A 42,997-nucleotide genomic window follows, 5' to 3' on the forward strand; every position below is an offset into this window, starting at 1 on the left:
CTGGTGCACATGATATTGTTTTAGGATTACCTGTGATGATGCGCCTTGGATCGTGCGCCTTGCAAACACCCGGAATGGTCATGAACCTGGTACCGCTTCGTTTAACATGCAAACCAGAAATGACGCTCTCAGCACTTGTTCGCCAAGTATCTGATGAACTGAAAGCCATTCGTCCTCATCAAAGATATCGTCATGAAGACATGCGGAGAGACTTTAAACTCATCGGAAGAAATCAACGATTATTCGGCCCGCAGATCAATATCATGCCATTTGATTATGATCTCAAGTTCGATCAGAGCATTGGTCAAGCACATAATCTTTCAGCAGGACCCGTGGATGATATATCGATCAACATATACGACCGCGCGGATGGGAACGGATTTCAAATCGACTTTGATGCAAACCCTGCCGTTTACAAAGAGCAAGCAGTTGACGCTCATCAGCATCGTTTTCTTCAACTGCTGAAGGAAATAACCGGACTAGAGCAAGATCAGACGATCAGTCAATTCAACCTTCTTTTGTCTGAAGAAAAAGAGAACATTCTCAAGCACTGGAATGATACAAAACGCGAATTACCAAAGGGATCTTTACGGGAACTATTTGAAAAACAAGTGAGCAAAACGCCACAAGCAAAAGCATTACAGTTTGAAGGAATCACTTTGACCTACGAAGAGTTGAATCAGCGGGCAAATCAATTGGCTCATTATTTGAAAAAGCGTGGCATTGGACCAGAACAATTTGTCGCAATAGCTCTGCCTCGGTCCATCGATATGGTCGTAAGTCTATTAGCCGTTGTCAAGACAGAAGCCGCATATCTGCCACTAGACCCTGATTACCCTAACGATCGTGTCGCCTATATGCTAGATGATGCCAAACCAGCTTGCTTGCTCACATTCAAAGAGACAGCAGACGGTTTGGAGCATCCGCACATCGTTCAACTGGATGATTCAACTGTTCAACAGGAGATAGCAGGCAGTCCGCATCTCGATCCGACATGGAACGAAGGCTCCCTGCATCATCCAGCTTACATCCTCTACACATCAGGATCGACAGGCAAACCAAAGGGTGTTGTTGTCACAAAGCGAAATGTAATCAACTTTATATTGTCCATGCAAGATTCATTTTTATTAGATCAAGGAGACCAGCTTTTAGCGGTAACGACCATTGCCTTTGATATTTCCGGGCTAGAAATGTTCCTCCCGCTTTTACATGGAGCTGCTATTTTATTGGCAAAAAAAGAAACCATACAAGAGCCAGCAAAGCTTTCAGACATGATTCGTTCTCATCCTGTCACAATCATGCAGGCAACACCAACGTTGTGGCATGCGTTGGCAGATGAATACCCTGACGTGATAACAGGTATGCGTGTTCTTGTTGGAGGAGAAGCACTTCCTGCCTCCCTTTTGCACAAATTGCAATCTCTTCAATGCGACATTACCAATTTGTACGGACCTACAGAAACGACGATCTGGTCTACGATGGAAAATGTCACAGCACATCAAGAGAATAGCGGGCCGGCAATTGGTAAACCCATTTGGAATACGAGCGTTTACATTTTAGATGAAGGACTAAACCCAATTCCAGCAGGATCAATCGGTGAACTTTACATTGCAGGTGAAGGAGTATCCAGAGGATATCTTGGACGATATGATTTAACGGCTGAACGTTTTGTCGCTGATCCATTCGGCACAAGCGGCACGAGAATGTATCGTACTGGTGATTTAGCCAGATGGCGTGAAGATGGTTCAATTGATTATATCAGCCGTGCCGATCATCAAATTAAAATCCGCGGCTTCCGTATTGAACTAGGTGAAATTGAAACAGTGATAATGCAGCATCAAGCCATAAAGCATACATCTGTTATCGTTCGTGAGGATCAGCCTGGACAACAGCTGCTTTGTGCGTATGTTGTGCTGACAGACGACTCTTCTCTTCACCCTTCAGAGCTTAGGCAGTTTGTGGCTGCGTTACTTCCAGACTACATGGTGCCTTCTGCTGTTGTCGTTTTGCCGGAACTTCCACTTACACCAAACGGCAAAATCGATCGCAAAGCATTGCCAGTGCCAAATATGTCTTTAATTAGTTCTGAGCGTACACCTAGAACACCACAAGAAGACATGTTATGTAGTTTATTTACAGAAACCCTTGGCGTATCTCAAATTGGCATAGATGATAGTTTCTTTGATTTAGGCGGACATTCTTTACTTGCCGCTCGTCTGCTTAGACGTATACGCGATACATTCGGTGCAGACCTAAGCATGAGCACCATTTTTGAATCACCTCGAGTCGCTGAACTTGCACAGCACTTAGACAAAGCAAAGGACATTCGGCCGCCGCTTCAGGTAGAAAAGAAGCCAGATGAAATTCCATTATCCTTTGCCCAAAAACGGCTCTGGTTCCTTCATTGCCTTGAAGGGCCAAGTCCAACTTACAATATTCCACTTGTCATTCAGCTGACAGGTACACTAGATCAAACAGCTCTAATTGGTGCACTGGCAGATATCACTGAAAAACATGAAACCCTTAGAACCATTTTTCCGGATAAGAATGGCATGCCAAGACAGGTTATTTTACACCCGAAAAGTGTTCAGCCTGAACTCCACGTCACAGCTTCAAGTGATCAACAAATTGAGAATCAGTTAAACGAAGCCATTCGCTATAGCTTTAAGATTGAAGAAGAGCCTGCACTTCGAGCTGAATTATTCATACTTGATGCAAATCGATCCGTGCTGCTTCTATTGCTGCATCATATCGCTGGTGACGGCTGGTCACTTGCACCATTGACACGAGACTTAGCTGCTGCTTACGAAGCCCGTATACAAGGAAAATCAATCTCCTTGCCAGCCGAACCTGTTCAATATGCTGACTATGCTATTTGGCAGCAGAAGCTGTTGGGCAGTGAGGAAGAGACGGATAGTCTATTTGCCAAGCAGCTTACCTATTGGACAGGTGCCTTACATGACCTGCCTGAAGAACTGGAGCTTCCCTATGACTACCCGCGTCCACAGGAAGGAAGCTTTAACGGTGCTACGATCGACTTTACGATTGAGCCCGCTTTACACCAGCTGCTCCTTGAACTTGCAAAGCAGCATCAGGTGAGCTTGTTCATGGTGCTTCAAGCATCACTTGCAGCATTACTGACACGTCTTGGAGCGGGTACAGATATCCCAATTGGCAGTCCAATTGCTGGACGGAATGACGATGCACTTGACGACATTGTGGGATTGTTTGTGAATACACTAGTATTACGTACAAATACAGCTGGTAATCCAACCTTTAGTGAGCTATTGAAGCGAGTGCGAGACGTTGACTTAGCAGCCTATGAGCATCAGGATCTGCCATTTGAACGGCTAGTGGAAATTCTAAATCCAAACCGCTCCAGATCACGCAATCCATTGTTCCAGGTCATGCTTGCCTTCCAAAATACACCGAAGGCGGAAATGAAGCTGACACAACTTGACTCAGACCTCTACGTGAAACCAGTAGGATCAGCTAAATTTGATCTGACCATCGAATTAACAGAACAAAGAACTGAAACTGGGTCAGCAGCAGGATTAACAGGATTGTTTGAATTCAGCACAGATGTATTTAAACAAAGTACCATTCGAGCAATCGCTGCCAGAATGAAGCGCTTTTTAACAGAGATAGCTGAGCGCCCACATCTGCCGATTGGTCAAGTGAACATTTTATCAGATAAAGAGCGGCAAACATTTCTACCTGACAAAAAGACATTCGCTCAGTTAGACCAAGCACTTCGTCTCCCGACCTTATTTGAAAAAACGGTGCAGCAATATCCTGATCGAGTGGCAGTAACGGATGGCAAGTGGCAGCTTACCTATGAAGAGTTAAACAACAAAGCCAATCGTCTTGCTCATTTATTAATAGAAAGAGGCGTTGGACCAGAACAGTTCGTTGCACTTGCCCTGCCTAGATCAATCGATATGCTCGTAAGCCTATTAGCCGTTCATAAAGCAGGCGCAGCCTATGTTCCGCTTGATCCTGATTATCCAGCAGACAGGCTGGCATACATGATACAAGATGCCAAACCAGTTTGCAGCATCACAACAAAAGCAGCTGCATTGCATCTCCCTGCTGATTGCGATTTGATTTTGTTAGACGAAAAAGAAACAAATGATCAATTACAGATTACGCCAAATCACAATCCGGCTGATATAGACAGAATTGAGCCGCTATCTCCTCTGCATCCGGCCTATATTATTTATACATCCGGATCTACAGGGAAACCAAAAGGAGTGGTCATCCCACACCAAAATGTCATCCGTCTTCTGACATCTACTGAACATTGGTTCCATTTCGATGAAGAGGATGTTTGGACAATGTTCCATTCGTATGCCTTTGACTTTTCAGTTTGGGAAATATGGGGGCCCCTTTTATATGGCGGTCGGCTTGTCATTGTTCCTCATACCATCTCTCGTTCTCCAGAAGAGATGCTGCATCTTCTAGTCGATGAAGGTGTGACTGTGCTTAATCAAACACCTTCTGCCTTCTATCAGCTCATGCAGATAGACAAGGAACAACAAACACTTGGTCAAGCATTATCACTCCGCTATGTCATCTTTGGCGGTGAAGCATTAGAGCTTAGCAGATTAGAAGATTGGTACAGCCGTCACTCAGACTGCAAGCCAAAGCTAATTAACATGTACGGCATTACAGAAACCACCGTACACGTTACGTACAATGTACTCAATCGAGACATGATCGCAAAGAAATCCAGCAGCTTAATAGGCAAACCGATTCCTGATTTACACGTGTACGTACTTGATGAATACCTACAGCCTGTTCCACCTAGGACGACAGGTGAAATGTATGTAGCTGGAGCTGGTTTGGCTAGAGGTTATCTAGGCAGGCCTGACTTGACATCAGATCGATTCCCTGCCGATCCTTATGGAGCACCTGGCACAAGGATGTATCGAACTGGCGACCTCGCTCGCTGGACAGAAGAAGGGGCACTTGATTACATTGGCAGAGCTGATCATCAAATTAAAATACGCGGGTTTAGAATTGAACTTGGAGAAATCGAAGCCGTTCTATCACGCCACGATGCAGTTGCACAAGTTGCCGTCATTATGCGAGAGGATCAGCCTGGTGACAAGCGCTTAGTCGCATATATCGTCACAACTGAGGAAGACCGTTTCGATACAGAGGCCCTTCGTCATTTTGCAGCAACCAGTCTTCCTGATTACATGGTGCCCGCGGCATATGTACAGATTGCTGCCATGCCGCTTACAGCAAACGGGAAGCTGGATCAAAAATCACTGCCGGCACCTCAATTGCATATAAAGCAAGCGGATGGCCGTGGCCCAAGAAACCCGAAAGAGGAAATCCTATGTCATCTCTTTGAAGAGGTGCTTGATTTGCCAAAAATCAGCATTGATGATCGCTTTTTTGATATTGGCGGGCACTCATTACTTGCGGTTCGTTTAATCAGCCGCATTCGTGATGCACTTGGTGTCAAACTAAGCATCGGAACGTTGTTTGAAGCACCAAATGTTGCAAGTTTGGCAGAGAAACTAGAAACAGGAAGCGATGAAAACGCACTAGAAATCCTGCTGCCGCTACGAACAAATGGAGAAAGATATCCTCTCTTCTGTGTTCACCCAGCTGGTGGTCTTAGCTGGTGCTATGCAGGTCTCTTGAATACATTAGAGAAAGACATTCCTATTTATGGATTACAGGCAAGAGGAATCGCAAGAAAAGATGACTACCCGCACACACTAGATGATATGGCTGCGGATTACATCAAGCACATCCAAACGATTCAGCCAAAAGGTCCTTATCATCTTCTTGGCTGGTCACTAGGCGGAAACGTTGTACAGGCAATGGCTACACAACTCCAGCAGCAAGGTGAAGAAATCGCTCTCGTTGCGATGCTAGATGCCTATCCAAACCATTTCTTACCGATTAAAGAAGCACCCGATGAAGAAGAAGCACTAATCGCTCTTCTTGCACTCGGGGGTTATGATCCAGATACCTTAACAGGTGAACCGCTCACGATGAAAAGTGCCGTCGACATCTTGAAAAAAGATGGCAGTGCACTAGCAAGCTTAAGTGAAGATGCCATTAGAAATCTAAAGGAAACCTATGTCAATTCAGTTCGATTGCTCGGAGAATATCAGCCAAAAACTTATCATGGGGACATATTATTCTTTAGATCTACCATTATCCCAGATTGGTTTACACCAATTGATCCCGAAGCATGGGCACCTTATATCAACGGAACCATTGAACAGCATGACATTCATTGCCGGCACAAAGACATGTGCCAGCCTAAACCCCTAGCAGAAATTGGTGTCATCTTAGACAACTCTCTGCATCGGGTCAAACAAAAGCACTAAGAATAAAGGAGAGATGACAAATGACAAATCCCTTTGATCGTGAAGACGGTGTATTTCTTGTGCTTGTCAATGAACAAGGACAGCATTCACTTTGGCCATCATTTGCACCAGTGCCAGATGGGTGGGAAAAGGTCTTTGGTGAAGACACTAGAAACGCCTGCATCGATTATATCCAGACACACTGGCAGGACTTACGGCCATTAAGCTTAACAAAAGAACCTGCGCTAGCACATGGAAAAACAGACTAAATCATCGCGCCCTGATCTCACTCAGGGTGCTTTTTTGACAGAATAAACATCACCATCTTTCCAACTCTTTCTGCTACAATTTAATTGAGAATGTTTATCAACAAATAAGAGATCAGGTGGTTTTATGGGAAACAATCAATTACGTACAATGGCAACTGCCGAACAATTCATCTATCGATTAACATATACTGAAAAAATAAATAATGCAGAGCTTCCGCATACGGAGCAGCAGCTATCAGATACATTCTGCCTCCTCTTCAGCATAAGCAGCAGCGGCTTACTCACGCTGAACGATCAAAAATGGCGATTGAAAAATCTAACGCTCTATACAATTCTGTCTGATGAGACATTTATGTTAAAAACAAAGCCTTATCAAAAACACGAGCTCTATCTGCTTCGCTTTCAAATGTACACGCCGCAAGGTCAACACATAGAAGAAGTATCAACTGAACATGCCCGGTCTTTACTGAATGTATGGCAATTTATTGATATTAGCTCAATTGAACAAATTCATTCTTTACTGTCCGAAATGACAGAGGAATGGAAAAGACATGAATCCGTTAGCTTTTTTAGAAGCCAAACCCTTTTTCAACAGCTCATCCTGCAGCTTTTCACACTGCATAATGAAGATATTTGTGACACGACACATGCCCTTTTCAAAACAAAACAATATATTGATCAACATTCCGAAGAACCCCTCAGCCTTACAAGTCTATCTCAAATGGCTGGCATCAGCGCCAATCATTACAGTGAGCTATTTAAAAAGCATTTTAATGTGAGTGTCACTGATTATATCACCAAGAAAAGGATGGCTAGAGCCAAACAGCTAATGGCAAAAGGCAATGCAAAGCTCAAAGACATTGCACTGGAAATCGGCTATCAAGATCCCTATTACTTTAGCCGCATCTTTAAGAAAAAAACGGGCATGACCCCTTCTACTTATATGAAAAGCCGTCAGCGGAAAATTGCAGCCTATGGCCATTCCATACTCGGTCAGCTCACACCCATTCATATCATCCCGTATGCTGCCCCTCTTCACCCTAAATGGACAGCACATGATTTTGAGCATCATGCAGAAGAAATCCCGATTCATCTGAGTGCACATCGGATCAACGAGCACGCTGAAGCCAATTTACAGCAATTAAAGGAAACAAAACCTGAGCTGATCATTGCCAATGATCATGTGACAGAGGAAGAAAAACAAGTGTTGAAAACCATCTGTCCTGTTCACTTTGTTCCATTCACCCATTTGGATTGGCGCACTCAATTCAGACAAACAGCTATGTTCCTAAACGAAGCGAAGGAAGCAGAAGAATGGTTGATTCATTATGAGGAGCTCGTCATTCAGGCGAAAAAGACATGCCTTTTTGATCATTCACCAAAAACCGTCCTGCCTCTTCGTATCTTTCAAGATCAACTCTACTTGTCTTTAAATCGCACCATGTCAGAAGTGATTTTTCATGATATTGGTCTTCTGCCAGCTTTTCAGAATGATGGACAGCTAATAGAAAAGAAAATCACCATTCGCTCCATACAACAGCTAGATCCAGACGCCATCTTCCTCTACTTGCATAAGGAGCCAAAAACCCTTGCTTTTTATCAAAAGTTAAAGCAACAGGAAGATTGGCAAAATCTCAAAGCTGTGACGCAACAAGCAGTCTATCCACTAGCATCTGACCCTTGGCGTGAATACACAGCAGCCAGTCATAAACGAGTCATTCAGGACCTTTTATCTTTTTTTCCGTAAAAAGTCCATCATTTGACAGAGAATTGTCTATGGATAAAAGGACAAAAGCCTAATACAATCTTTAGTTGAGAACAATTATCAGTTAAAGGAGAAAACAAATGAAAAAATGGTTCGCATTGCTTATCCTTTGTATCATGACGATCACCACAGCTGCCTGTGGTGCTGCAGAAAATAAACCTGCTTCAAACACAACCAAAAGCAAGTCAGCTGAAATAGCAGAAACAAACATCAATTACTTAGATCAAACGTACAAACTCAAAACACCAGTGAAACGAATTGTCATTGCTGGAAGCCTAGAATCAATGGAAGATGCCAAATTACTTAATATCGAGCCTATTGGTGCTTCTACAGTAGGCGGCACATTCCCTGAATTATTTAAAGACATCACAGCGAAAACAGAAGGCATCGGTGAAAAAACGGAACCGAATCTAGAAAAAATCTTAAAACTAAAACCAGACGTGATACTCGGATCAACAAAATTTCCACCTGCAACAATTAAAAAATTGGATAAAGTCCAAACAACGATCCCAGTATCCCATGTCTCTTCTGACTGGGAAAGCAATCTTTTATTGCTCGGTACACTTACTGGAAAAAGTGAAGAAGCGAAAAACATCATTTCTGATTATCAGAAAGACCTCAAACAAGCGAAAGAAACCCTGAAAGACAAAAGCAGCAACAAAACAGCTGTCATTTTACGCATTAGACAAGGCGACCTGTACGTGTACCCTGAAGACGTATATTTCAACTCTACCTTATATGGGGACTTAGGATTTACAGCACCAAGTGATATCAAAAAAGCCAAAGCACAAGCATTGATTTCATTGGAGCGCCTAGGCGAACTCAATCCTGACTATATTTTTGTTCAGTTCTCTAAAGAGGAAAACTCATCGAATCCTAACGCATTGAAGGACTTAGAGGAAAATAAAATTTGGACAAGCTTAAAAGCTGTGAAAAATGGGCACATCAATGAAAATGTCGTTGATCCTATGCTTCAAGGAGGAACAGCACTAAGCAAAACAACCTTCCTTGATAAGGCCGTCAAATGGTTAGAGAAAAACAACTAAAAAAAGAAGACAAAGGGTTAATGTTTAGCCCTTTGTCTTCTTTTCAGCTTATTTGAGAATCTTGAGGAGTGAATACATATGAACGGAACGTTTCTATATGACGAGTTTAACGGGCGTCAGCTTGATATTTACGTTCCACATGACACCTCTATTAATGTTCCAGCTGTCTTTGTACAAGATGGCTCTTCTTTGTTTAGAACACACCTGCTAGAGATCGAAAGACTGATCGAAGCCAAAACCATCTCTCCAATCATCATTGTCGGCATACACCCCTTCAATCGACTTGACGAGTATACACCATGGAAGGCGTCATCACTGCACTCTGGGTTTCCTGACTTTAAAGGCGAGGCACAGACGTATGTGTCATTTTTAGCGAATGACTTGCTCCCATATATCAAAAGAAAATATCCAGTCAAACAGACCTGTCATGAACATAGTCACATAGGTGCTTCATTAGGTGGGCTATTTGCAATTTATACTTTATTGATGTACCCTGCTCTTTTTAAAAACATCGCATCTATCTCTGGGTCATTTTGGTATCAAGATTTTCTGCCGTTTGCTAAACAACAAAGCATTCAGTATGTGGATCACCTTATTTATTTGTCTGTGGGCAGTGAAGAAGGTAAAGGCAAAACATCTGCTCAACAGCACATGCCTTTATTCAATAAACAACTACATGATCTTTTATTACAGAAAGGGATGCAGGAATGGCAGCTGCACTATCACATCGAACAAGGGGAGGGCCATCATCTGAAACAATTTCAAAAAAATTTCTTATCAGCCCTAAAGTGGTTTTATCAAAGAGAACTCTAATTTTTTATCTGCATGGCACAAAGCCGATATGATATATTGGAACCTATAGATTGAAAGAGGAGGGATTTGCGTATGAGACCATTACAAATCTCAGCCGATACGGCACAAAAACTTGCGGCATCACTCAATGTACCCATTGAACAAATCATGCATATGCCGCAGCATATCTTAATCGCTAAACTAGCAGAACTTGAACAGAAGAAAGATCGTTCTTCTTAAAGAAATAAAGGAGTTTACATTCATGGAACAACAACTAGAACAATCAACATTACATCCCCGCAGCAAGGGACAAACCATCCTGCTGATTGCTGGGATTTTACTCATTGCATTTAACCTGCGGCCTGCCATTACGTCCGTCGGCCCTCTCATCGGCGCCATTCGTTCCGATTTGCAGCTTTCAAATGGACTTGCAGGTTTTCTCACGACATTACCACTGCTCTCATTCGCATTGCTTTCTCCAATTGCACCTAAAATCGGAAAGCGTCTTGGCAATGAACGAACCCTTTGGCTTGGGCTTGCTGTCCTTCTATTTGGGATTGTGATTCGCTCGTTTGGCTCGATCACCTTCTTAATGGTGGGAACCGCGCTTGTCGGTGTCGGGATTGCGATATGTAATGTGCTTTTACCAGGGCTTGTGAAGCATAAATTTCCTGCACATGCTGGTTTGATGACGAGCGTGTATACGACTTCGATGTCCGTCTTTGCGGCACTTGCATCAGGTGTCAGTGTTCCGCTCAGCCATGCAATGCCTGGCGGCTGGAATACTTCATTCCTCGTATGGGCTGGCCTTGCACTTCTCGCGATGATGGTCTGGGCGCCGCAGCTTCTTCATCAGAACACAGCGGCCGTCAAAAGCATTTCGCTCACAGAGCAGCCGATATGGCGTTCGCGTGTCGCATGGCAGGTGACCTTTTTTATGGGCTTGCAGTCATTCCTTTTTTATAGCAGCATCGCCTGGTTTCCTGATATTTTAACATCACATGGAATGAACCTGTCGACAGCCGGCTGGATGCTGTCCATTATGCAGTTTGCTGGGCTGCCATCCACCTTTTTAACGCCTGTTTTCGCGGAAAAATTAAAAACACAAAGACCGCTTGTCTTGGGCCTTGTCCTTGTGTATTTACTTGGCATGATCGGGCTCCTTCTCGGAGGATCGACGCCTATTCTTGTGATCTCTGTTTTATTGATCGGCATTGGACAAGGTGCCAGCATCAGTCTGGCGCTCACTTTTATCGGATTACGGACGACCAATATGGAGCAAGCCGCTGCCCTTTCCGGAATGGCGCAGTCTCTCGGTTATTTATTAGCCGCCGTTGGTCCTTTCATGATCGGTATCCTTTTTGATCTCACACATACATGGACGCCATCCATTATCATCTTTATCATCATCCTATTTTTCATGTTTATATCCGGTATGCGAGCCGGACGAAGCGTCTATATTTCAGATCCATCATAAAAAAAGAACCCGCCTCCTCATGAGACGGGTTCTTTTCGGTTTATGCTTGTTCTGTCACGTGTACCTTTAATGTTGCTTGTACCTCTGGATGAAGCTTCACCGGTACATTTGTGTAACCTAATGCACGGATGGCGTCATTCAGCTCGATTTTGCGCTTATCGACTTTGATTTGATGATCTTTTTGCAATTTATCAGCGATTTGTTTGCTTGTAATAGATCCAAACAGACGGCCGCCTTCACCTGATTTTGCTGTTAGTTCCACTGTTAGCGCCTCAAGTGTTTCTTTTAATTGTTTCGCTTGTTCAAGCTCTTGGATGGCATTCTTTTTCTCTTTGTTCTTCTGCCCTTCCAATGCGCTTAGGTTCGTTGGGTTTGCTTCAACTGCTAACCCTTGTTTGATGAGAAAGTTGTGAGCGTATCCGTCAGCTACATTCTTGACTTCGCCTTTTTTCCCTTTGCCTTTTACGTCTTTTAGAAAGATGACTTTCATCTTTGAACCCCTCCTTCGAAATATTCATCAATGGCAGCTTTTAACTGCTCTACCGCTTCTTCAATGGTTATACCATACATTTGGGTTGCAGCGTTAGTTAAATGACCGCCGCCATCTAACGCTTCCATGATAATTTGGACGTTGATATCTCCTAATGATCTCGCACTAATGCACACCGTGTTGTCATCTCGTCTAGCGACAGCAAATGACGCTTCTACCTCACTCATTGACAACAGGGAATCTGCCGTCTGGGCAATCGTGATTTGATCATAATACTCCGAGCTGTCTGACGGTAATGAAGCAATCGCCACCTGATTTTGATACAGATCTGTATGCTGAATGAGCTTTGCCCGTTTGATGTAATGATCGACGGTCTCTTTTAGGAATTTTTGGACAAGGACAGGATCTGCCCCCTTCGCACGAAGATAGGATGCTGCATCAAACGTTCTTGATCCCGTTCTCAACGAGAAACTCTTCGTATCAACGATGATCCCTGCGAGAAGCGCAGTAGCTTCAATCATGTTAATGCGCAATTTCTTCGGCTGATACTCTAAAAGCTCTGTCACAAGCTCTGCTGTGGATGAAGCATACGGCTCCATATAGACAAGTAATGGGTCACGGATAAACTCCTCGCCGCGTCTATGATGGTCAATGACCACGATATTTTCAATTTTATTGAGTAGTCGTTCTTCCATGACGAGAGACGGTTTATGTGTATCCACGACCACAAGCAGCGTGTCATCCTTCGCAAGCTCCATGGCTTCCTCTGGGGTGATAAAACGTGACCAAAGATCTTCATAATTCTTAATTTCACTAATCAAACGTTGAACACTGTCCCCAATCTGGTTGGCATCAATGACAATATAGCCTTCTTTCCCATTAGCCTGGGCGACCTTTAAAATCCCAATGGATGCACCGATTGAGTCCATGTCTGGGAACTTATGCCCCATAATCATGACATTTCCGCTTTCAGAAACAATTTCTTTTAAAGCATGAGAAATGACTCGTGCGCGTACACGTGTCCGTTTCTCCATTGGATTCGTTTTTCCGCCGTAGAATTTCACTTTTCCATTCGGCTGCTTAATGGCTACCTGATCCCCGCCTCGTCCGAGGGCAAGATCAAGACTCGACTGCGCAAGTGCCCCAAGCTCTTTTAAAGAAGGTACGGATGCACCGATCCCGATACTCAAGGTAAGCGTCGCACTATGCGCTCCTGTTTTCTCACGGACCTCGTCTAGAATAGAGAATTTCGACGCTTCCAGCTCTGCTAAAATGCTCTCATTTAGAACCGCCATAAATCGTTCGGACGAAATTCGCTTCAGGAAAATGCCATATTCCTGTGCCCAATTGTTTAACAGAGACGTCACTTCACTATTAATGGTGCTGCGCACCTGATCGTCAAGCCCCTGCGTGACATCATCGTAATTGTCTAAAAAGATATAAGATAACACCGTTCGTTCATTTTCGTACTGTCTTTCAATTTGTACCTGTTCTGTGACATCAAAGAAATATAAAAGGCGCTCTGACCGTTTAATAATGACTTTGAATTTTCGGTCATTCAGCGTCACATTTTCTGTCTCGACCTCTTGTTTAATAAGAGGCACAATAGACTCGAATGTATCATACAAGGATCTGCCGACAAGCGTGCTTTCATGAAAACACGAAGCGAGAAATGGATTTGTCCATTCGATATAATACTGGTCATTAAACAGCATAATACCAATTGGCATTTCCATTAATGCTTCTTCTCCAACCTTTTTGACTCGATAGGATAATGTTGAAATATATGAATCAATCTCTTTTTGCACTTGCGTATCTGCCCACTTTAAGAAGTAGAGCACACCTGCAAGGACTAAAAGACCAACCGCTCCTATGATCCAATTATAATAAAGGTTGAGGAGGACTGTGACCACCGCAAGGACAATCAAAGCGATGATCGGATACTTGATGACAGGTTTTCTATAGAAGCTTGGCACTGATATCAACTCCTCAACATTCAGAGTGAATTATTTGTTTTTTACTTTTTCTCTTAAATCAAAGCCTATGTCAGCAATCCCTATAATACGCACAATCACACCGACTGGCGGATAGAGAACTCCTAACACGATAGCGAAAACGGGCACCGCTTTTGAGATGTTTTTTTCGTAGCAATAATAGAAGATAAAAGAAAATCCCTGAATAAGCACCAGTATAAATAAAATTTGAAACGCACTCGTTTGAACGAGCGATAAAAAGCTGCCTTTTTCTGTCTGAATCAGCATCAAAAGCAGTGTGAGTAAATAATACCATACCATGCTTTTTGGCAGCCGCATATCCTTAAATTTCTTCAAGGCTGGCATGTCTTTGACAAACCGTTTGATCAGAGGCTTCACAAACCAGTGGTTCACGAACGCCGTCAGCGTAACTAACATCAACAGCGCGACAGGTAAAGCACTCAATGCAGCATCCTGCATCTCTCTGAACTGCTTCAGCTGCTTCGCAATGTCCTGCTCAGAAGCGCCGGATTGCTTTAAGACACTCTCTAACATTGGAATCATTTGCTCAATCGACTCTTTCGCGACACTCATAATATCGATTTGAAAAAGCTGAACACTGACAACAAAGGAGATAAGGAAACTGAATAGATAGATCAGCGCACCTGTAATGATGGCATTCCCAGGCTGTCTTCTGCTGTAGAAAACACCCATACCTAATCCGACAGCAATCAGAATTGGCGCAGTCATGAGTCCATTAATAGACCCAATTAAAAAGCTGATCACTATCCCAATAGCGCCAGCAGCAATTCCTTTTTTCAAGCCGTGCCTGATTGTATAGAGGATGATCGGAATCGGAGCAGCTAGAAAGAAAATAATGGATAATAGCGGCACATACAAATAAAACAGCGTCATGACAGAGAAAATACTGATCATGATAGCGCCCTCTACTAACGCTTTTGTTTGTTTCACACCTTCACCTCTATCCAATCCTTTTACTATATCTTGCTCAATGTGTCCTTCTATGTATACGTACGATGTAAGCTACACGATGTCTTACTCCAACCTTTATTTTACCATAGCGGTAAATCGCAAGTAAAATGCAGGCTATCTTAGGAGCGTTTCACGTGGAACACTGATATCGATTCGTACATGCAACTTTTCAAACAGCATGTTACAATTTTTTAGATTATTCTTAGCTATAAACCCTGAATTCAAGGTCAAAAGCTGTTAGAATAGAAACATCATCAATAAATGTAAGAAGGAGAATTCACATGGGAAAAACACTCGTATTCGGACACAAAAACCCTGACACAGACACGATTTGCTCTGCTATCGCTTACGCTGATCTAAAAAACAAAATCGGCGTCGAAGCAGAAGCGGTCAGACTTGGAGAAATCAATGGAGAAACACAATTCGCATTAGATTTCTTTAAACAAGAAGCACCTCGTTTCATTGAAACGGCTGCAAACGAAACAAAGCAAGTCATTCTTGTCGATCATAACGAATTCCAACAAAGTGTAAGCGATATTGATCAAGTACAAGTGACTGAGGTCATTGACCATCACCGTATTGCCAACTTTGAAACAAGTGAACCTCTATACTATCGCGCTGAGCCTGTTGGCTGTACAGCAACAATCTTAAACAAAATGTACAAAGAGAACCAAGTGAAGATTGAAAAAGAAATCGCTGGTTTGCTTTTATCTGCAATCATTTCTGATTCCTTGCTATTCAAATCACCAACATGTACACAACAAGACATTGATGCTGCGCATGAACTAGCTGAAATTGCAGGGGTAGATCCAGAAGTTTACGGCCTAGACATGCTAAAAGCTGGCGCTGACCTAAGCCAAAAAACGGTTCAAGAACTAATTACAATTGATGCAAAAGAATTCGCACTAGGCAATAGCAAAGTGGAAATTGCGCAAGTCAATACAGTAGATATCGCAGAAGTGACAGCAAGACAGGCTGATATTGAAGCGAAAATCAATGAAGTCATCGCAGTGAAAGGTCTTGATCTATTCGTTCTAGTGATCACAGACATCCTAGAAAATGACTCTCTTGCACTTGCACTCGGTGCCGAAGCTGCAAAAGTAGAAAAAGCATTTAACGTCACACTTGAAAACAACACCGCTTTACTAAAAGGTGTTGTATCAAGAAAGAAACAAGTCGTACCTGCACTGACAGACGCACTTTCTTCATAAACACAACAAGACTGCTGACATGTTCAGCAGTCTTTTTTCTTCTTTTAATGAATGTACATATCACTGACAAGAATATCCTTTAACACACTTGTTGGAATCGTGAATTCAACTACACCCATGTAACCAGGCGCCACATCATATTCATTAAAGGAAATCACCAGTTTGCCTTTTGAATTGATATAGAAGCTTTGATCTGGCTGAATCTTCTTAAACGGTTCAACCGTATCTTGCTTGGTAATCCAGTAAATCTTATTTGAATCCTCTTTCATCTGTTTCTTCATTTGCTCTTTAATATTTTCACTAATCACATCAATATAACGGTCATCTTTAAACAGGCTTGGTAATGTAATGAGTACATGATTTTTCTTATCCACCGTATCATACGTCATTTCCTCTGCCGCAGACGCCTGAGTTGTCACCTTGTATCGACCTAGTGAGAGAATTTGGTCATTGTTTGTTCTCACTTCATATCCGCTCTCAACACTTAAATGACCATTTTTATATCCCTTTGTTTCCTTTTCAAAATCTTGATACAGCTTTTTGTTTTCAGCTAAATATTTTTGATTCAGGCTGTCTTGTAATGTTCCGTCCCCAAGCCCTGAAACGTGTGGTGTTTTAAGGTCAATATTCGTTCCTTGATCGCTCTTTTTAAATTCTGTGAATGTCACGACTTTCACCAGCTCGCCAATGACAGGTATCTCCGAAATAGCTCTTGCCGCCTGTGGACTGACATTCACAGTCGTGACAAATAGAGCAGCCGCAGCAACAAGTCCGATCGTCCATTGCTGAAAATGAGGTTTTTTGTTTTTTCGTTTTAATGTCCGTTCAACCATAGCATCATATTCCGGTGGAATGGGGATTTCTAAATATTCCTCTTTTAACTGTTCTAAATACTTATCCATTTATATTTCCTCCTGCGATAATTCTACTTTTAAAAGCCGCAACGCCTTATATAATCTTGTTTTAATGGTGTTTTCATTTTCATCGAGAATGTGGGCGATGTCCTCTAGTTTTAAATCTTCAAAGAATCTCAAGATAATGATGCTCCGGTAGATTTCGGGCAAATCCTCTATGGCTCTTCTGACATCTTGATCCTCATATACATCTGATTCACCCTGTGATAAGAATTCAAGCGTATCATCGTCTGTCACTTGCACCCGCTTCTTCTTTCGTAAAAAGTCTAGGGCTGCGTTCACCACGATTTTATAAAACCAGCTATGCATCTTGGTCGCATCCTCTAATCGGTGAACAGATTTGAGTGCTTTATGAATCGCCTCTTGAACGACATCCATCGCATCTTCTGGGTTTTTGACATAACTATAGGACAATCGATAAAAACTGTGTTTATGCTCCATTACGTAATCAGCAAATTGATCCTCTATTTTTCGTTTCTTCATTTTACAAAGAGCTCCTTTATCTTAAATGCGCATCGGTTATTTCTTACAATGGATAGACGCGCACCTTTTGAAAATAGTTTGCGCTCGATTATTTTTTAACATGTCATCCCATTTCCGTTTCTATACAAAAAGAGCGAACCAGACAGGTTCACTCCTTCAAAGCGGATATTGTTTGATGGACAAACTGTTTAAGTGGAGAAAGCGGATGAATGATCGGAACGCCTGTCTCCTTTTCCATTTGCTGTGCCGCATAAACCATCGATAGCTGCATCACGCAAATGTCTCCACTTTTTTTCATACATCTTCTGAGCTGCTTTTTAATTTGCTTCTCATAAGCATGCATGTCACCGTTTAGGCAAAGGTGAAAGATATCCTCCATCACCATAACTTCTGCATCAATCTGTTTGCCGTGCTCTTTTGCATATGATTCAAGCCGCTCCATTGTCCCATCCACTGTATCCGGGTTTGAAAACACAAGTTGAAGAGGCCCTTTTCTCTGACAAATCAGTTCAAATAACGGTTCATCAATCGGAACAATCGGTTGCTTAAAGAGATGCTGCTGATCACCCAAGGCGGCAATGTATTGTGTACACGTGAGCAGAATGATGTCGGCTTCATCTTCTTTCATCAATTTGTTGATGGCATAGGTTTGCTGCTTGTGAGGATTAAAATCGGGATCTTGTGTAGCACGTTCTATAAATGATGAATCGACCGTGTGATGCAGCTCAACATCGGTATCACCAAACACCTCTTCTATATAGGACTGATTAGACGGATGGGCATGAAGGCAGTGTAATCGAATCATCAGGTTCGCTCCTCGTGAAAGTTTTCAATCATTATATCAATCCTTGTATGAAATAGGGAGAAAGATGACCATATTGTTAGGAAGATATTGAAGGAGGGATTTAATTGAAAGAAGATCAACACCCTAAACCATCTTCAGAGTCAGAAGACACTTTAACAAATCGTCAAGGTCATCCCGTAACAGACAATCAAAATATGAGAACCGTTGGGAATAGAGGACCCACTACGCTTGAAAACTACGATTTCCTAGAGAAAATCAGTCATTTTGATCGCGAACGTATTCCTGAACGTGTCGTCCATGCGCGCGGGGCCGGAGCTCACGGTTATTTTGAAGCCTATGGCACATTCGGTGATGAACCTATTTCTACTTATACAAGAGCAAAGTTATTTCAGGAAAAAGGGAAAAAGACACCTGTTTTCGTCCGTTTTTCTTCTGTCATTCACGGCGGTCATTCGCCAGAAACGTTGCGCGATCCGAGAGGGTTTGCGATTAAATTTTATACAGAAGAAGGCAACTGGGACCTCGTTGGAAACAACCTGAAAATTTTCTTTATTCGAGATGCTTTGAAGTTTCCAGATTTGGTTCATGCCTTTAAGCCTGATCCTGTCACCAATCGGCAGGACGGCGAGCGTATTTTCGACTTCGTTTCGCAATCTCCTGAAGCGACGCATATGGTGACATTTCTCTTCTCACCTTGGGGCATCCCAGCAACCTATCGCCACATGCAAGGCTCAGGTGTCCATGCGTACAAATGGGTGAACCATGAAGGAAAAGCAGTGCTGGTCAAATATCACTTTGAACCGAAGCAAGGGATTCGCAACCTGACGCAAGAACAGGCTCAAGCGATACAAGGTGAAAACTTTAATCATGCCACACAGGATTTATATGAAGCCATTGAGCAAGGAGATCATCCTGAATGGGAGGTCTATGCGCAGATCATGGAAGATGATGCCCACCCTCACCTCGATTTTGATCCGCTTGATCCGACAAAGCTTTGGTACAAGGATGACTATCCATGGAAACCGATCGGACGGATGGTATTAAATAAAAATCCAGAAAATTATTTCGCAGAAGTTGAGCAGGTTGCCTTTGGGACTGGCGTTCTCGTAGACGGTTTGGATTTCTCAGATGATAAGTTGCTTCAAGGGCGCACCTTCTCTTACTCTGATACGCAGCGATATCGTGTGGGACCGAACTATTTACAGCTGCCGATCAATGCACCGAAAAAGCATGTCGCCACGAATCAAAGAGATGGGCAAATGGAATACCAGGTCGATCAAGGCAAAGGGCAAAATCCCCATGTGAATTATGAACCATCGATCCTCGGCGGATTAAAAGAAGCAAAGCAGGCTGGAAAGGATCATACGCCTTTTGTAGAGGGTGACGTCAAACGGGAAGCCATTGACCGCCCGAACAACTTCGGACAAGCCGGAGAAACGTATCGCCGCTTCAATGATTGGGAACGTGAGGAATTGATTAAGAACTTAGTCAACACCCTTGCGACCTGTCAAAAAGACATTCAAGAGCAAATGATCGAAAACTTTACAAAGGCTGACCCTGATTACGGAAAGCGTGTCGCTGACGGCTTAAAAGCCTTCAAACAAGAACAGCCAAGCGGACCTATAGGGTCTACAGGCGCCGCACAAGCTGTAGACGAAGCGATTAACAACAGCACACCATCAGATCCTTATTAAATAAAAAAGAATGCAGCGCCTGGGCTGCATTCTTTTTGTATTCATTGATTAAGCGTTTTGACCTTTTTTGATCCATTCTGCTACATTGACTGTACGTTTTGCTTGATGTTTTGCAGCAGCTTCTGCGTCCTCTTGGATCTTTCCATTTTGGTCAACAGTGACACTCACGCCGTAAGGGTTGCCCCCTGCACCGTATAATGAGTCATCTGTGTATCCAGGAGCGGCAATAATCGCTCCCCAGTGGAACATCGTTGTGTAAAGACTGAGAATGGTCTGCTCCTGCCCGCCATTTGGGTTTTGTGCAGAGGTCATCGCACTCACTGCTTTGTTTGCCAATTTTCCTTGGAACCATAAGCCACCAGTTGTGTCTAAGAATTGCTTCATTTGAGCCGGTAGGTTACCAAAACGTGTTGGCATGCTAAAGATGATGGCATCTGCCCACTCTAAATCACTTAATTGAACCTCTGGGACATCCTTTGTTTCGTCTAAATGTGCTTTCCATGCTGGATTTGATGCTACAACTGCTTCTGGTGCCAATTCAGCAACCTTTAATACTTTCACTTCAGCGCCAGCTTCTTTCGCTCCAGCCTCTGCCCATTTTGCCATCTGATAGTTTGTACCTGTTGAACTATAATAAATAATTGCTAATTTTACGTTTTCCATTTGTTCCATCTCCTTTTGTTTGGTTTGCCCAAAAAGCTTCTGTAAAAATCCCATCTATATTCCCTACCTTCATTAAAATTGACGACGATACCATAATGCCGCAGCATCGACTTCTTCTCTCGTTAGCTGATGTCCGCGATTTTCCCAATGTAGTGTGACCGAAGCGCCTGCGCCTTGCAGCAATTGCTCAAGCTCCTGTGATTCCTCTGGACGGCACATTGGGTCATTTTCACCAGCTGCGATAAAGACTTGTTTCCCCGCCAATGAAGGCAATGAAACTCCGCGTCTTGGAACCATTGGATGATGCAGGATCGCTCCTTTTAACGCATCCTCGTAATGGAATAAAAGACTTCCTGCAATGTTCGCCCCATTGGAATATCCGAGAGCGACGACATTGTGACGATCGAACCCATATTCATCTGCTGCTTCTCCGATAAATGTATACAGTTCCTCTGTCCGCTCAATTAAATCCTGCTCATCGAAAACACCCTCTGCTAAACGTCTGAAAAAGCGCGGCATACCGTTTTCCAACACATTCCCTCTCACACTAAGAACGGATGCGTCAGCATCTACTAAATCGGCAAGCGGCAATAAATCTTCTTCCGTCCCGCCAGTACCATGCAGTAATAACAAAACAGGTCTTTGTTCATTCTTTCCTTTTCGAAAAAGATGTTTCATCATAAATCTCCTTTCCCTTTGATTTCTCTTACCTCAATAGGCAGTACAATTTGTTCAATCTGACTGCGTTGCGCCTCATATTGCGGTGGCAGTTTCAATGCTTCACCCATTGTTTCCACTGATTCGTCGTGTGCAAACCCTGGAGGATCAGTCGCAATTTCAAATAATATGCCGCCAAGCTCTCTAAAATAAATGGCATTGAAGTAATTTCGATCTTGCACAGGTGTCACTTGATACCCGCTTTGTGCAATATGTCTTTGCCAATCTAACTGATCCTGATCATCTGTCGCTCTCCATGCAATATGATGCACAACCCCAACACCCATACGTCCGCGTGCAACAGGTGTCTTGTTCACATCAATGACATTGCCTATCTCACCAAACGAACGAAATCTCACATAGTCCTCTTCTGCTCCGACTCGTTCAAAACCCATTGTTTGTTCGAGCAGCTGCATCGTTTGCTCAGGCTGTGATGTTAACAAAACAGCTCCGCCAAATCCTTTGATCGCAACATCTGGCCTAACGCCGTTAAATGTCCAATCATTTTGTTTTCCCTCCGCACGTTCTACTAGCTCAATCAACAAGCCGTGTGGATCTTCAAATGAGAGAAAGGCTTCATCAAAGCGTTCGACCATTTCATAAGAAATATCAAATTGCTCAAGACGTTCCTTCCAGAAAGAGAAAGCGCCTGGTGGTACAACATATGTCGTCACGCCCACTTGACCTGCGCCAATTTGTCCCTTTTGAGCACCTGGCCAAGGGAAAAACGTGATAATCGTTCCCGGAGATCCTCCTTCATTTCCAAAATATAAATGGTAAGTGCCTGGATCATCAAAATTCACGGTCTTCTTCACGAGACGAAGTCCTAAAACACCTGCATAAAAATCAACGTTCTCCTGAGGATGTCCTACAATTGCTGTGATATGGTGAATTCCTTCTGTTTTCTTCACTTCTAATGACCTCCTAATCATGAAGTAACAAGCCTCTATTCATTATGTCTTTACTGACGTCTTTATATTATCTCGAATTCGAGATATTAAACCAAAAAAATATATTTATCTCGAATTAAGGATATGATGTTTTTAAATAAAAGTCAACGATTTTTGTTTTTCCTTTTAAAAAGCAGGTCTGCTTTTACATAACAGACCTGCTCTTCCATGATTATCGCAGTAATTTTTTCTTTTTTAAATAGGCTTTCGCTACCTGAAATGCATCCTTACCTTTCACATTCACTCCATAATTCATTTCTCTCATTTCATCGTCTGTGATTTGACCACCAAGCTTATTGAGAGAAGCCTCAATCTCAGGGTACTCCGTTAATGTCTCCTGCCTTAACAGCGGTGCTCCTTGATATGGCGGGAAAACATGCTGATCATCATCAAGCACCTTTAATTTGTATTGCCTCAATTCACTGTCTGTCGAATACGCATCGACTAAATTGATATCTCCTTTTTGAATCGCTCGATACCGAAGCTTCGGTTCCATCGTCACTACATCATCAAAGGAAAATTGATAGGTCTTTTGAATACCTCGATACCCGTCCTGTCGATCAGAAAATTCTAAGGTGAATCCAGCCTTTATGCGATTCTTGATTTTAGCTAGATCAGAAATATTGGATACATCATATTGATCAGCTAGCGACTGAGGCACGGCTAAAGCATACGTATTGTTGTAAGCCATCGGCTCAAGAAGGCGGAGCTGAAAGGATGATTCCAAACCGCGCCGCGCTTGCTCATACACTTTTTCTTTATCTGTGCTTTTCGCTGTTTGTTTAAGGAACTCAGAAATTGCAGTACCCGTAAACTCAGGATAAATGTCAATATCACCAGAACGTAAAGCTTGAAAAACAAAAGACGTCTTGCCAAGACCAGGCTTAAGATTGACTTGAATATCCGTATCCTGTTCAATTAAAAGCTTATACATCGAGATCAGAATTTCAGGCTCTGATCCTAGCTTTCCACCGATGGTGATTTCCTTCTTTTCTTGTTGAAATAGTAATGGGCCCGCGACAATAGCTCCTGCAATCACAGCAAAAATCGTCACAGAAATCACAGTCTTTTTAAAAGAAATTTTCTCAAACGTACGCAGCACCACATCAAATAAGAGTGCGAGTAAGGCTGCTGGTATAGCGCCAATGACAATGAGTGACATATCATTTCGGTCAATTCCCAGCAAAATCAGACTTCCTAATCCCCCAGCTCCGATCAGTGCGGCAAGTGTGGCAGTTCCCACAATGAGAACCATCCCGGTTCGGATACCTGCCATGATGACTGGCATGGCCAGAGGCAGCTCTACTTTTAATAATCGTTTGCGGTGATTCATTCCCATGGCAAGCGCCGCTTCTCTCAGGGAAGGATCGACCTCCTGAATGCCTGTATATGTATTTCTTAAAATAGGGAGTAAGGCATAAACGACAAGCGCAATAATCGCAGGCACTTGCCCAATCCCAACGAGAGGAATCAGCAGGCCAAGCAGCGCAAGCGACGGGATTGTTTGCAAGACCGCCGTCACCCCAATCACCCATTCTGCAAGCTTTGGCACCCTCGTTAAATAGATACCTAAGGGAATGGCAATCAAAATGGCTAAAAATAAAGCAATAAACGAAATTTGAATATGCTCAAGCAAGGCGTGTCCCAATTGTTCTTTTCGATCCAATAACACACTGATCCAATCATTCATGTGACTCGCCCCTCTCACTAGGCGAATCAGCTAAAAACTGAATCACAGCTTGACGATTCACTAGTCCAATTCGCTCCCCATCCTTCTCCACAGCCAATTCCTCATGCTTTGCCAATTGGGATAAGACCTCATCCAGCGTGGCATGTGCTGTGATCGCTTCATAGCCTAAAAGAGCCTCGTGAGCCATTGGTCTAGCCAAGACCTCTAGCTCAAACGCTTGTTGTCCTACATGGCGAGCAGCCCCGGAGACAAACTCCCGAACAAAAGCATTGACTGGGTGTTGAACCAATTCCTCTGGACGACCAATCTGCACCACTTTCCCTTCCTTCATGATACAAATTCGATCACCAAGCCTCATCGCCTCCTGCATATCATGCGTCACGAAAACAATGGTCTTTTGAATACGGCGCTGCAAATCAAGCAGATCATCCTGCAATTTCTCCCTTGTTAGTGGATCTAACGCACTAAATGGTTCATCCATCAGGATAATCTCAGGATCAGCTGCAAGTGCACGTGCCACACCGATACGCTGCTGCTGTCCACCAGATAGCTCTGACGGCTTCCGATGTCGATACATAGCAGGGTCAAGCCCAACCATCTGCATCAATTCATCCACTCGCTTTTTAATCTCGTTCCGACTCCATTGTTTGAGCTCTGGCACCACAGCGATATTTTCTTCAATGGTCATATGAGGAAAAAGAGCAATTTGCTGTAGAACATACCCAATATCCCAGCGCAGCTCATACATATCATAATCATTTATATTTTGACCCTTTATGTAAATCTCACCTTCCGTAGAAGAAATGAGACGATTGATCATTTTCAATGTTGTCGTTTTCCCGCTTCCACTAGGTCCAATGAAAACAAAAAACTCACCTTTCTGAATCTCTAAATCAACAGATTCAACGGCATAACGCTCATCTGAAAATTGCATCGATACCTTCCTAAACTCAATCATCTTCCCACACCCTGACTGCAATTATTTTCTAGACTACCAATATGACAGATCGCCCCCGTATTTGTATAGAACAAACTGTCACTTTTTCTCTCTTTTACATACTTCCCCTAGGATGCCCGCCAAAAACAGCTCTAGCCAATTCGGATGAGATTCTTCGTGAGACAATAAAAAAAGCGAAGAGCTCGAGGCTCTCCGCTTTTAAGTCAACGACTTACTCACCAGTAACGTATGGAAGTAATGCCATTTGACGTGATTTTTTAATCGCTAATGTCAATTTACGTTGATACTTAGCGCTAGTTCCTGTTACACGACGAGGTAAAATTTTACCACGCTCAGAAACAAACTTTCTAAGAAGATCAACATCTTTGTAATCGATGTGCGTGATACCGTTAGAAGTAAAGAAACATACCTTACGACGTTTCGCACGACCGCCTCTGCGTCCACCTGCCATTTGTTTTCACACCTTTCCTTTAGTCAATTTTTCAGATCAATTAGAATGGCAAATCATCATCGGAGATGTCAATCGGTTTACCATCATTCGCAAATGGGTCATCATTGAAGCTATTTCCCTGATTACGATTTTGTTGGTTGCTTTGATTGCCATATGGATTTTGACTTGGTTCATTTCCGAATGGATTCTGATCGTTTTGGCTACCGCCATAATACTGGCCTCCGCTATTGCCACCGCCGCTGTATCCACCTGAACCAGCACCGCCGCTCTTAGGCTCAAGAAATTGAACACTTTCAGCTTGAACTTCTGTCACGAAGACACGCTGTCCTTGCTGATTTTCATAGTTTCTTGTCTGCAAACGACCGTCTACACCGGCAAGACTTCCTTTTTTCAAGAAATTAGCCACGTTCTCGGCTTGTCTTCTCCAAGTAACACAGTTAATGAAATCGGCTTCACGCTCTCCAGATTGATTCGTAAACGTACGATTCACAGCTAGAGTAAACGTGGCTACAGCCGCACCATTAGGCGTGTAGCGAAGCTCAGGGTCTTTTGTTAGTCTTCCGACCAATACAACACGGTTTAGCATATTGAAAGACCACCTTTAAATATATATTTCAATGATTTATACTTCTTCTTTAACAACAATGTGGCGAATGATATCGTCACTGATCTTAGCTAAGCGGTCAAATTCTTGAACTGCTGCAGCGTCAGATTGAACGTTTACGATTTGGTAGAAGCCTTCACGGAAATCGTTGATTTCGTATGCAAGACGACGTTTACCCCAATCCTTTGTTCCAGTGATCTCCGCACCGTTTGAAGTTAACACGTTATTGAAACGCTCGATAACTGCTTTTTTAGCCTCATCGTCAACTGTTGGGCGGATGATGTACATAACTTCGTACTTTCTCATCTGATTGCACCTCCTTTTGGTCTAAGCGGCCCTATACGGGCAAGGAGCAATAAATTATATTACTCACAATTGTATATTATAACAAATTACTTGGCCTATGACAAGAACCTATACATTAAAACGGAAATGAATGACGTCTCCATCTTTCACTACATATTCTTTACCTTCTAGACGGACTTTTCCAGCCTCTTTTGCAGCAGACATGCTTCCACCAGCAAGTAAATCTTCATATGCAACCGTTTCAGCACGAATAAACCCACGTTCAAAGTCCGTATGAATGATTCCAGCACATTCCGGTGCCTTCATTCCCTTTTTAAACGTCCAAGCGCGTACTTCCTGCTCACCTGCTGTGAAATAAGTAGCTAAACCAAGAAGTGAATAAGATGCTTGAATCAGCTGATCTAGACCTGACTCTTTGATGCCAAGCTCTTCAAGGAACATCTGCTTCTCTTCTCCTTCAAGCTCTGCAATTTCAGACTCGATCTTCGCACATACGACGATGACTTCAGCATTTTCACTAGAAGCAAACTCACGGATTTGCTGCACATATTCGTTGCCGTCATGATCTGCTACTTCATCCTCACTCACATTTGCTACATAAAGAACTGGTTTAGATGTGAGTAAATGAAGCTGTTTCACAAGCTTTTGCTGCTCATCTGTAAATTCTACAGATCTTGCCGATTTCCCAGCTTCAAATGCGTTCATTAGCTTCGACAAAATATCAAATTCAGCTACCGCTTCCTTATCCTTTTGTTTTGCAAGCTTACTCACACGAGCCAAACGTTTTTCAACTGTTTCTAAATCAGCCAAAATCAACTCTAAATTAATGGTTTCGATATCTGACACAGGGTCAACCTTACCTGATACGTGTGTGATGTTATCATCTGCAAAAGCTCTCACCACGTGACAGATCGCATCTACTTGACGAATGTGAGAAAGGAATTTATTCCCTAAACCTTCACCTTTTGAAGCCCCTTTGACAATACCAGCAATATCAGTGAATTCAAAAGCAGTCGGAACTGTCTTTTTCGGCTGCACCAATTCTGTTAGTTTTTGCAAACGTTCGTCTGGAACTTCTACAATTCCGACGTTTGGATCAATGGTACAAAACGGATAGTTAGCAGACTCCGCTCCAGCCTGTGTAATTGCATTAAATAGCGTTGACTTCCCGACGTTAGGTAAGCCAACAATACCAGCTGTTAAAGCCATTCTTTCATCTCCTCTATATCAAACGTGCTCGTTATACTGCGTAATATGAACCTAGAGCAATTATAAGTAGGTTTACATGAAAAGACAAGCTAACCGTTATGCATTATCAATAGAAGAAACATTGCCAAAAAGAATAAATCAATCCTTTAAAACGGGAATTTGCATCTAATTCTTCTATACAAAAGACAAATTTCATCAAAAAAGCATGAGGCCTACTTAAGCAGTTGGCTCCTCATGCTTGACGAGAATTTTCTTCATTTTTCGTTCAAAGTCTCTTCTTGGGATCATGACGCTATGCCCACAGCCTTCACATTTAATGCGAATATCCATGCCCAACCGAATTACTTTCCACCGATTGACACCACATGGATGGGGTTTCTTCATTTCAACGACGTCATGTAACCCAAACGCTTTGTCTGCCATCAGCTTTCACCTCTCTTGCTTACTTCATTGAATCTATTGTACAAAAAAACGGCGATGAAGAGCAATGCACAAAGCAAAGACCCTCTTTCTCCTATTCTTTTTTATAGAAAAAACCCTTCTTTTAGATCATTTTATTTGTGACCAATAGTTACTTAAACTTCGCTTTTTTTCAATATTGTCACAAACACTGTAGGTCGAAAGGTTTTTATTGGTAGAACGCTGTGGTTTTTCCATATTTTTTGATTTATGATATCTGCATAAATGTTATGTGAGGGAGCAGGTACGATGGTCAATCGAAAGGATAGATTAACTGATAAAGAATATAAAATCATATCCGATCATGCTGGAAACATAGACAATTACCAGCAGCACCATACGATAGAAATAGGTCAGCAAACGCTCACTGTCCATGATTTTCTCAAGGTCGATCATCAATTATATGGTTTAACGATGCAGCCGGAACAATCAGACGAGTTCATCGTCGCTTTTCACTGTCCGATGCCAAAGCAAATGCCGGTGACCTCGCCACAAGATGTACACACCGCGGCACAGTCATTGCTCAAAACGGATTATGCCTATCCCATTGAAAGGAAGTCCCTTGATGGCAATCGAGATCATGTCTTTTTTAAAGGGAAGGAATATATAGAGCAAGTCAGTCAGAAGCATCCCAATGCAGGTATCTATCTCACTGGACAAGCCCTTGCCGGTGCTGTTTGTGCTTATGTTGCAACAGAACAGCCAGCTGTCAAAAAAGCCGTCACCTTTGATAGCCCAAATATATGGAGCAGTCTGGCGCCTTCGATTCAGCAGAAAGCGCAGCAAGGTCAATATAAACGGATCTTGACTGAATATATTCAACCCAGTCATTATGTAGGTTTACTCAATCGCCATGATCATGGAGTTGGTCAAGTGAAGTACACCGTACCGCCAAGGCAGCAAGGCGACGTCCAAGAATCCGTTAAATATAAACAAAGAGAAATTGACACCTTTTTAAAATCAGCTTTTGCGTCTATGAATATAGAATGGAACGAATCCTTTGATACAAATGCCTTTTTAGCTCTTATTTCTGGGAGTTTAAAAGGAAATGGGTATTCATTCCACAAAGATGGATCTGCCCGGATTTTAGATGAACAGCTTGATCATAATACAAGTTTTACAGCCTTGCTGTTGCAAGAAATCCATTCTGGACGTGCATATGCACAAAGTGGTCTAGAAATTATCATAAAATCCCATTTACTGAAAAATTCATCCTACGATCTCCAAAGTGTGATTGAACATGAAGTACACACTATATTTGATAAAATCGATGGGATCGATGAAAGTGTAAAAGACGCCGTCCAACATGTAAAACAAGAGCTCAAAGGACTCGTCGGCTTTGGCCACTATGATTTATTAAGTTCAAGTGATGTGGAAGCACTGGTAGAAGAAGTGAGGATGGAACAACATCATTCCTCCTTTTATTCACACGAAAAACAACTGATTGCCCTGTACACCTTGAGAGATTACGAACAAGAACTTTCTTCCCTTTCAAGACATATGTACACAATGGGTGATGATTACGCCAAGGCAGATAGGCGCCTTGCGATGCAAATGGGTATTCATTAAGAAAGGAGTCGCCGCATGATCAATCAAAATAAACCTCCTAGTGACGCCCAGCGTTTCTTGCAAAATGTGAGTACCCGCCGATCCATGTCTGTATTTGAAAATCAATCGGCACCACAAACGCAAACGCAGTCCCCAGAAGAAATAGCCGCAATTCAGGCCCTACGAAGAGAAGGACAGCGAAAAGATCTAAAACGGCTGCTCAAAATGCGACTGCATGACGAATTAGCAAACACTCGCGTGCACTTGGAGTATCAATTGTCTAAAACCGAAGACATGATCAACCAGACGACCATTGTCAAGCAACACATCTCCCAGCATTTAAAGGGACAAGCCATTTCAGAATTAGAGGAACGCCTTCAGCGTCTCAAGCAAATGCCAGTCTATGATGATATCAAAGACGCCATTGACTCTATTCGGATAAAATAAGCACAGCTCTGACAAAGAGAGGTGCTTATTTTATTTTATCAATATAATTTTTAGGGCGAGAAAATATCTTTTTACTTAAAATCGGATATAGCATTAAACAGACAAGCAAATAAAGATTCAGCAAGCTGTATATCGGATACAAGAAAGCAATTAAATCGGCAAACCCAAGAGATGTTAAAGGCGCCATCAACAGAAGCATCACGAGCACAACCAGCCAGCGAGGCAATGGTACAAAAGAGAGCATTCGGCTGGATAAACCAAATAAACCTGCCGCTGTCGTCGTATAAATAGCTAGACAAAGGACAACGGTCATAAACACAAACAATGATGTCGGCGCTCCTTCTAATACTGTAAACAAAGGAATGCCTTCTGCTGATAGGCTCCCAGAAATATCAACCAGTATTTCGTTATACACGTACGAGATGACCCCAAAAATCAGGCCACTTAATATACTCGCCACTTTTGCCTCGCCAAGCCCCTTCATTTCTTTTCCAACCGAAGACAGCACTGCGACTACAGATAATATATTCAAAGAAGCAAAGACAATGCTGGCAGGCCAATTGTACTGCTGCCCAAAATCAATCCGCCACATATGATCATGGTTCATATAATAAAAAACAAATGCATAGATGAGCCCCGCCACCAAAATTGGTATAATGAAAGCATTCACAGATAAAAGCCCTTTCACATCCCAGAAAAAAATCATAAATGAAAACAGACAAAATGCACCGATGCCAATCCAAAATGGCACATGATACATCTCGAGTGTCACCCCGCCACCGGCAATCATGACTGTCGTTGTCGTGAATAAATAAAGGACAATTAAAACATCATACACTTTAGCCAGCCATGGACCGACAAGCCGCTCTAGCACTGGCACAAAGTGATCGGCACGTACCTCATAACTGATTTTCAACACCACATAGGTAGACAGCATAAACATCAATGTAAACAGTAGAATGGCTAGTCCACTATCAATGCCAAAAAACTGCCAAATTTCTTGGCCGGAAGCATACCCCGCTCCTATTAAGCTTCCTAAAATTAAAAGCGTCCACCTTGAACCAGCCTTCCACACAATCATCACCTCATAGGTATAGAATTAAGCTTGTTTCCGTATACTGTTACTAACTACTATGACAAGGAAGTGAGACCTATGAATAGCAAGAACGGTCTTTTTTTTAGAAATAGGGTGAAAGAATACGTGTCCCATACGGATACAAACGCCATTCAACAGCTTAAAAGTATTTTATTCTCGCATCTTCAGAAAGCAGGAAAAAGACCCGTTGCCATCGTTTGTATTGGAACAGACCGCTCAACTGGCGACTCTCTAGGTCCACTTGTTGGTACAAAGCTTTCAGGTCTTGATTTGAAAAAGCTTCATGTATATGGCACGCTCTCTGACCCAGTTCATGCGGTCAATTTAAAAGAAAAGCTCGCCGAAATTGAACAAGCTCATAAACATCCGTTTATTGTAGCGATTGATGCCTGTTTAGGAAGAGTGAAAAGTGTAGGCTCCTTCCAAATTGGAGATGGACCGTTAAAGCCTGGAGCAGGTGTACAAAAGGAACTGCCAGAGGTAGGGGATATTCATATTAATGGGATCGTCAATGTGAGCGGCTTTATGGAATACTTCGTTCTCCAAAACACACGCCTTCATCTTGTCATGTCTATGGCCAATACACTTTCTGAAAGTCTATCTCATATTGATCAAATGGATTGGACAAGAGAAAAAAGCCGTTCTCTCTTCGCTCCTATTCAAAATATCACTGGGAGAATATAAAAAAGACCATCTCGTATCAAGATGGTCACTCTGATGATTCTCTCTTAGAAAGCAATTCGAGGATTCTTTCTAAATCTTCGTTGGAGAGAAATTCAATCTCTATTTTTCCTTTTTTCTTCTGTTTCTTGATCGACACTGAAGTGCCAAAGTAGTTTTGTAAGAAAGACTCTCTTTCTTTCAACACTCGATCCTTTGGTGCTTCTTTTTTCTTTGTTTCACGTGGAACATTTTCGTTTAATTGCTGAACAAGTTTCTCAACCTGACGTACGTTTAACCCCTCGTCCACAATTTTCTTTACCAATGGCGCCAGCTTATTTTTGTTTTTCAAGCTAAGCAATGTTCTTCCATGACCCATTGATAACTTTCCATCTGCAATCAGCTTTTGTACTTCATCCGGTAAAGTCAAAAGACGGAGATGGTTCGCAATATGCGGTCTGCTCTTCCCTAATCGCTTCGCTAATTCCTCTTGCGTCACACTTAAGTGATCTAGTAAGGAAGCATAGGCTTCCGCTTCTTCTAATGGAGATAAATCCTCGCGTTGCAGATTTTCTAAAAGGGCAATCTCTCTCATCAGCGTTTCTGAAAATTCTCTGACGATCGCAGGAATCGTTGTCAGACCAGCTTGTTGTGCTGCACGGAAACGACGTTCACCTGCTACAATGTCATATCCTTTAATCGATTTACGGACAATGATTGGCTGTAAAACACCGTGCTGCTGAATGGATTCTTTGAGATCAGACAATGCATCTTCATCAAACGTTTTCCTTGGCTGATACGGGTTTGGACGCAAATCCTTTATTTTGATTTCTTCAACCGTTTCTTCATTTGAGTCTACAGTGTTAAATAGTGCATTAATACCCTTTCCAAGACCTTTAGCCATTCGCATCCACTTCCTTTGCTAAGTCTAAATAGACATCTGCACCTCTTGAACGTGGATCATACAAGATAATCGGTTTCCCATGACTAGGCGCTTCACTCAGTCTTACATTTCGCGGAATCACGGTCTGATAGACTTTATCTCTAAAGTATTTCTTCACTTCTTCGATGACTTGAATCCCAAGATTTGTTCGTGCATCAAGCATTGTCAGCAGGACACCTTCAATGGCGAGATCCGTATTTAAATGTTTCTGCACGAGACGAACGGTGTTTAACAACTGGCTCAATCCTTCAAGCGCATAATATTCGCACTGTACCGGGATTAAAACGGAATCGGATGCTGTTAACGCATTAATCGTCAGTAATCCGAGTGATGGCGGGCAGTCAATAATCATATAATCATAATTTTGCTTAACAGATTCAAGTGCTCTCTTCAATCTCACTTCACGTGAAATCGTAGGCACAAGCTCTATTTCAGCCCCTGCAAGCTGTATTGTCGCAGGAATGACATCAAGATTTTCGACCTCTGTCGTCTTAATCACATCAAGAACATCTGCATCATCAACTAAAATATCGTACACGCACTTCTCTACGTCGGCCTTCTCAATCCCAATACCACTCGTGGCATTGCCCTGCGGATCAATATCAACTAACAACACTCGTTTACCTATGTATGCTAAACACGCACTCAAATTAACAGAAGTTGTCGTCTTCCCGACGCCGCCCTTCTGGTTGGTAATCGCTATGATTTTTCCCACGATGTCACCCACTTTCAACTTAACAAGTTTCTCATTCATTCATACTTCCTATTCTATCAAAAAAAGTATGAAACGTTTGCTTTTTTTGTTTCTCCATTATATATTCGTCAGCAAATGTCTATTTTCGTACATGAAAAGACGAACTTAAACGTAGTAAAAAATATATCAATATATCTTTTTGAAGAAAAAGATATGCATAAAAAACCCTCACTTCCATCATAAGTGAGGGGCACTTGTCAAAAATGTAATCCACCAATTGTACGGCCTTCGTTCACAATAATCTTAGGGGTCACCGTTTTATAGCTTCTCTTTTTTAAGAATCCATAGGGGGTCTTAATGGTAAATGTCGCATGTCCTACAGCATCGCCTGTTTTGGCATAGGCCTGCCACACAATCTTTGAACAATAAGTCGGGTCCAGTGATTGAATAGACATGGTGATGGAGTATCGAGCCTTTGGATGAGCTTTCACATAATCGCGCGCCCATTCCCCAGCTAGGTCTGCTGTTTCCTCTTGATTAATACGAATGACCTTTGTATTGGCATTATAGCGAAACCAATTAAGAATGGAATCAAGCTGAGGATGCTGTCGAAACCCTGGAATAGAAGCAAAGCTCTTCTCATTAATGACGATACCTGCATGTCCAACGATGCACTTCAAAGCATCAGTGTTTGTCCCCAATATATCCCCTTTTTTAGGCAAAATATCGGTACCAGGATACGGCTTTCCTAAAAGGCGCTTGATGGTGTGCGGCTTTTCATCCGTCACAAACTCATCCTGCTTGTTTTGTTGTAAGCCATAATCCTTCAAATGATCGCCAGCTGAAATCAGGTCAATTGTGTCGTCCTGAGACTCATGCTCATGATTTAATTGATCTAAAGTGATCTCCTTCGAAACAACACCTTGTTTCTTCAGGACGTTCAGTTCTTTTTTGGTCAGCGGACTTTCTTCTGCAGGAACCGTTGACGAATTCACAGCAAATGTGGTTGTTTCATTTGTAAAAAGAGAAAAAGAAAATAGTAAATAACAAATAATAACAAAATTCGTCTTTTTCATTTTCATCGAGTCATGTCACCTCCTTCCCTCTATGAAAATCATATTTTACCAATTTGTGAATAATAAGTAAATATAAAGTAGAACCAATAAAAAAAGCTGACGAGTGGCTCTCATCAGCTTTTTTCTATTTAGGAATCCGAATTGTTAATTGGATATATTCCTCAAATTCTTCTTCCTCGGTATTTATTTTAAGCCCGCTGTCTTCTACCATATGGAGAGACTGACGAATGGTATTCATCGCAATTCGTGTATCACGACTAAACGCCTTACGTTTTGGCTTCGGTTTACGATCTGTTTTTTGTTCAAGCATTTTCACTACACGCTCTTCAGTCTGTTTTACATTCAGCTGTTTTTCGATGATTTCCTGCAATAGCGCGATTTGTAATTCTGGAAGCTTTAGGGGTACAAGTGAACGTGCATGCCTTTCAGAGATTTTTTTCTCTAGGATGGCCTGTTGTACCTCTTCAGGCAACTTTAAAAGTCTTAATTTGTTTGCAACAGTTGATTGTCCCTTACCTAGACGCTGAGCAAGCGCTTCCTGTGTTAAATCATGAAGCTCTAAAAGACGTGCATAGGCATGAGCCTCTTCAATAGCAGACAGCTCTTCTCTTTGCAAATTTTCAATCAATGCCACAGATGCCGTTTCCGTATCAGTAAAATCTTTTATAATAACGGGGATTTTCTCCCAGTGAAGAGTCTGTACCGCTCTCCAACGTCTTTCGCCGGCGATCAGTTCATATTTTCCTTCTTCTTCTGTCGGTCGGACAACAATAGGTTGGATAATGCCATGGGTATGAATCGTCGTGGCCAGCTCATGTATCTTTTCTTCTGAAAAAATGGTGCGTGGCTGAAAACGGTTTGGCATAATTGTGTCGACCGGGAGCTCCTGTATCTCTTCCTTTAATGTATCATGCTCAGCAATCTCTGCCTCTATTTCGGTTTCACGCTCAGGATGTTCTTTGTCACCAAGCCCGAAGAAGCGTGAGAGTGAATGCTTCATGAACCTACACCACCTTTAAAAACTACCTTTTTATAATTCTATTTTCTCATGTTTTTTCCTTCTGTAAAATCTTAAATATTGAAGAAAAACCGACCTTTTACATGATCAACCTTCTATTGGTGATTTATTAGGTGTTCCTGGTTTTCTAGGATATTTTTTTGGTGTTTGCTTTTTCTTTTCAATGACAATGATGTTCCGTTCGCTTTCTTCTAAAGGAAGAACAAAGGAATGCTTTTCAACAACCTCTCCTCCGAGGACAGTAACGGCTTTCTTCCCTGCTTGCATTTCTTCATCAGCAGCAGATGCTTTTAATGCCACAAACAATCCTTCCTTTTTTACAAGGGGCAGACATAGTTCGCTCAAGACGGATAAACGCGCAACCGCTCTAGCAGTGACAAGATCATAGCTTTCACGCTTTTCCTTACGTTGTCCAAACGTCTCCGCACGATCATGATAAAAAGTAGTATCTTGTAAGTTTAACCCTTTTGCTAACTCATTGAGAAACGTAATTCGTTTCTGAAGAGAATCAACAATGGTCACACGTAGATGAGGGAAGCAAATTTTAAGAGGAATGCTTGGGAAACCAGCACCAGCTCCTATATCGCAAATCGTCGTTACTTTGTGAAAATCAATGAAAAATGATGCGGAAATTGAATCATAAAAATGCTTTAAATACACTTCTTCCTTTTCAGTAATGGACGTCAAATTCATTTTCTCGTTCCATTCTACAAGCATGCGGAAGTAAGTTTCAAATTGTTCAAGCTGCACAGGAGAAAGAGTCATCCCTTTCTCCTCTAGTGCTGCTGTAAATTGTTCAATGTTCATGCCGACATCCTTTCTATTCTGCTATCTTCGCAATACGTCCCTGCTCTAAATATACTAAAAGGATAGAAATATCAGCAGGGTTAACGCCTGAAATACGAGAAGCTTGTGCAACAGAAAGCGGTCGGACTTCTTTCAGCTTTTGTTTCGCTTCAGTTGCAATCCCTTTGATGGCATCATAATCAATACGATCAGGAATCTTTTTGTTCTCCATCTTTTTCAGCTTTTCAACTTGTTGGAGTGACTTTTCAATATAACCTTCGTATTTAATTTGAATCTCTACCTGCTCACACACATCAGAAGGAAGCGGTGTTTCAGCAGGAGCTAACGTCACAACAGATTCATAGTTCATTTCTGGACGCTTCATCAAATCACTTGCACGAATACCGTCCTTCAGCTCACTTCCACCAAGTGAACGAATAAATTCTTGTGTCTCTGCTGTGGGTTTAATGATGACAGAATATAAACGTTTTTTCTCTGCTTCAATGGCTTCTTTTTTCTGCTGGTATGCCTGGAATCTTTCTTGAGAAATTAATCCAATATGATAGCCAAGTTCAGTTAATCTTAAATCCGCATTGTCATGACGAAGAAGCAAACGATACTCTGCACGGGATGTCAAAAGACGGTAAGGTTCATTTGTTCCCTTTGTGACAAGGTCATCAATGAGAACACCGATATATGCATCAGATCGGCTTAAAATGACTTCTTCTTTACCCAATGCTTTTCTTCCTGCATTAATACCTGCCATAATCCCTTGACCTGCTGCTTCCTCATAGCCTGACGTACCATTAATTTGGCCGGCTGTATATAATCCAGAAATTTTCTTCGTCTCAAGTGTAGGCCACAACTGAGTAGGCACAATTGCATCATACTCAATGGCATAACCCGCTCTCATCATTTGTACATTTTCGAGCCCTGGGATGGTGGAAAGCATGCGCTGCTGTACATCCTCTGGAAGACTTGTAGATAATCCTTGAACATACACTTCCTGCGTATTACGACCTTCTGGCTCTAAGAAAATTTGATGTCTTGGTTTGTCATTGAAACGAACCACTTTATCTTCAATGGAAGGGCAGTATCTAGGACCAGTTCCTTTAATCATACCTGAATACATTGGAGAACGGTGAAGATTCTCATCAATAATTTGATGTGTTTCTAAACTCGTATAAGTTAACCAGCATGGCAGTTGATCTGTAATATATTCAACCGTTTCATAGGAAAACGCCCGCGGAACGTCATCACCTGGTTGAATTTCTGTTTTACTATAGTCAATCGAGTGACTATTCACTCGAGGAGGTGTTCCTGTTTTAAAGCGAACCAAATCGAATCCTAACTCTGCTAGGTGATCCGATAATTTGATGGATGGCTGCTGGTTATTTGGACCACTTGAATACGATAGATCCCCTAAAATAATGCGACCTTTTAAGAAAGTCCCAGTCGTTAATACAACAGACTTCGCACGATAGTTTGCTCCTGTTTGGGTAACGACACCTTTACATTCATCATCTTCTACAATTAAATGATCCACCATCCCTTGAAGCATTGTCAGGTTCGGTTCATTTTCCATTGTTTTTTTCATTTCATGCTGATATTGGAACTTATCTGCTTGCGCTCTTAACGCACGGACAGCAGGTCCTTTCCCCGTATTCAGCATGCGCATTTGGATATGCGTCTTATCTATATTTCGTGCCATTTCTCCGCCCAGTGCATCAATTTCTCTAACGACAATCCCTTTTGCAGGACCGCCTACGGACGGATTACATGGCATAAAAGCAACCATATCGAGGTTGATAGTCAATACAAGTGTTTTGGCGCCCTGTCTTGCAGAAGCAAGAGCAGCCTCAACCCCAGCATGACCGGCACCCACGACGATGACGTCATAATTGCCAGCTTCATAACCCATTTCTTATGTTCCTCCCTTTACTTTCCTAAACAGAATTGAGAGAATAACTGATCAATCAAGCTTTCATGAACAGCATCTCCTATAATTTCACCGAGCTGTTCCCAGCAGCGTGTTAAATCTATTTGAACAATGTCGATCGGTACGTCCATTGCAATTCCTTCAAGAGCATCCTCAATTGATTGTTTTGCTGCCTGAAGTAAGGCAATATGCCTTGTATTACTTACATACGTTAAATCTCCACTTTCAATTGATCCAGTGAAGAACAGTGATTGAATCGCCATTTCTAGCTCATCAATGCCCTTTTCTTGTAATAATGATGTAGTGACCACCGGACGATCCTTCGCTAACTGCTTGACCTTTTCTACATCAAGCTTAGGCTCAAGGTCTGTCTTATTCACAATTACGATGATATCCATACCTGAGACAGCCTCAAAAAGCTTAATATCTTCTTCTGATAATTCTTCGCTATAATTGAGCACAAGTAAAATCAGGTCAGCTTCTTTTAAGACCTGTCTAGATCGTTCAACCCCTATACGTTCAACAATGTCCTCTGTCTCACGTATACCCGCAGTATCAACAAGACGGAGAGGTACACCTCTTACATTCACATATTCCTCAATTACATCTCTCGTAGTTCCAGGAATATCTGTGACAATGGCCTTTGTTTCCTGTACAAGGCTATTCAGCAAGGAAGACTTGCCAACATTCGGCCTTCCTATAATTACAGTGGATAAGCCCTCTCGAAGGATTTTCCCTTGCTGGGAAGTCGAGAGAAGCGACTCAATTTCTTTTTTGACCGATGTCGCTTTTTCCACTAAGACGCGGTGTGTCATTTCTTCAACATCGTCATACTCAGGGTAGTCAATATTGACTTCAATATGCGCCAGTGTTTCTAGGATCTCGCCGCGCAGTCGCTGAACCAAACCGGAGAGACGTCCCTCCATTTGAGTAATTGCTACATTCATCGCTCGATCCGTCTTTGCCCGAATCAAGTCCATGACAGCCTCTGCTTGCGATAGATCTATTCTTCCATTTAAGAAAGCACGCTTTGTGAACTCACCTGGCTCCGCTAATCTTGCTCCTTCTCTTAAAGCAAGCTGCAATACTTTATTGACCGTTACAATTCCGCCATGGCAGTTAATCTCAATAACGTCTTCTCTCGTAAATGTTTTTGGCGCTCGAAGTACTGACACCATGACCTCTTCTATTACTTGATCAGTCCTTGCATCCACGATATGACCATAATGAATGGTATGAGAATCCACTGATACAAGTTTTTTCTCCTTAGGCCCTTTATACATCCGATCAGCGATCTGTACCGCCTCAGGCCCACTTAAACGAATAATCGCAATTGCTCCTTCACCCATCGGTGTCGAAATGGCTGCAATTGTATCCATCGCTCAATCACCTCTTTCTCTACTTTAATAGACAGTCTTTTATCTATTAAATGGACGTTATCCATCTCTATATCAAAAACGCTTAATCCAAAATTTAAAGATACCATAAATGAAAGCGAAGTGAAAGTATCCTCCATCTAATTATCCACAGCTTGGCATCCTATCTATTTTAACACTTAACTTATCCACATGTGAATAACGACGTTCTCAACTCATCTTCACATCTTACACCGAAACCCAATAAATTTAAACGCCCCGATGCCTTTGTTTACTTGTGAAAATAGCATTTTCCACTCAAATTACACCCTAACTTTTTAGAAATAAAGGATGAATCTTCTATAGAAACACAATTTTTCAATAAAAAAAGACTAAAATCCAGCTTTGCTGAATTCTAGCCTTTCTGTTATTTTTTATACAGCACCACAACATGACGCTTGCTGCCTGTATCTTCCGATGCCGTTGCTAGTTCTTTAGAAAAAGCAGCGATCGTATCATGAATTACTTTTCGTTCGTTCGAAGGCATTGGTTCTAAATGAACCTTTCTCTTCGTTTTTAAAACTTTGTTTGCTGTCTTGAAGGCATATTGTTCAAGTGCTTCTTGTCGCTTCTTCCTATAATCTCCAATATCAATGGTAATATGATGATACTGATCAGAATAGCGATTAAACACTAACTGTACCAAGGTTTCTAAAGAGTACAAAGTTTGACCTCTTTTTCCAATCATTAATGACGTTTTATCTCCATCAATGTGGAAAGAAATCTTTTTCGGTTCCTGTTTGGAAACAATCTTCGCTTTAGGATCAATTGATTTAACAATATTATCTAAATACTGTGTAGCTAATTTAAGAGCATTTCTCTTTTCTATCAATTTGACTACAGCTTGTCTTTTGCCAAATAATCCTAAGAACCCTTTATTTCCTTCATCAACTATTGTGATATCTACTTCTTCTTTTAGAAGCTGCATTTGTTTAAGTCCGGAATCTACTGCTTCTTCGATTGTGCGACCGACAGCAGTTATTTCCTTCATTTTTTATTCCCGCCAGCTTTTTCTTTTGTATCTAATTTTACTTGAGGAGTTTTAATCACTAATGTTTGGATGATCATGAAAATGTTACCTACAACCCAGTACAATGAAAGTGCTGCTGGGAAACTAATAGCAAATACAATGATCATAATCGGCATAACCCACAGCATGATCGCCATTTGAGGGTTGTCCGAAGGATTTCCAGCCATCATCAGTTTTTGCTGAATGAAAGTAGCTACCCCCGCAATGATCGGTAATAGGAACAATGGATCTGGACTGCCTAAGTCAAACCATAAGAATGTATGCTTTTTAATTTCTGCTGTTCTCATAATCGCATGATAAAAACCGATTAGGATTGGCATCTGAATTAAAATTGGGAAACAGCCAGCCAATGGATTGACGCCATTCTTTTGGAAAAGGGCCATTGTTTCCTGCTGAAGCTGCTGCTGAGTTTTTTGATCTTTAGAGCTATATTTTTCACGAAGTTTTTTCAATTCAGGCTGCAATGCTTGCATTGCTTTTGTACTTCTTAACTGCTTAATCATTAATGGTAAAATGAGCAAACGGATTAACAGTGTCACAATAATGATCGCAACCCCGTAGTTTTCACCAGTCAAATTTGCCATGTACGTGATTAATTGAGATAGCGGGTAAACAATATATGAGTTCCAGAATCCCTTACTATCTGATGTGATTGGTTCATTAATCTGTGTACATCCTGCCAATAGAACCAATGCGCCAATCAAGCTAAATATTAGTAATAATCGCCTTTTCAACAAGATTCCTCCCATTACTTCAAACTTTATTTAAGTTGGAATTGATTACGAAAGTGACTCACCTAATCAGTATGGTAACATTTTTTCATTACAAAGTGGTGGTTTCATTTTAATTCACTAGATGAAGGAAGCGCTTTTAAAAATTGATTCAACGAAAGTTTCTATTACGAAGACTTTTTCGGTTGTTGTTGATAAACAGCGGATTTTCTAAATAAATGTTGGAGAGACTTTTTTGTTTCTTCAAAGGTCAATTCACTTGCTGGTTTTCTTGCAATGACAATGTAGTCTTTTTCTTGCTTTAACTTATGACCTTCCTCTAAAAACACCTGGCGGATCAGTCGTTTAATTCGATTTCTCATCACTGCATTACCAATCTTCTTACTGACAGACAATCCTAAACGCAGTTCATCTTGATTTGGTTGATCCAGCTGGTAAATAACGAATTGGCGGTTCGCCATTGATTGACCTTTTTTGAACACCTTTTGAAACTCTTCATTTTTTTTTAGCCTGTTTCGCTTCTTCATGTTTTCTTCCACTCCGATAAAAACTGACAGTTCAATTACGATTTTATGTAAAAAAGACCACTGACATTATTCAGTGGCCTAAGCTGATAATTTTTTTCTACCTTTGCTGCGGCGTCGCTTTAAAACTAGACGTCCGTTTTTAGAACTCATACGGCTGCGGAAGCCATGAACTTTACTACGCTTACGATTATTTGGTTGAAACGTTCTTTTCATTTATGACACCTCCCTGAGGAATAGCTGTTTAAGACAGTCTAACTCATTATATTTGTGTAACCCATCGATTGTCAATATCAATGATAAAACTCTTATTATCAACCTTATAAGCATAACATAATTTATCAAACGAAGAAACCTTCTTTTTCAGTTTCCAACATTTTATTCTTTTTTTCCTCCTAAAAAGCCTCCAAAACAAGGGTGTGGATATTTTTCCGGCATATTTAGACTATCCACATCCATTATCGACATTTTTTTCACACAAATAACCGATGTGGATAATTATTTTTCAACAGGATGTAAAGTGTGTGGATAAGTTTGTGACACCCATTGCACCATCTCGTTTATTTTGATATTATATTTGTGTTTTAACTCTTAATTACTTATCTGACCTATTTGCGTTATCCACAATCTGTGGATAAGCTGTGGAAAGATATTACACAGGTTGTTGAATTGTTTATCCACAGGCTGTGTAATTTGTCGAAAAGACGTTTTTCTACTATATTATTTGTTTTCAACAATGTATGTGCACGAATGGTGATGGCCATTTGCTCTTTTTCGTGTTCTATAACAGTTTGATACTGGTCATTTTAAAAAGAAAAGGAGGGGGGAGAAGCCTT

Annotated in this window: 40 protein-coding genes (1 of these 40 running past the window's edge); 12 read left to right on the forward strand and 28 right to left on the reverse strand. The window is 41.8% G+C overall.

What is annotated here, in order from left to right; genetic code table 11:
* From MHH54_RS18725 to MHH54_RS18755, 7 genes are all read left to right on the forward strand, one after another.
* On the forward strand, window positions 1–6,356 hold the 3' portion of the coding sequence (locus MHH54_RS18725; protein WP_342500549.1) for an amino acid adenylation domain-containing protein. It extends 793 nt beyond the left edge of the window; only the last 6,356 of its 7,149 coding nucleotides appear in the window; its start codon lies off the left edge, out of view; it ends in the stop codon at window positions 6,354–6,356.
* A 20-nt stretch (window positions 6,357–6,376) separates the two neighbouring features.
* Window positions 6,377–6,604 carry an MbtH family protein gene (locus MHH54_RS18730; RefSeq protein ID WP_003215360.1) on the forward strand — a complete coding sequence of 76 codons (228 nt, stop codon included), beginning with the start codon at window positions 6,377–6,379 and terminating at the stop codon, window positions 6,602–6,604.
* Between the two features lie 124 nt (window positions 6,605–6,728).
* Entirely contained in the window at window positions 6,729–8,351 is a 1,623-nt protein-coding gene (locus MHH54_RS18735; protein ID WP_342500550.1) for a helix-turn-helix domain-containing protein, read from the forward strand.
* A gap of 98 nt (window positions 8,352–8,449) precedes the next feature.
* Entirely contained in the window at window positions 8,450–9,415 is a 966-nt protein-coding gene (locus tag MHH54_RS18740) for an ABC transporter substrate-binding protein (protein ID WP_342500551.1), read from the forward strand.
* Window positions 9,416–9,493: 78 nt separating this feature from the next.
* Window positions 9,494–10,228 carry an alpha/beta hydrolase-fold protein gene (locus MHH54_RS18745; protein WP_003214801.1) on the forward strand — a complete coding sequence of 245 codons (735 nt, stop codon included), beginning with the start codon at window positions 9,494–9,496 and terminating at the stop codon, window positions 10,226–10,228.
* A gap of 72 nt (window positions 10,229–10,300) precedes the next feature.
* Window positions 10,301–10,447, forward strand: a complete 147-nt coding sequence (locus tag MHH54_RS18750; RefSeq protein WP_003214589.1) for a YycC family protein — start codon at window positions 10,301–10,303, stop codon at window positions 10,445–10,447.
* Between the two features lie 22 nt (window positions 10,448–10,469).
* Window positions 10,470–11,684 carry an MFS transporter gene (locus MHH54_RS18755; protein WP_003214688.1) on the forward strand — a complete coding sequence of 405 codons (1,215 nt, stop codon included), beginning with the start codon at window positions 10,470–10,472 and terminating at the stop codon, window positions 11,682–11,684.
* Between the two features lie 40 nt (window positions 11,685–11,724).
* Here the strand turns inward: MHH54_RS18755 and rplI are convergent, their stop codons facing one another.
* The 3 genes from rplI to MHH54_RS18770 are packed head-to-tail and all read right to left on the reverse strand — an operon-like array spanning window position 11,725 to window position 15,119.
* Window positions 11,725–12,174: a 50S ribosomal protein L9 gene (rplI, locus tag MHH54_RS18760; protein ID WP_044139055.1), complete on the reverse strand. Its 450-nt coding sequence runs from the start codon at window positions 12,172–12,174 to the stop codon at window positions 11,725–11,727.
* Entirely contained in the window at window positions 12,171–14,150 is a 1,980-nt protein-coding gene (locus MHH54_RS18765; protein WP_106033065.1) for a DHH family phosphoesterase, read from the reverse strand. The genes rplI and MHH54_RS18765 overlap by 4 nt, the downstream gene beginning before the upstream one ends.
* A gap of 30 nt (window positions 14,151–14,180) precedes the next feature.
* On the reverse strand, window positions 14,181–15,119 hold the full coding sequence (locus tag MHH54_RS18770) for a YybS family protein (protein ID WP_342500552.1): 939 nt from the start codon (window positions 15,117–15,119) through the stop codon (window positions 14,181–14,183).
* A 302-nt stretch (window positions 15,120–15,421) separates the two neighbouring features.
* Between MHH54_RS18770 and MHH54_RS18775 the strand changes: the two genes are divergently transcribed.
* Window positions 15,422–16,351 carry a manganese-dependent inorganic pyrophosphatase gene (locus MHH54_RS18775; protein WP_268494310.1) on the forward strand — a complete coding sequence of 310 codons (930 nt, stop codon included), beginning with the start codon at window positions 15,422–15,424 and terminating at the stop codon, window positions 16,349–16,351.
* Between the two features lie 44 nt (window positions 16,352–16,395).
* Here the strand turns inward: MHH54_RS18775 and MHH54_RS18780 are convergent, their stop codons facing one another.
* The 3 genes from MHH54_RS18780 to MHH54_RS18790 all read right to left on the reverse strand — a co-directional run bounded on the left by MHH54_RS18780 (window position 16,396) and on the right by MHH54_RS18790 (window position 18,553).
* Window positions 16,396–17,253: a DUF3298 and DUF4163 domain-containing protein gene (locus MHH54_RS18780; RefSeq protein WP_106033062.1), complete on the reverse strand. Its 858-nt coding sequence runs from the start codon at window positions 17,251–17,253 to the stop codon at window positions 16,396–16,398.
* Window positions 17,254–17,748 carry an RNA polymerase sigma factor gene (locus MHH54_RS18785; protein ID WP_106033061.1) on the reverse strand — a complete coding sequence of 165 codons (495 nt, stop codon included), beginning with the start codon at window positions 17,746–17,748 and terminating at the stop codon, window positions 17,254–17,256.
* Between the two features lie 148 nt (window positions 17,749–17,896).
* Entirely contained in the window at window positions 17,897–18,553 is a 657-nt protein-coding gene (locus MHH54_RS18790; RefSeq protein WP_106036257.1) for a hypothetical protein, read from the reverse strand.
* Between the two features lie 104 nt (window positions 18,554–18,657).
* Here MHH54_RS18790 and katX point away from each other — a divergent pair, with 104 nt between their 5' ends.
* The gene (gene katX, locus MHH54_RS18795; protein WP_106030157.1) at window positions 18,658–20,247 is read left to right on the forward strand and encodes a catalase KatX; all 1,590 of its coding nucleotides are present in this window, start codon (window positions 18,658–18,660) and stop codon (window positions 20,245–20,247) included.
* Between the two features lie 48 nt (window positions 20,248–20,295).
* On the opposite strand, the gene wrbA is transcribed toward katX, so the two are convergent.
* The 10 genes from wrbA to MHH54_RS18845 form a co-directional block, all read right to left on the reverse strand.
* Window positions 20,296–20,964, reverse strand: a complete 669-nt coding sequence (wrbA, locus tag MHH54_RS18800) for an NAD(P)H:quinone oxidoreductase (RefSeq protein ID WP_034620302.1) — start codon at window positions 20,962–20,964, stop codon at window positions 20,296–20,298.
* A gap of 18 nt (window positions 20,965–20,982) precedes the next feature.
* Window positions 20,983–21,591, reverse strand: a complete 609-nt coding sequence (locus tag MHH54_RS18805; RefSeq protein WP_034620304.1) for an alpha/beta hydrolase — start codon at window positions 21,589–21,591, stop codon at window positions 20,983–20,985.
* Window positions 21,588–22,559: a ring-cleaving dioxygenase gene (locus MHH54_RS18810; protein WP_342500553.1), complete on the reverse strand. Its 972-nt coding sequence runs from the start codon at window positions 22,557–22,559 to the stop codon at window positions 21,588–21,590. Before MHH54_RS18810 ends, MHH54_RS18805 begins: the two co-directional genes overlap by 4 nt.
* Window positions 22,560–22,749: 190 nt before the next feature.
* Window positions 22,750–24,267 carry an osmoprotectant update ABC transporter permease/substrate-binding subunit OpuFB gene (gene opuFB, locus MHH54_RS18815; RefSeq protein ID WP_003215320.1) on the reverse strand — a complete coding sequence of 506 codons (1,518 nt, stop codon included), beginning with the start codon at window positions 24,265–24,267 and terminating at the stop codon, window positions 22,750–22,752.
* On the reverse strand, window positions 24,260–25,225 hold the full coding sequence (locus tag MHH54_RS18820; protein WP_342500554.1) for an ABC transporter ATP-binding protein: 966 nt from the start codon (window positions 25,223–25,225) through the stop codon (window positions 24,260–24,262). The genes opuFB and MHH54_RS18820 overlap by 8 nt, the downstream gene beginning before the upstream one ends.
* 211 nt (window positions 25,226–25,436) lie before the next feature.
* Window positions 25,437–25,676, reverse strand: a complete 240-nt coding sequence (rpsR, locus tag MHH54_RS18825) for a 30S ribosomal protein S18 (RefSeq protein WP_008347556.1) — start codon at window positions 25,674–25,676, stop codon at window positions 25,437–25,439.
* Between the two features lie 40 nt (window positions 25,677–25,716).
* Complete coding sequence (gene ssbA / locus MHH54_RS18830; RefSeq protein WP_003215157.1) at window positions 25,717–26,262, reverse strand: single-stranded DNA-binding protein SsbA; 546 nt, start codon at window positions 26,260–26,262, stop codon at window positions 25,717–25,719.
* Between the two features lie 36 nt (window positions 26,263–26,298).
* Window positions 26,299–26,586 carry a 30S ribosomal protein S6 gene (rpsF, locus tag MHH54_RS18835; RefSeq protein WP_003215073.1) on the reverse strand — a complete coding sequence of 96 codons (288 nt, stop codon included), beginning with the start codon at window positions 26,584–26,586 and terminating at the stop codon, window positions 26,299–26,301.
* Window positions 26,587–26,694: 108 nt separating this feature from the next.
* Window positions 26,695–27,795 carry a redox-regulated ATPase YchF gene (gene ychF / locus MHH54_RS18840; RefSeq protein WP_003214682.1) on the reverse strand — a complete coding sequence of 367 codons (1,101 nt, stop codon included), beginning with the start codon at window positions 27,793–27,795 and terminating at the stop codon, window positions 26,695–26,697.
* A gap of 216 nt (window positions 27,796–28,011) precedes the next feature.
* Complete coding sequence (locus tag MHH54_RS18845; RefSeq protein WP_012011910.1) at window positions 28,012–28,218, reverse strand: DUF951 domain-containing protein; 207 nt, start codon at window positions 28,216–28,218, stop codon at window positions 28,012–28,014.
* Between the two features lie 285 nt (window positions 28,219–28,503).
* Here MHH54_RS18845 and MHH54_RS18850 point away from each other — a divergent pair, with 285 nt between their 5' ends.
* Together MHH54_RS18850 and MHH54_RS18855 are read left to right on the forward strand one after the other, a co-directional pair.
* Window positions 28,504–29,823 (forward strand): hydrolase, encoded by a 1,320-nt coding sequence (locus tag MHH54_RS18850; RefSeq protein WP_342500555.1) that lies wholly within the window; start codon window positions 28,504–28,506, stop codon window positions 29,821–29,823.
* Between the two features lie 15 nt (window positions 29,824–29,838).
* Window positions 29,839–30,249 carry a hypothetical protein gene (locus MHH54_RS18855; protein WP_003215287.1) on the forward strand — a complete coding sequence of 137 codons (411 nt, stop codon included), beginning with the start codon at window positions 29,839–29,841 and terminating at the stop codon, window positions 30,247–30,249.
* A gap of 25 nt (window positions 30,250–30,274) precedes the next feature.
* Here the strand turns inward: MHH54_RS18855 and MHH54_RS18860 are convergent, their stop codons facing one another.
* Complete coding sequence (locus MHH54_RS18860; RefSeq protein WP_003214632.1) at window positions 30,275–31,330, reverse strand: hypothetical protein; 1,056 nt, start codon at window positions 31,328–31,330, stop codon at window positions 30,275–30,277.
* Between the two features lie 72 nt (window positions 31,331–31,402).
* On the opposite strand from MHH54_RS18860, the gene yyaC reads away from it, so the two are divergent.
* Entirely contained in the window at window positions 31,403–32,029 is a 627-nt protein-coding gene (gene yyaC, locus MHH54_RS18865) for a spore protease YyaC (RefSeq protein ID WP_003215235.1), read from the forward strand.
* A 25-nt stretch (window positions 32,030–32,054) separates the two neighbouring features.
* On the opposite strand, the gene MHH54_RS18870 is transcribed toward yyaC, so the two are convergent.
* The 11 genes from MHH54_RS18870 to rpmH all read right to left on the reverse strand — a co-directional run bounded on the left by MHH54_RS18870 (window position 32,055) and on the right by rpmH (window position 42,377).
* Entirely contained in the window at window positions 32,055–32,909 is an 855-nt protein-coding gene (locus MHH54_RS18870; protein WP_226804550.1) for a ParB/RepB/Spo0J family partition protein, read from the reverse strand.
* A complete protein-coding gene (gene soj / locus MHH54_RS18875) occupies window positions 32,902–33,663 on the reverse strand; it encodes a sporulation initiation inhibitor protein Soj (RefSeq protein ID WP_034620351.1) in 762 nt (253 codons plus the stop codon). Before soj ends, MHH54_RS18870 begins: the two co-directional genes overlap by 8 nt.
* A 236-nt stretch (window positions 33,664–33,899) precedes the next feature.
* On the reverse strand, window positions 33,900–34,724 hold the full coding sequence (locus MHH54_RS18880; protein ID WP_342500556.1) for an orthopoxovirus pf05708 family protein: 825 nt from the start codon (window positions 34,722–34,724) through the stop codon (window positions 33,900–33,902).
* Between the two features lie 118 nt (window positions 34,725–34,842).
* Window positions 34,843–35,718: a nucleoid occlusion protein gene (gene noc / locus MHH54_RS18885; RefSeq protein WP_342500557.1), complete on the reverse strand. Its 876-nt coding sequence runs from the start codon at window positions 35,716–35,718 to the stop codon at window positions 34,843–34,845.
* A gap of 105 nt (window positions 35,719–35,823) precedes the next feature.
* The gene (gene rsmG / locus MHH54_RS18890) at window positions 35,824–36,543 is read right to left on the reverse strand and encodes a 16S rRNA (guanine(527)-N(7))-methyltransferase RsmG (RefSeq protein WP_342500558.1); all 720 of its coding nucleotides are present in this window, start codon (window positions 36,541–36,543) and stop codon (window positions 35,824–35,826) included.
* Window positions 36,544–36,556: 13 nt separating this feature from the next.
* The gene (mnmG, locus tag MHH54_RS18895; RefSeq protein ID WP_065097567.1) at window positions 36,557–38,443 is read right to left on the reverse strand and encodes a tRNA uridine-5-carboxymethylaminomethyl(34) synthesis enzyme MnmG; all 1,887 of its coding nucleotides are present in this window, start codon (window positions 38,441–38,443) and stop codon (window positions 36,557–36,559) included.
* 17 nt (window positions 38,444–38,460) lie between these two features.
* Window positions 38,461–39,840 (reverse strand): tRNA uridine-5-carboxymethylaminomethyl(34) synthesis GTPase MnmE, encoded by a 1,380-nt coding sequence (gene mnmE / locus MHH54_RS18900; protein ID WP_003214852.1) that lies wholly within the window; start codon window positions 39,838–39,840, stop codon window positions 38,461–38,463.
* Window positions 39,841–40,243: 403 nt separating this feature from the next.
* Window positions 40,244–40,867, reverse strand: a complete 624-nt coding sequence (jag, locus tag MHH54_RS18905; RefSeq protein ID WP_342500559.1) for an RNA-binding cell elongation regulator Jag/EloR — start codon at window positions 40,865–40,867, stop codon at window positions 40,244–40,246.
* The gene (gene spoIIIJ / locus MHH54_RS18910) at window positions 40,864–41,646 is read right to left on the reverse strand and encodes a YidC family membrane integrase SpoIIIJ (RefSeq protein WP_095117972.1); all 783 of its coding nucleotides are present in this window, start codon (window positions 41,644–41,646) and stop codon (window positions 40,864–40,866) included. Before spoIIIJ ends, jag begins: the two co-directional genes overlap by 4 nt.
* A 158-nt stretch (window positions 41,647–41,804) precedes the next feature.
* Window positions 41,805–42,164 carry a ribonuclease P protein component gene (gene rnpA / locus MHH54_RS18915; protein WP_003214983.1) on the reverse strand — a complete coding sequence of 120 codons (360 nt, stop codon included), beginning with the start codon at window positions 42,162–42,164 and terminating at the stop codon, window positions 41,805–41,807.
* Between the two features lie 78 nt (window positions 42,165–42,242).
* Window positions 42,243–42,377 carry a 50S ribosomal protein L34 gene (rpmH, locus tag MHH54_RS18920; protein WP_008360908.1) on the reverse strand — a complete coding sequence of 45 codons (135 nt, stop codon included), beginning with the start codon at window positions 42,375–42,377 and terminating at the stop codon, window positions 42,243–42,245.
* Window positions 42,378–42,997: the final 620 nt, after the last annotated feature.

It is taken from the genome of Bacillus sp. FSL K6-4563 (genome assembly GCF_038630405.1).
In the GTDB taxonomy this organism is placed as follows: domain Bacteria; phylum Bacillota; class Bacilli; order Bacillales; family Bacillaceae; genus Bacillus; species Bacillus pumilus.

What these genes read in the sequence shown, in the direction of transcription:
- MHH54_RS18730 (WP_003215360.1), top strand. Translation starts at nt 6,377, where the DNA reads ATGACAAATCCCTTTGATCGTGAAGACGGTGTATTTCTTGTGCTTGTC.
- MHH54_RS18735 (WP_342500550.1), top strand. Translation starts at nt 6,729, where the DNA reads ATGGGAAACAATCAATTACGTACAATGGCAACTGCCGAACAATTCATC.
- MHH54_RS18740 (WP_342500551.1), top strand. Translation starts at nt 8,450, where the DNA reads ATGAAAAAATGGTTCGCATTGCTTATCCTTTGTATCATGACGATCACC.
- MHH54_RS18745 (WP_003214801.1), top strand. Translation starts at nt 9,494, where the DNA reads ATGAACGGAACGTTTCTATATGACGAGTTTAACGGGCGTCAGCTTGAT.
- MHH54_RS18750 (WP_003214589.1), top strand. Translation starts at nt 10,301, where the DNA reads ATGAGACCATTACAAATCTCAGCCGATACGGCACAAAAACTTGCGGCA.
- MHH54_RS18755 (WP_003214688.1), top strand. Translation starts at nt 10,470, where the DNA reads ATGGAACAACAACTAGAACAATCAACATTACATCCCCGCAGCAAGGGA.
- rplI (WP_044139055.1), bottom strand. Translation starts at nt 12,174, where the DNA reads ATGAAAGTCATCTTTCTAAAAGACGTAAAAGGCAAAGGGAAAAAAGGC.
- MHH54_RS18775 (WP_268494310.1), top strand. Translation starts at nt 15,422, where the DNA reads ATGGGAAAAACACTCGTATTCGGACACAAAAACCCTGACACAGACACG.
- MHH54_RS18780 (WP_106033062.1), bottom strand. Translation starts at nt 17,253, where the DNA reads ATGGATAAGTATTTAGAACAGTTAAAAGAGGAATATTTAGAAATCCCC.
- MHH54_RS18785 (WP_106033061.1), bottom strand. Translation starts at nt 17,748, where the DNA reads ATGAAGAAACGAAAAATAGAGGATCAATTTGCTGATTACGTAATGGAG.
- MHH54_RS18790 (WP_106036257.1), bottom strand. Translation starts at nt 18,553, where the DNA reads ATGATTCGATTACACTGCCTTCATGCCCATCCGTCTAATCAGTCCTAT.
- wrbA (WP_034620302.1), bottom strand. Translation starts at nt 20,964, where the DNA reads ATGGGATTTTTACAGAAGCTTTTTGGGCAAACCAAACAAAAGGAGATG.
- MHH54_RS18805 (WP_034620304.1), bottom strand. Translation starts at nt 21,591, where the DNA reads ATGATGAAACATCTTTTTCGAAAAGGAAAGAATGAACAAAGACCTGTT.
- MHH54_RS18810 (WP_342500553.1), bottom strand. Translation starts at nt 22,559, where the DNA reads ATGATTAGGAGGTCATTAGAAGTGAAGAAAACAGAAGGAATTCACCAT.
- opuFB (WP_003215320.1), bottom strand. Translation starts at nt 24,267, where the DNA reads ATGAATGATTGGATCAGTGTGTTATTGGATCGAAAAGAACAATTGGGA.
- MHH54_RS18820 (WP_342500554.1), bottom strand. Translation starts at nt 25,225, where the DNA reads ATGATTGAGTTTAGGAAGGTATCGATGCAATTTTCAGATGAGCGTTAT.
- rpsR (WP_008347556.1), bottom strand. Translation starts at nt 25,676, where the DNA reads ATGGCAGGTGGACGCAGAGGCGGTCGTGCGAAACGTCGTAAGGTATGT.
- ssbA (WP_003215157.1), bottom strand. Translation starts at nt 26,262, where the DNA reads ATGCTAAACCGTGTTGTATTGGTCGGAAGACTAACAAAAGACCCTGAG.
- rpsF (WP_003215073.1), bottom strand. Translation starts at nt 26,586, where the DNA reads ATGAGAAAGTACGAAGTTATGTACATCATCCGCCCAACAGTTGACGAT.
- ychF (WP_003214682.1), bottom strand. Translation starts at nt 27,795, where the DNA reads ATGGCTTTAACAGCTGGTATTGTTGGCTTACCTAACGTCGGGAAGTCA.
- MHH54_RS18845 (WP_012011910.1), bottom strand. Translation starts at nt 28,218, where the DNA reads ATGGCAGACAAAGCGTTTGGGTTACATGACGTCGTTGAAATGAAGAAA.
- MHH54_RS18850 (WP_342500555.1), top strand. Translation starts at nt 28,504, where the DNA reads ATGGTCAATCGAAAGGATAGATTAACTGATAAAGAATATAAAATCATA.
- MHH54_RS18855 (WP_003215287.1), top strand. Translation starts at nt 29,839, where the DNA reads ATGATCAATCAAAATAAACCTCCTAGTGACGCCCAGCGTTTCTTGCAA.
- MHH54_RS18860 (WP_003214632.1), bottom strand. Translation starts at nt 31,330, where the DNA reads ATGATTGTGTGGAAGGCTGGTTCAAGGTGGACGCTTTTAATTTTAGGA.
- yyaC (WP_003215235.1), top strand. Translation starts at nt 31,403, where the DNA reads ATGAATAGCAAGAACGGTCTTTTTTTTAGAAATAGGGTGAAAGAATAC.
- MHH54_RS18870 (WP_226804550.1), bottom strand. Translation starts at nt 32,909, where the DNA reads ATGGCTAAAGGTCTTGGAAAGGGTATTAATGCACTATTTAACACTGTA.
- MHH54_RS18880 (WP_342500556.1), bottom strand. Translation starts at nt 34,724, where the DNA reads ATGAAAATGAAAAAGACGAATTTTGTTATTATTTGTTATTTACTATTT.
- noc (WP_342500557.1), bottom strand. Translation starts at nt 35,718, where the DNA reads ATGAAGCATTCACTCTCACGCTTCTTCGGGCTTGGTGACAAAGAACAT.
- rsmG (WP_342500558.1), bottom strand. Translation starts at nt 36,543, where the DNA reads ATGAACATTGAACAATTTACAGCAGCACTAGAGGAGAAAGGGATGACT.
- mnmG (WP_065097567.1), bottom strand. Translation starts at nt 38,443, where the DNA reads ATGGGTTATGAAGCTGGCAATTATGACGTCATCGTCGTGGGTGCCGGT.
- mnmE (WP_003214852.1), bottom strand. Translation starts at nt 39,840, where the DNA reads ATGGATACAATTGCAGCCATTTCGACACCGATGGGTGAAGGAGCAATT.
- jag (WP_342500559.1), bottom strand. Translation starts at nt 40,867, where the DNA reads ATGAAGGAAATAACTGCTGTCGGTCGCACAATCGAAGAAGCAGTAGAT.
- rnpA (WP_003214983.1), bottom strand. Translation starts at nt 42,164, where the DNA reads ATGAAGAAGCGAAACAGGCTAAAAAAAAATGAAGAGTTTCAAAAGGTG.
- rpmH (WP_008360908.1), bottom strand. Translation starts at nt 42,377, where the DNA reads ATGAAAAGAACGTTTCAACCAAATAATCGTAAGCGTAGTAAAGTTCAT.